Origin of the sequence: Galbibacter mesophilus (genome assembly GCF_023721415.1) — a bacterium.
GTDB classification, from domain to species: Bacteria; Bacteroidota; Bacteroidia; order Flavobacteriales; family Flavobacteriaceae; genus Galbibacter; species Galbibacter mesophilus.
This window is the reverse complement of sequence record NZ_JAMQVC010000001.1, coordinates 461373-519043: the sequence shown is the minus strand read 5'-3', so window position 1 is coordinate 519043 and position 57671 is coordinate 461373. Positions and strand designations below refer to the sequence as shown.

The 57671-nt window shown below is 37.9% G+C and carries 47 protein-coding genes and 3 tRNA genes (2 of these 50 cut by a window edge); 31 read left to right on the top strand and 19 right to left on the bottom strand.

Translation table 11 applies throughout. From position 1 onward, the window contains the following. The 3 genes in view from NDQ75_RS02340 to NDQ75_RS02330 are tightly spaced (at most 23 nt apart) and all read left to right on the top strand, a layout consistent with a single transcriptional unit that may run on beyond the window. Nucleotides 1-870: the 3' portion of a PSD1 and planctomycete cytochrome C domain-containing protein gene (locus tag NDQ75_RS02340; RefSeq protein ID WP_242513645.1), read on the top strand. The gene continues 1836 nt to the left of window position 1, outside the view; the window shows 870 of its 2706 coding nt (coding positions 1837-2706); its start codon lies off the left edge, out of view; the stop codon is at nt 868-870. A gap of 2 nt (nt 871-872) precedes the next feature. Beyond that, the gene (locus NDQ75_RS02335; protein WP_202027768.1) at nt 873-2387 is read left to right on the top strand and encodes a DUF1501 domain-containing protein; all 1515 of its coding nucleotides are present in this window, start codon (nt 873-875) and stop codon (nt 2385-2387) included. Nucleotides 2388-2410: 23 nt separating this feature from the next. After that, nucleotides 2411-3787 carry a c-type cytochrome domain-containing protein gene (locus NDQ75_RS02330; RefSeq protein ID WP_202027767.1) on the top strand — a complete coding sequence of 459 codons (1377 nt, stop codon included), beginning with the start codon at nt 2411-2413 and terminating at the stop codon, nt 3785-3787. Between the two features lie 444 nt (nt 3788-4231). Here NDQ75_RS02330 and NDQ75_RS02325 read toward each other — a convergent pair whose 3' ends face one another. Continuing rightward, nucleotides 4232-5470 (bottom strand): site-specific integrase, encoded by a 1239-nt coding sequence (locus tag NDQ75_RS02325; protein WP_202027766.1) that lies wholly within the window; start codon nt 5468-5470, stop codon nt 4232-4234. Between the two features lie 238 nt (nt 5471-5708). Next, a tRNA-Leu gene (locus NDQ75_RS02320) sits at nt 5709-5790 on the bottom strand. A 163-nt stretch (nt 5791-5953) separates the two neighbouring features. Here NDQ75_RS02320 and NDQ75_RS02315 point away from each other — a divergent pair. The 3 genes from NDQ75_RS02315 to pth all read left to right on the top strand — a co-directional run bounded on the left by NDQ75_RS02315 (nt 5954) and on the right by pth (nt 8422). Then, nucleotides 5954-6895, top strand: coding sequence for a ribose-phosphate pyrophosphokinase (locus NDQ75_RS02315; RefSeq protein WP_202027765.1), 942 nt, complete (start codon nt 5954-5956; stop codon nt 6893-6895). Between the two features lie 21 nt (nt 6896-6916). Then, nucleotides 6917-7537: a 50S ribosomal protein L25/general stress protein Ctc gene (locus NDQ75_RS02310; protein WP_202027764.1), complete on the top strand. Its 621-nt coding sequence runs from the start codon at nt 6917-6919 to the stop codon at nt 7535-7537. A 267-nt stretch (nt 7538-7804) separates the two neighbouring features. Next, complete coding sequence (gene pth / locus NDQ75_RS02305; protein WP_202027763.1) at nt 7805-8422, top strand: aminoacyl-tRNA hydrolase; 618 nt, start codon at nt 7805-7807, stop codon at nt 8420-8422. Between the two features lie 11 nt (nt 8423-8433). Here pth and NDQ75_RS02300 read toward each other — a convergent pair whose 3' ends face one another. Beyond that, nucleotides 8434-9132: a hypothetical protein gene (locus NDQ75_RS02300; RefSeq protein WP_202027762.1), complete on the bottom strand. Its 699-nt coding sequence runs from the start codon at nt 9130-9132 to the stop codon at nt 8434-8436. Between the two features lie 3 nt (nt 9133-9135). Next, nucleotides 9136-12948, bottom strand: a complete 3813-nt coding sequence (locus tag NDQ75_RS02295) for a reprolysin-like metallopeptidase (RefSeq protein WP_202027761.1) — start codon at nt 12946-12948, stop codon at nt 9136-9138. A gap of 143 nt (nt 12949-13091) precedes the next feature. Here NDQ75_RS02295 and NDQ75_RS02290 point away from each other — a divergent pair, with 143 nt between their 5' ends. The 10 genes from NDQ75_RS02290 to NDQ75_RS02245 all read left to right on the top strand — a co-directional run bounded on the left by NDQ75_RS02290 (nt 13092) and on the right by NDQ75_RS02245 (nt 22714). Continuing rightward, a complete protein-coding gene (locus NDQ75_RS02290) occupies nt 13092-14030 on the top strand; it encodes a bifunctional riboflavin kinase/FAD synthetase (protein WP_202027760.1) in 939 nt (312 codons plus the stop codon). Continuing rightward, nucleotides 14020-15360: an HTTM domain-containing protein gene (locus NDQ75_RS02285; protein WP_202027759.1), complete on the top strand. Its 1341-nt coding sequence runs from the start codon at nt 14020-14022 to the stop codon at nt 15358-15360. Before NDQ75_RS02290 ends, NDQ75_RS02285 begins: the two co-directional genes overlap by 11 nt. 171 nt (nt 15361-15531) lie before the next feature. Then, nucleotides 15532-16800 (top strand): serine--tRNA ligase, encoded by a 1269-nt coding sequence (gene serS, locus NDQ75_RS02280; RefSeq protein WP_202027758.1) that lies wholly within the window; start codon nt 15532-15534, stop codon nt 16798-16800. 405 nt (nt 16801-17205) lie between these two features. Next, on the top strand, nt 17206-18180 hold the full coding sequence (locus NDQ75_RS02275) for a LuxE/PaaK family acyltransferase (RefSeq protein ID WP_202027757.1): 975 nt from the start codon (nt 17206-17208) through the stop codon (nt 18178-18180). Between the two features lie 261 nt (nt 18181-18441). Next, complete coding sequence (gene atpD, locus NDQ75_RS02270) at nt 18442-19950, top strand: F0F1 ATP synthase subunit beta (RefSeq protein WP_202027756.1); 1509 nt, start codon at nt 18442-18444, stop codon at nt 19948-19950. A gap of 9 nt (nt 19951-19959) precedes the next feature. Beyond that, the gene (locus NDQ75_RS02265) at nt 19960-20277 is read left to right on the top strand and encodes a GIY-YIG nuclease family protein (protein WP_202027755.1); all 318 of its coding nucleotides are present in this window, start codon (nt 19960-19962) and stop codon (nt 20275-20277) included. A gap of 70 nt (nt 20278-20347) precedes the next feature. Then, on the top strand, nt 20348-20626 hold the full coding sequence (locus NDQ75_RS02260; protein WP_202027754.1) for a F0F1 ATP synthase subunit epsilon: 279 nt from the start codon (nt 20348-20350) through the stop codon (nt 20624-20626). 144 nt (nt 20627-20770) lie between these two features. Further along, entirely contained in the window at nt 20771-21208 is a 438-nt protein-coding gene (locus tag NDQ75_RS02255; protein ID WP_202027753.1) for a hypothetical protein, read from the top strand. Between the two features lie 38 nt (nt 21209-21246). Further along, nucleotides 21247-21684 (top strand): hypothetical protein, encoded by a 438-nt coding sequence (locus tag NDQ75_RS02250; protein ID WP_202027752.1) that lies wholly within the window; start codon nt 21247-21249, stop codon nt 21682-21684. Between the two features lie 91 nt (nt 21685-21775). Further along, on the top strand, nt 21776-22714 hold the full coding sequence (locus NDQ75_RS02245; RefSeq protein ID WP_202027751.1) for a phosphodiester glycosidase family protein: 939 nt from the start codon (nt 21776-21778) through the stop codon (nt 22712-22714). A 13-nt stretch (nt 22715-22727) separates the two neighbouring features. On the opposite strand, the gene NDQ75_RS02240 is transcribed toward NDQ75_RS02245, so the two are convergent. The 5 genes from NDQ75_RS02240 to NDQ75_RS02220 all read right to left on the bottom strand — a co-directional run bounded on the left by NDQ75_RS02240 (nt 22728) and on the right by NDQ75_RS02220 (nt 32447). After that, the gene (locus tag NDQ75_RS02240; RefSeq protein ID WP_202027750.1) at nt 22728-23453 is read right to left on the bottom strand and encodes a DUF4369 domain-containing protein; all 726 of its coding nucleotides are present in this window, start codon (nt 23451-23453) and stop codon (nt 22728-22730) included. 48 nt (nt 23454-23501) lie between these two features. Next, nucleotides 23502-24767: a DUF819 family protein gene (locus NDQ75_RS02235; protein WP_202027749.1), complete on the bottom strand. Its 1266-nt coding sequence runs from the start codon at nt 24765-24767 to the stop codon at nt 23502-23504. Nucleotides 24768-24978: 211 nt separating this feature from the next. After that, the gene (locus tag NDQ75_RS02230; protein ID WP_202027748.1) at nt 24979-26436 is read right to left on the bottom strand and encodes a glutamate synthase subunit beta; all 1458 of its coding nucleotides are present in this window, start codon (nt 26434-26436) and stop codon (nt 24979-24981) included. 2 nt (nt 26437-26438) lie between these two features. Beyond that, the gene (gene gltB / locus NDQ75_RS02225; protein WP_202027747.1) at nt 26439-30956 is read right to left on the bottom strand and encodes a glutamate synthase large subunit; all 4518 of its coding nucleotides are present in this window, start codon (nt 30954-30956) and stop codon (nt 26439-26441) included. A gap of 348 nt (nt 30957-31304) precedes the next feature. Continuing rightward, nucleotides 31305-32447, bottom strand: coding sequence for an acyl-CoA dehydrogenase (locus NDQ75_RS02220; protein WP_202027746.1), 1143 nt, complete (start codon nt 32445-32447; stop codon nt 31305-31307). An 83-nt stretch (nt 32448-32530) separates the two neighbouring features. Here NDQ75_RS02220 and NDQ75_RS02215 point away from each other — a divergent pair, with 83 nt between their 5' ends. From NDQ75_RS02215 to NDQ75_RS02170, 10 genes are all read left to right on the top strand, one after another. After that, nucleotides 32531-33598 (top strand): anhydro-N-acetylmuramic acid kinase, encoded by a 1068-nt coding sequence (locus tag NDQ75_RS02215; protein ID WP_202027745.1) that lies wholly within the window; start codon nt 32531-32533, stop codon nt 33596-33598. 164 nt (nt 33599-33762) lie between these two features. After that, a complete protein-coding gene (locus NDQ75_RS02210; RefSeq protein ID WP_202027744.1) occupies nt 33763-34989 on the top strand; it encodes a Glu/Leu/Phe/Val dehydrogenase dimerization domain-containing protein in 1227 nt (408 codons plus the stop codon). Between the two features lie 27 nt (nt 34990-35016). Then, nucleotides 35017-36378 carry a sodium:proton antiporter NhaD gene (gene nhaD, locus NDQ75_RS02205; RefSeq protein ID WP_202027743.1) on the top strand — a complete coding sequence of 454 codons (1362 nt, stop codon included), beginning with the start codon at nt 35017-35019 and terminating at the stop codon, nt 36376-36378. Between the two features lie 58 nt (nt 36379-36436). Beyond that, a complete protein-coding gene (locus NDQ75_RS02200) occupies nt 36437-37126 on the top strand; it encodes a MotA/TolQ/ExbB proton channel family protein (protein WP_202027742.1) in 690 nt (229 codons plus the stop codon). Nucleotides 37127-37292: 166 nt separating this feature from the next. Further along, nucleotides 37293-37679 carry an ExbD/TolR family protein gene (locus tag NDQ75_RS02195; RefSeq protein WP_202027741.1) on the top strand — a complete coding sequence of 129 codons (387 nt, stop codon included), beginning with the start codon at nt 37293-37295 and terminating at the stop codon, nt 37677-37679. 2 nt (nt 37680-37681) lie between these two features. Then, nucleotides 37682-38575, top strand: coding sequence for an energy transducer TonB (locus NDQ75_RS02190; RefSeq protein WP_202027740.1), 894 nt, complete (start codon nt 37682-37684; stop codon nt 38573-38575). Nucleotides 38576-38606: 31 nt separating this feature from the next. Continuing rightward, nucleotides 38607-39788: a bifunctional folylpolyglutamate synthase/dihydrofolate synthase gene (locus tag NDQ75_RS02185; RefSeq protein WP_202028667.1), complete on the top strand. Its 1182-nt coding sequence runs from the start codon at nt 38607-38609 to the stop codon at nt 39786-39788. A gap of 70 nt (nt 39789-39858) precedes the next feature. Then, a tRNA-Val gene (locus tag NDQ75_RS02180) sits at nt 39859-39936 on the top strand. 60 nt (nt 39937-39996) lie between these two features. After that, nucleotides 39997-40071, top strand: a tRNA-Val gene (locus NDQ75_RS02175). Between the two features lie 142 nt (nt 40072-40213). Continuing rightward, nucleotides 40214-40888: an OmpW/AlkL family protein gene (locus NDQ75_RS02170; RefSeq protein WP_202029118.1), complete on the top strand. Its 675-nt coding sequence runs from the start codon at nt 40214-40216 to the stop codon at nt 40886-40888. A gap of 74 nt (nt 40889-40962) precedes the next feature. On the opposite strand, the gene NDQ75_RS02165 is transcribed toward NDQ75_RS02170, so the two are convergent. Beyond that, on the bottom strand, nt 40963-42234 hold the full coding sequence (locus tag NDQ75_RS02165) for a hypothetical protein (RefSeq protein WP_202029117.1): 1272 nt from the start codon (nt 42232-42234) through the stop codon (nt 40963-40965). A gap of 185 nt (nt 42235-42419) precedes the next feature. On the opposite strand from NDQ75_RS02165, the gene NDQ75_RS02160 reads away from it, so the two are divergent. Next, nucleotides 42420-43481 carry an App1 family protein gene (locus NDQ75_RS02160; protein ID WP_202029116.1) on the top strand — a complete coding sequence of 354 codons (1062 nt, stop codon included), beginning with the start codon at nt 42420-42422 and terminating at the stop codon, nt 43479-43481. Between the two features lie 63 nt (nt 43482-43544). Here the strand turns inward: NDQ75_RS02160 and NDQ75_RS02155 are convergent, their stop codons facing one another. From NDQ75_RS02155 to trmB, 3 genes are read right to left on the bottom strand one after another with little or no spacing between them, the layout of a single operon-like run. Then, entirely contained in the window at nt 43545-43871 is a 327-nt protein-coding gene (locus NDQ75_RS02155) for an MGMT family protein (protein ID WP_202029115.1), read from the bottom strand. 3 nt (nt 43872-43874) lie between these two features. Beyond that, nucleotides 43875-44513, bottom strand: coding sequence for a LysE family transporter (locus NDQ75_RS02150; protein ID WP_202029114.1), 639 nt, complete (start codon nt 44511-44513; stop codon nt 43875-43877). Then, complete coding sequence (trmB, locus tag NDQ75_RS02145) at nt 44513-45187, bottom strand: tRNA (guanosine(46)-N7)-methyltransferase TrmB (protein WP_202029113.1); 675 nt, start codon at nt 45185-45187, stop codon at nt 44513-44515. Before trmB ends, NDQ75_RS02150 begins: the two co-directional genes overlap by 1 nt. 70 nt (nt 45188-45257) lie before the next feature. Between trmB and NDQ75_RS02140 the strand changes: the two genes are divergently transcribed. Beyond that, nucleotides 45258-46310, top strand: coding sequence for a glycosyltransferase (locus tag NDQ75_RS02140; protein WP_202029112.1), 1053 nt, complete (start codon nt 45258-45260; stop codon nt 46308-46310). Here the strand turns inward: NDQ75_RS02140 and NDQ75_RS02135 are convergent. Both NDQ75_RS02135 and NDQ75_RS02130 read right to left on the bottom strand, forming a co-directional pair. Next, on the bottom strand, nt 46272-47210 hold the full coding sequence (locus NDQ75_RS02135; protein ID WP_394368765.1) for a sensor histidine kinase: 939 nt from the start codon (nt 47208-47210) through the stop codon (nt 46272-46274). The two genes, NDQ75_RS02140 and NDQ75_RS02135, sit on opposite strands and share 39 nt — an antisense overlap. 327 nt (nt 47211-47537) lie before the next feature. After that, entirely contained in the window at nt 47538-48224 is a 687-nt protein-coding gene (locus NDQ75_RS02130; protein WP_202029110.1) for a response regulator transcription factor, read from the bottom strand. 432 nt (nt 48225-48656) lie between these two features. Here NDQ75_RS02130 and NDQ75_RS02125 point away from each other — a divergent pair, with 432 nt between their 5' ends. The 3 genes from NDQ75_RS02125 to NDQ75_RS15985 all read left to right on the top strand — a co-directional run bounded on the left by NDQ75_RS02125 (nt 48657) and on the right by NDQ75_RS15985 (nt 53929). Continuing rightward, nucleotides 48657-51431, top strand: coding sequence for a TonB-dependent receptor (locus NDQ75_RS02125; RefSeq protein WP_202029109.1), 2775 nt, complete (start codon nt 48657-48659; stop codon nt 51429-51431). 142 nt (nt 51432-51573) lie between these two features. Then, a complete protein-coding gene (locus NDQ75_RS02120) occupies nt 51574-52710 on the top strand; it encodes a hypothetical protein (protein ID WP_202029108.1) in 1137 nt (378 codons plus the stop codon). Nucleotides 52711-52906: 196 nt separating this feature from the next. After that, nucleotides 52907-53929, top strand: a complete 1023-nt coding sequence (locus tag NDQ75_RS15985; RefSeq protein WP_394799657.1) for a thrombospondin type 3 repeat-containing protein — start codon at nt 52907-52909, stop codon at nt 53927-53929. 441 nt (nt 53930-54370) lie between these two features. On the opposite strand, the gene NDQ75_RS02110 is transcribed toward NDQ75_RS15985, so the two are convergent. The 4 genes from NDQ75_RS02110 to NDQ75_RS02095 form a co-directional block, all read right to left on the bottom strand. Beyond that, complete coding sequence (locus NDQ75_RS02110; protein WP_202029107.1) at nt 54371-55195, bottom strand: hypothetical protein; 825 nt, start codon at nt 55193-55195, stop codon at nt 54371-54373. An 18-nt stretch (nt 55196-55213) separates the two neighbouring features. After that, entirely contained in the window at nt 55214-56629 is a 1416-nt protein-coding gene (locus NDQ75_RS02105; protein ID WP_202029106.1) for a DUF5723 family protein, read from the bottom strand. Next, complete coding sequence (locus NDQ75_RS02100) at nt 56619-57182, bottom strand: hypothetical protein (protein WP_202029105.1); 564 nt, start codon at nt 57180-57182, stop codon at nt 56619-56621. The genes NDQ75_RS02105 and NDQ75_RS02100 overlap by 11 nt, the downstream gene beginning before the upstream one ends. Nucleotides 57183-57381: 199 nt before the next feature. After that, a protein-coding gene (locus tag NDQ75_RS02095) for a YjjG family noncanonical pyrimidine nucleotidase (RefSeq protein ID WP_202029104.1) crosses the window boundary here: on the bottom strand, nt 57382-57671 show its 3' end. Its footprint extends 406 nt past the window's final position; the window shows 290 of its 696 coding nt (coding positions 407-696); its start codon lies off the right edge, out of view; the stop codon is at nt 57382-57384.

Below are 57671 nucleotides of genomic sequence, written 5' to 3'. Positions count from 1 at the left end.
ACGGCCCGAACGTTGGTAAATAAAGTATGGGCCCAATTGTATGGCAACGGTTTTGTAACTACATTGGAAGATATGGGAACACAGTCGGACACTCCCATACACCCCGAACTGCTCGATTATTTGTCGGTTAAGCTTGTGGACGAGTTTCAATGGAGCATTAAAGAATTGATTCGGTACATCGTAATGTCGCGTACCTATCAACAATCTTCTAAGTCGAATGCCTTGTTGTTTGAAAAAGACCCTCACAATCTACTTTACGCCAGAGGCCCAAGGTTACGTCTTTCAGCAGAAGAAATAAGGGATCAAGCGTTGTTTGTCTCTGGATTGCTAAGCGATAAAATGTACGGTCCAAGTGTTATGCCACCGCAACCCGATGGGGTGTGGCAAACAGTGTACAATGGCCGTCAATGGGAGGAAAGTAAAGGAGAGGACAAGTACCGAAGAGCGGTGTATACCTATTTAAAACGAACGAGTCCGTACCCCGCGTTCTTAACGTTTGATGCAGGAAGTAGGGAAGTCTGTTTAATAGACCGTACCACTACCAATACCCCTTTGCAGGCGTTGGTAACGCTAAACGATCCGGTGTATTTAGAGGCGGCCTATTTTTTGGCCAAGCAGATGGATGCGGAACCCGAAATTACCGAAAGTATAGGACTGGGGTACAGCAAAGCCCTGTTGAAGCCTATAAACAAAGAAAAGTTAGCGCCTTTAGTGCAGCTTTATAAAAAAGCCTTAGCGGATTTTGAAGCAAATCCAGAAAAAGTACAGAAGCTTCTAAAAGAAAGTGAAGATGCTACTGCCAGGCTTGCAGCATTAACAGTAGTAGCCAACGCTATCATGAATTTAGATGAATTTATAGTAACATCATAGTTATGGATAATATAGAAAAACTATTATGGGAAAAACAACAACGGGAGGCTGAGATAAAAACCCGAAGACATTTTATAAAAGAATGTGCCGCTGGTTTGGGAGGAATAGCCTTAGGATCGTTAATGATGTCGTGCAATGGGTTTTTATCTAATAAACAAGGGGCAAATACAGGGATAAAATTATCAGATAGGGATTTAAACCCCTTAGCAACTATGCCGCCCCCTTTTCCTGCAAAGGTAAAGTCGGTTATTTTTTTGCACATGGCTGGGGCGCCCTCCCAATTGGAGTTGTTTGATTATAAACCGGTCTTGCAGAAGTTACATAACCAACCTTGCCCAGAATCATTGCTGGAGGGCAGAAAGTTTGCTTTTATAAAAGGGGTTCCCAATTTGCTGGGCCCTCAAGCAAAATTTAAACAGGTGGGAAAAGCGGGGCATTGGGTATCTGATAATTTGCCACATTTTTCCAATGTAACCGATGAGGTTGCTTTTTTAAAGGCTGTAAATACCGATCAGTTTAACCATGCACCCGCACAGTTGTTCATGCAAACTGGGAGTCCGCGTTTGGGGCGTCCGAGTTTGGGTTCTTGGGTAACCTACGGTTTGGGTTCTGAAAACCAGAACCTACCCGGTTATGTTGTGCTTACTTCAGGCGGAAAAACCCCGGATGCCGGAAAAAGTGTATGGGGTAGCGGTTTTCTTCCGTCGGTGTATCAAGGGGTGCAGTGCCGGTCTAAAGGAGATCCCGTACTGTATATAGATGATCCCGAGGGCATGTCCAGGGATTTGAAGAAAAGCACCATTGAAGCCATAAACAGGGTCAACAAAAAAGAGTTCGCTGAATATCAAGATCCCGATATTTTGGCGAGAATCAACCAGTATGAAATGGCTTACAGAATGCAAATTGCTGTACCGGAAGTAATGAACATAAACAACGAACCCGATTCCATTAAAGAAATGTACGGTGTAGAACCCGGTAAAGAATCGTTTGCCAACAACTGTCTCCTGGCGAGAAAGCTTGTAGAAAAAGGAGTGCGCTTTGTACAATTGTTCGATTGGGGATGGGATTCCCATGGTTCATCTAGAGAGACCGCTTTAAATTTAGGGTTTAAAAATAAATGTAAAGAAATAGATAGGCCTATGTCTGCCTTGCTATTGGATTTAAAACAACGAGGCTTATTGGATGAAACTTTGGTGGTATGGGGCAGTGAATTTGGAAGGACCCCAATGCGGGAGAACCGTGGCGGACAGGAAACCTATTTTATCGGTCGTGACCATCACGTGGATGCTTTTACCATGTGGGTAGCCGGAGGCGGTATAAAAAATGGAACAAGCTATGGAGAAACAGACGAAATAGGTTTCTCGGTATTGGACGGAAAAGTATCTATTCACGATGTGCATGCTACCATTTTACACTTGCTTGGCTTTAACCACGAACAGTTTACCTATGAATTCCAAGGAAGACCTTTTAGACTTACCGATGTGCATGGAAAAATAATTAAAGAAATTTTGGCGTAAACTTAATACCCGTCTGCTACCTTATGATTGAATTTATTGGAAGGCTCCACCCCCTAATCGTACATCTCCCTATTGGTTTTATTTTGTTTGGAGTACTACTGCAGGTAATCGACCGTAAAAAAGCAGCGTACAATAACATTATTGCACTGGCTTACCTTGCGGCAGGTGTTATTGCGCTCGTCGCCTGTCTTACCGGCTATTTACTGTACCGTACCGAAGGATTTACGTACGCCAAAGTAATGGGGCATTTATGGTGGGCAGTGGCGACAGCACTTTTATGCTTTGTTATCTACGCTGGAATAAGTAATAAGGTAAAAGCCCTTGCTAAAGTTCCCAATGGTATTTACGGCATACTAGTGGTTCTTTTTGTGTCTATTACAGGACATTTGGGAGGTAATTTAACGCATGGGGAGGATTATTTAACAGAACCATTGCCTGCAAGTGTAAAGAAAATACTTGGAAAAGATTTAAAAGGGAAAGAGATGGCTATAAAGGTGAATGATAGCAATTGGAAAGAAACTCAGGTATATCCAGCACTTATTCAACCTATATTCTCCAATAAATGTTACAGCTGCCATGGAGAAAGGGACCAAAAGGGAGAACTGGCCCTACATACTCAAGAGGCAATAGTAAAAGGAGGGGAGAATGGAGCTGTTTTAGAGCCCATGAATTTGGGAAAAAGTAAACTTTATCAATACCTAATTTTACCAAAGGAAGACGAAAAACACATGCCGCCAAAAGACAAAACCCAGCTTACCAAAGAAGAAATATCCTTAGTGGAAGCTTGGATAGCACATGGGGCTTCTTTTGAAAAAACTGTTGGCGAAATGAAGGTTTCAAAAGATGTTTTACTTCCTTTTTTTCCTAAGGAAGAAGACAACTTACCTAAAGAAGCCCCTAAAAATGCCAGTAAAGAAAAAATAGAACGATTAAAACAAGCAGGTTTTTTTGTGGAAAATGTAAGTGAAAACACTACTTTTTTATCGGTTTCTGCAATCAATTCGCCTGGATTAACTTTGGAGGATTTAAACACAGTGCTGGAAGTGCCCAACCATATCGTTTACTTAAACCTAAGCAATACCAAGATAAACGATAGCTGTATGTTGGTGCTTGCAAAGCTTCCAAATTTAACGGAACTCGATTTAAGGAATACAGCTATAACCGGTAAAGGCATCGATACCTTGAAAGTATGTAGAAACCTTCAGAAAATCAACTTAAGTGGTACAGCGTTTAAAAAAGAAAATTTCGATTTGCTTACGGGTTTTTCCAATCTTAAAAAAGTTATTTTGTACAGCACCATCTTTTCAGATAAAAAAGGAACGGAGACAGTGGGGAAAACAACTTTTGAATATGGGAATTACGACTTGCCATTTATGGTGACTGATACTATTGTATATTAAGGAGTAATGCCATTCTCTCATCAGTAAATACTATTTGAACAAAATATTACATTTTAAAGTATGCCTTGCTTGGCATCTTCTCACTTCAATTTTTTTATCAGAATGAGGGTGGAAATTCATGTAAAAAAACAATTTTTTCACCGCATTTCATCTTCTCTAAGATATATGATATCGTAGATGAGATTTCATTGAAAAAATAACGAAAAGTTTGTTAGCTCTATCCTTCTATTCATCAAGAATTCTATGGTATTCTATATGGTAATTATAACGTTTGGATTTTAAAGAAGGTCTGATTCTTTGTTGTTTTTTTCCAATTACCTTCTAAGACATCACCTCATTCTAATCCGATCTCTATTAAAAGTCAGACTATATGAAAAACTTCACAGGTTAATGTATAATTTTATTAATGCAGAATTGAATTAAATATTGTATCATCAAAAAAACTTACAACGATTTTGTGTCTTTAAAATTTACTTTTTCACCAAAAACCTTTTTCGATTTCTGAATATCATCACTTAGCTTACGGTCAACTATTTTAGCATAGTGCTGAGTAGTTTTTAAAGATTTATGTCCAAGCATTTTGCTGACAGATTCAATAGGCACTCCGTTGGAAAGCGTTACCGTTGTAGCAAAGGTATGTCGAGCAATGTGAAAGGTGAGGTTTCTGTTGATTTCACATAGATTTGCAATCTCTTTTAAATAACTATTGGTTTTTTGATTACTTGACATGGGAAGCAGAGGTGATCCCTCTTGTTTTTCACTGTAATATTTAGCAATGATATTTCTGGCTGCTGGAAGCAAAGGGATATTACTGACGGTTCCAGTTTTGGTACGCTTCACCTTAATCCATTGTTCTCCATCAATTCCTAATATAATATCGTCATGAGTCAGTTTAGTAACATCAACATAAGCGAGGCCAGTAAAACAAGAAAAAATGAATACGTCCCGAACTTGTTCTAGCCGTTGATTTGATAATTCTTTATCAATAAGTTTGTTCAACTCTTGTCTAGTTAAGAACTCTTTTTCAATTTCAAGCGTTCGTAGCTTGAAATTATAAAAAGGATCTTTTTCTATCCAACCGTTTGCATGACTGATGCGAATTATCTTTTTTAAGTATGATAAATATTTCATAGCTGAGTTATGGGAAAGATCAACTGTGGTCTTTAAGTAATAGATAAAATGGTTGATATATTTGACATCAATGTCTTTTACCAAATAATCTATGGAAGAATAGGTAGTTTTGTTAAAATTGGACACATGACTTTTGGTTGTTTTATAACGCTGAAGGGTTCTGGCGGTATAATCTTTACCTACCAATTTTGCCATTTTTGAGTTGTGTTCATCAAATACTTCAAGAATACCTTTTCTGGAGTCATCTTTTCCTAAATATCGATTGCGAAGTTTTAAGGCTGTTATGTCTTGTTGCTTATCCATCATTTCTTGATAAGCCCGATATACATTTTTTTTAATCATATCCAAGTTTCTATTTGCCTCCTTGGCAGCAGGAGATGAGCCCATGAGTTTATTGGCCTTGGCATTCCATTTCTCCAAATTTACCTTTAAAAAGGTGCTTAGTTCGGCACGCTCTCCACCATAAGTGATTCGTAAATAAATGGTTCCAAGCTCTAAATCTTTAGCTTTGCTCTTTCTGATATAAAATAGGATAGATAATAAGTCTTGCATAGGTTACACCTTTTTCTATTTCAAAAGTAGTAGAAAGCAATCATATATTAAAATCACAAAATATTGATATTTAGTAATTTAACGTCTATTCGGGCGCACCTGTAGTGACACCCCAAGTGCATCCGAATCATTCACATTTTAGTTGATTTCAATTGAATTTAAATGAATATAGGGAATTAAAAAACCCTGTAAAATCTGGTGTTTTACAGGGTTTTAATATCAATTGATATATTAAAAGTACTCGAGGTGGGAATCGAACCCACACTCCCGAAAGAACTGGATTTTGAATCCAGCGCGTCTACCAATTCCGCCACTCGAGCAAAAAAAGCATTTCGCTTTATTTTGGATTGCAAAACTAAACAATATTTTTAATCTGCAAATTAAAATTAGCAAGAAATATACTTTTAGAGTTAAAATAAATTTCTAAATTTGCACCTCGTTTTACGACACGGTAGATAATTAACTATTAAACAATATATTACAATGCCTTACTCGGTGCCAGATCCAAAGATATTTGCCTGTACGCAAAGTCAGATTTTAGGAGAACAAATTGCTAAAGCATTCGGCACAGAACTGGGAAGGGTCTCGTTTACTAGATACAGTGATGGAGAGTTTCAGCCATCTTTTGAAGAATCCGTTCGTGGAATGAGGGTTTTTATTATAGGTTCTACCAACCCAAGTTCTGAAAATTTAATGGAAATGCTTTTAATGTTAGATGCTGCTAAAAGGGCGTCTGCAAGGCATATTACGGCAGTAATGCCATATTTCGGATGGGCGAGACAAGATAGAAAAGACAAGCCAAGAGTTCCCATAGGGGCGAAATTGGTGGCCAAATTGTTGGAGTCGGCTGGGGCAACTAGAATTATTACGATGGATCTCCACGCAGATCAAATTCAAGGGTTCTTCGAGAAACCGGTAGATCACTTATTTGCTTCTACTATTTTCTTGCCGTATCTAAAGGAATTGAATCTAGACAATTTAACTATGGCATCGCCGGATATGGGCGGTTCTAAAAGAGCATACGCATATTCAAAGTTCTTAAGTTCCGACGTTGTGATTTGTTACAAACAGCGAAAAAAGGCAAATGTAATAGACCATATGGAACTCATTGGAGATGTTACTGGAAAAAATGTAGTGTTGGTAGACGATATGGTAGATACAGCGGGAACATTGACCAAGGCCGCAGACCTAATGATGGAAAGAGGAGCACTGAGTGTTCGTGCAATTTGTACACACGCATTGCTTTCTGGAAATGCATACGAAAGAATTGAAAAGTCTAGGCTTACAGAATTAATTGTTACCGATTCTATTCCGCCGAAACAAAAGAGTGATAAAGTAAGAGTGTTGAGTTGCGCTGATTTATTTGCAGATGTAATGCACAGGGTACACCACAATACCTCGATAAGCTCTAAATTTTTAATGTAAATTATTTAATTTTTATATATAATGAAGTCAATTACAATTAAAGGATCTCAAAGAGAAAGCGTGGGCAAAGTAGCTACAAAAGCCTTACGTAATGCTGGGCAGGTACCTTGCGTATTATACGGAGGGGATAAACCATTGCACTTTGCAGCAGAAGAAGTAGCATTTAAAGACTTGGTGTACACCCCAAATGCGCACACTGTAGTTATTTCATTGGATAACGGTGATAAATACAACGCAATCTTGCAGGATATTCAGTTTCACCCAGTTACTGATGCTATCTTACACATCGATTTCTATCAGTTATTTGATGATAAAGAAGTTACAATGGAAATTCCTGTAAGAAAAGTAGGGAACTCTCCAGGTGTAATCGCCGGTGGTGTATTGCGTATGAACCAACGTAAACTGAAAGTAAAAGCAGTTCCTGCTAACTTACCAGATTACATTGATGCAGACGTTTCTAAATTAGAAATTGGTAACAAACTTTATGTTACTCAAGTAGGAACTGAAGATTACAAAATCATGCACCCAGACAACACCGTTGTTTGTCAAGTAAGAGTATCACGTGCCGCTATGAAAGCTGCTCAAGACGCTGCTAAAGAAGAAAAAGCTGCAGCAAAAGAAAAGAAGCCAGCTGCTGAATAAGCAAATAGCTTTAGAAGTGATTTAAGCTTTTCGCTTTCAAGTGAAAATTAGGTATTTTATGACTATTTGAAGGCTTTTTTGAGTTGCATAGCAGCGCTACGGAACGAAAAAAAGACAAAAAATAGGCGGAAAAGAGTAATTTTTTAGCGAATGAAAAAAGTTCAAACCACTTCTCAATAAATATTCAAAAGCACCTCAAGATTCGAGGTGCTTTTTTACTTTTGTGTCGTAGCTATAATCTCAGAATTTTAATCTGAATGAAAGAGTATGATGCAATTTTTTAAAAATCTTTTTACCAAAAAAGAAGTTGAAAATCCGATGAAGAAATTTTTAATTGTAGGTATAGGAAATATTGGTGCGGAGTATGAAAACACGAGGCATAATATAGGTTTTAAAGTGTTAGATTTCTTTGCTGAAAGAGAATCGTTCACTTTCGAGACCAATAAATTGGGCGCTACCGCTACTTATAAGTTCAAGGGACGAACTTTTATTTTTTTAAAGCCTAGTACTTATATGAACCTTAGCGGAAAAGCAGTGAAATACTGGATGACAAAAGAAAAGATTGCTTTGGAAAACCTTTTGGTGATTACAGATGATATTAATTTACCCTTCGGAACCATCCGATTGAAGACCAAAGGTAGCGATGGCGGGCATAACGGGTTAAAAGATATTCAGCAGCAATTGGGTACAACGGTTTACAACAGATTTCGCTTTGGTGTTGGTGCCGATTTTCAAAAAGGACGACAAGTTGATTATGTTCTAGGGGAATGGAATGAAGAGGAAAACGGTAAAATGAAAGAACGATTGGAAAGGTCCGTAGAGCTTATAAAATCATTCGGTACCGCTGGAGTAAGCAATACCATGAACACCTTTAATAATACCTAATAAAAGTTATATTATTCAACCCTGAACTGGGAGATTTCGGATAAGGAACTGTTGCCATTTTCGTCAATTGTTTTTACTTGCCAGTAATAAATTCCTGCTCCAAGGGCAGAATGAGTGTAGCTTTCCTCTGTTATCCCTGAGATGATGTTGCTCGAAGGTGGATTATTCTCTCCAATAGATATTTCATAGCTGGAAATATCTCCTTCAATATCGCTTCCTTTCCATTCAAAAGTTATACTTCCGCTGCTGTAGAGCGTATTTCCAGAAGAAGGCTCCAGTAAATCTGCGGGAAATGGGGGGTACGATTCAACTCCATCATCCGCATTGTAAAACTTCCACTCTTCGCTGTTGGCGGTTTCTTGAGAATTGTTGGCAAGTGAAATTACAAACCACTCATAAGGTGCACCTCTGGTTAACGTAACATCTAGACTATTTGTATTGCTTGCAAAAGTTTGAGTGTTATTGGTGTTCAGGTTGGTTACCAAAAGTTGGTACGAATCGGTGTCGCTGGCCTGGTTCCATTCAAAAGTAATGGTGCTCTCGTTTTCATTTGTTGGGGAAACTACGCCTTCGGTACACTCAGAATTTTCTAAAGGAAATATAAGAATGGCGGGCGCAGGATTTCGAGCAGGCGTATCATTGTCATCACTGCTACAGCTCGCGATGGTCATCATCAGAAAAATCAAAAATGGATATACAGTGTTTTTCATTTGTTACTTTTTGATGATTTTAATGGTTTTGGTCGTCTCGCTATTTTCAACATTCAATAAATACAATCCGCTTGGAAATTTATCTAAGTTGAGTTCTATTTCTCCGTTTGAGTTGCTCATTCTTTTTTCAGAAAAAACCAATTGTCCTGAAATGTCATACAAGGAGAGGTTGGTTTCACTTTGGGATGCTGAACTGTAAATAGTCGTTTGGCTAATAACCGGATTAGGAATTACTGAAATCTCGCCATGGGAAATAATGAGTTCTTGGAATATGCCTTGACAGTCTTTTTCTCCTGAAACCTTTAAAGTGTTGATGCCTTTCTGAAGCGTTATTTCAAATTCATCTTTATCTGTTTTTGAAATAATTCCGTTGTGCTCAATAGTGTAAAGGTTGCTTCCTGACAAATTGAGTGTGAGCATATTGTTGTCACTTTTGCTGGTAAATACATTTAGCGGTAATGGCTCACTTACAGTGATTTCATAACAGCTTTGGTAATTGGGTTCTTCTTCCAGTGTAAAGCAAAGATTGTAAGTGCCTGCTTCGAGCCCTTCAAAAGTGGTAGAGGTAGAAAAACTGTTGCTAGCATTGTTGGTTCCAGTTAAGATAGCAGTATAGCTAAAGCTTTCTTCGGCGGCCACTGTAATGCTTCCGTCGTTATTGCCGATGCACGATTCGTCGGTAACCACAATGTTGAAGTTGGTTGGGGATAGGCTAAAAAGCTCGCACCCATTAACATCCACTTTTGTTCCGCTAGGGGTGTTTGGGCAATTGTCATTGGGGTCTAACACGCCGTCTTGATCGGAATCCAGAACGAAATCGCCATCCACACAAAAGTCAATTCCGAAAGAGTTTATAAATCCGCCATCCTCATCGTTTGCATCATCCACTTTTAAAACCCACTTTCCCTTAATAGGTTCGCCGTTCAACGTAGCTAAAGTTTCTTCTGGTTTCACAATTCCCGAAAGAGCCGGAGTGCCGTTTGTACAAATAGGCAAAGTACCATCATCACTAAAGATAACATCCATGTCGTTTTGCTCGGAACATTGATTTACAATGAGCGGGATAACTGTCCCAGATGGTGAAATTAAGCTGATGCTCAAATCTTCCAACCATGTATGCGAGATGTTTACAGAAACCTCCATGGTATTTAAAAAGCCATTTTCAAAAATATCAATTGAAGAGGTGATAGTATTTGCGCCTACGCTTGGAATAGGGACGCGGTTGTTGTTTTCAAAAGAATTACACGAAATATTTACCGTTGAAAAAGTAAATGCAGGACTAAAACTTCCTTCGCCGCAAGTGTTTATTGGCTTTACACGCCAATAATAGGTTTGGGTTTCTTCAAGTTGTGGTGCTTGATATTCTGAAATATTTAAAATTTCTGAAAATAAAATATTGCTAAAGCTCGGTGTTTGCGCTATTTGTATTTCATATTGGTTTGCATTGTCATAATCTTCCCAACTTAGTATAGGAGATAGGGAAACTTCGGTTTCGTTATTCGCTGGGGAAGTAAGGTTTACGTTGGCAAAACTGTTGGAGAACACTTTAAGTTCTATGGGATATTCTTTTCTTTCGCCTCCTGAAGCCGTAGCGACTATTTTGAAACTATTGTTTCCTGGGATTAAATTTTCAATGCCACTCACACTTGTGTTGATTGAAGTATTGTTGCTTGTTGCATTCGGTTGACTAAAATTTATGTTCAATCCGCTAGGAGCGTCTTCCGTAGTAAAAGAAACGGTTTCATTGAAAGAGTTGTATGCGTGATAAGTAAATGGAATTTCAATATTATTAGGTTGGCAGACGTTGTATTCAATCGTATTGAATAGAAGAGCGAAATTAGAAGGTTGAATGCCTAGAACGGCTTCATTAATGGCAAAAAATATGTTGTTAGCTGCTTTCACCATTATTCTGGCATTGGTGGTGGTAATATCTCCTGGAATCACGACTTGTTTGGTGCCATCATTTTTTGTGTTATCAGAAAGAAGAATAGGAGCCTCAAAATTATTTTCAACGATCAGATAAATGTCCACAAAGCTCGTGTTGATAGGGACTTTATTTGTGCCAGCAACATTCCAGTTAACCGTGTAAACAGAGCCGCCTTGTAAAGTTTCTGGCGAATTTTGAGAGGTTATTGAAAATGCTTCCCCAGTATTGATGGTAGCTACCCTAAGGTCGCCTCTTGCTATTTGTCCGCCATTCGGGTTGTTGTCACGAACCAATAAGGAGAAATTTAGTGTTCTTGCTACATTCGGAATCACTTCCCAAAGCGGAGTAAGGTTGTTGTTTAAAATTTCACTCTCCTGCGGAAAGTACCTTTTTGATGATAAGGTGGGTAAAAATGACCGAAAAGCAGGTCCGCCTGTAGCATCTGGAACAGGTGGTTGCACTGATACTTCGTTGTTCTGTTGTTCCCAGCTGTATGTTAAAACGTCTCCATTGCTGTCGGTAACTTCAGCGTCCAGCACAAAAGCAGTACCTGCTGGGATGGAATAATTGGTTAAAGTCGAAATTACGGGAGCAGAATTAGGAATGTTTTCAAGAGAGCCACAGGTGCTAGCGCCTTGTGTGATATTATCCCAAATTTGGGAAATGCTAATCGCATGAAAATATGCGTCACTGCTGCCCTGTACGTTACTTGGGCAAATTCCTGCATAAGCCATTATTGTAGATCCGCTACCAGGTTCTACGGCGGTAGCAAGGGTCCTATTGCTATTACAAGAATTATTAAAAGTATGTGTAGCGCCAAATTGATGTCCAATTTCATGGGCTACGAAATCAATATCGTAGGCATCTCCCACGGGGCTTACAAAGGCGGTGGCACCTTTTGCTTTTCTGTCGGCAACACAAACGGATGATAAAACAGCAATACCGTCTCCGCCAGAACCGCTAGTGGCAAATATGTGACCAATATCATAGTTGCTGCTTCCAACGATATTATCGATAATGTTTTGGTTTTCTTCAATTAGTTCAACAGCCCTCCCGTTAGTAAATCCGTCTGTGTCGGGGTCTAGAAAAATAAGGTCGTCGTTGTTTGCAATAAGTTCCAGTCTAATTGCCAAATCGTTTTCGTAAACACTGTTAACTCGTGTAATTGTGGTGTTCATTGCGGCCAAAACAGCTTCCTTTTTTTGGGCTGTAGTGCCATTGGTAACATTTGCAGCTTCAATGTGGAATTCTGCATACTCTCCTGTGCAGGCCAATGCCATTCTGTATGTTCTTAACTGGCCGTCATCGACCGGTTTGGCGCTGTAGATGCCCATTGTTTTAGCTGTTACAGCATTTTTTTCTTCCATTACCTTACAGTGAAAATCAGCGGTATGAAAGTCCGATTTATCAGCGAGGTAATACATGTCCTTTTCAGTAGCGAAAGGATTTATCAAAGTTACATGTCCGTTGTTTCTAATCAGGCCATGGAAATTATTCGAGTCTATTGAAAAGTAAATCCTTTTTAACGGATTATCTTCTGAAACTCCCTGATAAGATTTAATTGAAGGATATTTTTGCGAAAGCTCTTTAGAAAGTACCGCTTTTTCAGTAATCTTAAAAGTTTCATAGGTTCCCTTGCCGGTCGGGAAACGTAAATTTACAGTGTTATTCTTGTTGGCAAAGCCATTTTTTTTATCAGAAACAGCTTTTAGTGCTGCCTTTAATTCAGAAAAATTTAAGTGGAAACTTGGGGTTTGTTGTACTTTTTTTAAGGTACTTATTTTTTGAGAGCCCTGCGCTGGCTGCCAAACAGATTCTTTTTGGGAATACGTTGATAGTGAATATAATAAAACACAAAAAATGCTAAAAAGCTTGGCGGTATTATTCATTTGTAGCAAAGTATGGCAATAAAAATAATGAAATTTGCGGTGGATTATGTAAAAAATACGAGATACCTACTTTAAATTAGTTAAATATTCTCTTTTAAATTTGTTATTTTGTGGTGGATGATGTTTAATTTAAATGCTTTTAAGTGATTATAAAGCGAAATCTTTTTGATAAAGATAATAGTTACTATTCCGTAGTAACAGTAGGTACGTATGATGGGGTGCATGTAGGGCATCGAAAAATTATAGATAAACTGGTGGCGAATGCAAAGGCCAACGACTTAAAATCGACTATTTTAACTTTCTTTCCGCACCCTCGAATGGTGTTGCAGCAGGCGTCGGATTTGAAGTTGTTGAATACCTTGGAGGAGAAGATTTCCATTTTAAAAGAAACGGGACTTGATGTCTTGATTATCCATCCTTTTACGAAAGAATTTTCAAGGCTTACGGCGGAAGAATATGTAAAAGACGTGCTCGTGGATAGCATTAGCGCCAAAAAAGTAATTATTGGTTACGACCATCGTTTTGGCAGAAATAGAACGGCAACTATAGACGACCTTATTAAGTTTGGTGAAAAATACGATTTTGAGGTAGAGCAAATTTCCGTGGAAGAAGTGGATGAGGTTTCGGTGAGTTCAACCAAAATCAGGAAAGCGTTGGAAGAAGGAGATGTGTCTACGGCAAATACTTTTTTAGGTTATCCGTATATGTTAACGGGTACGATTACCAAAGGAAAAGGGTTGGGCAAGCAGATAGATTTTCCAACCGCCAATATTCACATTAAAGAAAAATATAAACTTATTCCTAAAAAAGGAGTTTATATTGTTAAAAGCAATCTTAATGGGATTGAAGTTTTTGGGATGATGAACATTGGGTACAATCCAACCGTTAATGGTGAAAAGAAAACTATTGAGGTTCACTTTTTTGATTTCAATGAAGATTTGTACGATAAAGAAGTTCGGGTAGACCTTTTACAGCGTCTTAGAAACGAACAAAAGTTTGATTCTATTGATGAATTAAAAAAGCAACTCTTAAAAGATAAAGAGGCGAGTTTGGCTTTCGTAGAAAAATACTATGCTAAATAAATTTCTCTTCACGCGTATCGATAATGTTTCCCTAGTTGTTTTTAGGGTCGTATTCGGTTTGCTTATTTTTTTAGAATCCGTTGGAGCCATTTTTACGGGTTGGGTTAAAAGAACCCTGATTGAGCCAAATTTCACATTTAATTTTATCGGACTCGATTTTTTGCAGCCATTGCCGGGTAATGGCATGTATTTCTACTTCGCCCTAATGGGCGTTTTTGGGTTTTTGGTGATGCTGGGCTATAAATATCGTTACAGCATGAGTGCCTTTACGTTGATGTGGGCAGGGGTGTATTTCATGCAGAAAAATTCTTACAACAATCATTATTATTTATTGTTGCTCCTTTGTTTGTTAATGATAATGGTGCCTGCCAGCAGATATTTTTCCTTAGATGCCCGTAACAATCCTTCGTTTCAAAGAATTTCCATGCCCCGTTGGTGTAAATGGATTATCATTCTTCAGGTTTGGATAGTGTATACGTACGCTGCAGTTGCCAAATTGTATGGCGATTGGTTCGATATTTCGGTAGTGGAGTTATTAATGAAACCTCGGGCACATTATTATATTATTGGTGATTTATTGCAGGAGCGATGGGTACATTATTTCATAGCCTATATTGGAATTTTGTTCGACTTTCTTATCGTCCCTTTATTGCTTATAAAGAAAACCAGAAAATGGGCCTTTTTTGCTTCTATATTTTTTCATCTTTTCAATTCCATTGTTTTTCAAATAGGAATTTTCCCATACTTGTCGCTGGGATTTTCACTGTTTTTCTTTGAAGCGGAAACCATCCGGAATATTTTTCTGAAAAAGAAACCGATTTATACCAAAAACGAACTGGAAATACCTCCCTATAAAAATGCACTCCTTGTTTTTGCGGGTATTTGGTTTGCAATACAAATTGCGCTTCCCGTGCGCCATTGGTTTATAAAAGATGATGTGCTTTGGACAGAAGAAGGACATCGGTTAAGTTGGCGAATGATGTTGCGTAGTAAAAGTGGTTATATAACTTTTAAAGTGGTAAATAAAAAAACGGGGAATGAGAAATATGTTAATCTGAAAGAGTATTTATCGCCTAAGCAACAACGAATAATAACCTCCAAACCTGATGTTATTTGGCAGTTTGCCCAACGCTTAAAAAAAGAATATCAAGCGAAAGGGGAGGATGTTCATGTGTATGCCGTTTCCAGCAAAGTAAGTGTAAATGGTGGAAAACTTAAACCGTTTGTAAAGCCCGATGTGGATTTGGCAAGCGAGCCGTGGCATTATTTTTCGCATGAAGAATGGATATATCTGTCTGAGTTGAAAGAATCAAAGGACTGGGAGGAATAGCCAATTTAATTTTCTTTTTTACAAAACCTCACTGCGTCTTCAAAAAACCTTTAAAATACATTTCCTAATCATTTGCAAAGGTTTAAATTTGTGCCTTTACACAAAGATGGTAGAAAACAATTTTTGTGTAAAAGGAAATAGATTCAGTATAAAATAAATTATTTAAAAATCATGCTTCAAGTACCGTTTATTAGAGACAACAAGGAGGAAGTGGTGGAACGCTTAAAGGTGAGGAATGTAGATGCTTCCGTTATCGATGCTGTACTTTCTTTAGATGAAGAGCGCCGCGCATTGCAAACAAAATTGGATAACACCTTGGCGGAATCTAATAAGCTTTCCAAGGAGATAGGGGGGTATTTTAAAAGCGGAGATATAGAAAAAGCGAACGAGTTAAAAGCGAAAACTGGGGAGCTCAAAGAAACTTCAAAAACCTTAACGGAAGAGTTAAATAGCAAAGCAGATGCTCTAACAAATTTGCTGTATACAATTCCGAATATTCCGCATAATTCAGTTCCAGCTGGTAATTCTGAAGATGATAACGAAGAAGTTTTTAAAGAAGGTGAAGTTCCTGTTTTAGATGGGGCTGCGCTACCGCATTGGGAATTGGCTAAAAAATACGATATTATTGATTTCGATTTGGGAGCGAAAGTTACCGGTGCAGGTTTTCCAGTTTACAAAGGAAAAGGTGCACGGTTGCAACGGGCTTTAATCGCATACTTTTTAGATAAAAATACCGAAGCTGGTTATGTGGAACATCAAGTGCCGCATTTGGTGAACGAAGCTTCTGGTTTTGGAACGGGTCAATTACCGGACAAAGAAGGGCAAATGTATCATGTACAAGCAGATGATTTGTATCTTATCCCAACTGCCGAGGTTCCATTAACCAATATGTTTAGGGGTGAAATTGTTTCTGAAAGCGATTTGCCTATTAAAATTACGGGGTATACGCCTTGTTTCAGAAGAGAGGCAGGAAGTTACGGAGCGCATGTGCGCGGACTAAATAGATTGCATCAGTTTGATAAAGTAGAGATTGTACGTGTAGAGCATCCTGAAAATTCCTATAAAGCTTTGGATGAAATGGTAGAGCACGTGAAGGAAATTTTAAGGGAACTCAAACTTCCATACCGAGTGCTTAGACTTTGTGGGGGGGATATAGGATTTACATCTTCCCTTACCTACGATTTTGAAGTGTATTCAACAGCTCAGGAAAGATGGCTGGAAATCAGTTCTGTTTCTAATTTTGAAGCGTATCAGACCAACCGATTGAAATTACGCTTTAAAGATGAAAACGGCAAAAGCGTTTTGGCGCACACTCTAAATGGAAGTGCTTTGGCACTGCCAAGAGTATTGGCCGGAATTCTTGAAAATTACCAAACACCAGATGGAATCAAAATTCCGGAAGTCTTGGTGCCGTACACTGGTTTTGATATGATCAAATAATAAAACTATAGTTGAGGATTGCGTTGGTGTAAAGCGATTATGAAAACCCCTTATCCTCAGAATAGTAGTCAAAAGCTCCGAAAACAGGAGCGAAGGTACTAAGCGACGCGGAGTTTTGATTACGGTTTTTCGGCTTTATAGCCGAAAAAATTCCTTGGATAAGGCGCCTTTTTCTTTGTTTCGTTTCTTTTGGGCGAGCAAAAGAAATGAAAGAATGTTCTACAGATCGAAAAAGCTAATTGCTATCTACGTAACTCTGAATTCGAGTAAATGATGTTTCTTAGGAAATAAAAGCATATAAAGAGGAAACCCTGACCAAAAGCGTCAGGGTTTTTTGTAATTTGTATTGATGATAAAATTTTATTCGGTTTAAACTCTACTTATCTTTGTGCCTCACAAATTGGTATGGATACAAGTCAAATTTTCAATATAAAATCAGAAGCCGACTTCAAAGAAGTGACACTTTCGGTTTTTGAATTTCAGTATAAAAACAATCCCGTTTATAAGCAGTTTTGTGACTTATTGGGTAGGAATCCTTCCGAAGTGAACTCCATTGAAACCATTCCGTTTTTGCCTATTGAATTTTTTAAATCGCATACCGTATTAAGAGCCCGGAAACAAGAAGAGATTATTTTTACAAGCAGCGGTACAACAGGAAGTGCAACCAGTAAGCACTTTGTGACCGACTTGAAAGTTTACGAAGATAGTTTTAGGAAAGCTTTTTCCCTGTTCTATGGAAATGTGAATGATTACGTGGTTTTGGCATTGTTGCCGGCTTATTTAGAGCGCAAAGGTTCCTCTTTAATTTATATGGTAAACGATTTGATAGAAAATTCAGGTGCTGAAAAAAGCGGATTTTATCTTCATAATCTAGATGAACTTGCGCAACGTTTAAAATTCTTGGATGCTGATGGGAAAAAAGTGCTGCTCATCGGTGTTTCCTTTGCATTATTGGACTTGGTAGAACGTTACAATTTTGATTTAAGGAATACCACGATTATGGAAACCGGCGGAATGAAAGGCCGCCGTAAGGAAATGATTCGTGCTGAACTGCATCAAGTACTTTCAAAAGGATTTGGAGTGGATAAGATTCATTCGGAATACGGAATGACAGAACTTTTGTCGCAGGCCTATTCAAAAGGAGATGGCGTTTTTGAATGTCCGCCATGGATGAAAATACTAATTAGAGACCCTGAAGATGCACTCACTCTTCAATCCGAAGGAAAAACAGGTGGTCTCAATGTAATTGACTTGGCCAATGTAAATTCATGTTCATTTATCGCTACCCAAGATTTAGGCCGTGTAAAAGGAAATGTTTTTGAAGTAATTGGAAGGTTTGATCATTCGGATATCAGGGGGTGTAATTTAATGGTTTTGTAAGATTCTGAAGCTTTTTTCTGTTTTGCGTTGATTGAATAAAGTGAGGAAACGAAAATTGCAATGTTGTTATAAATCCATCGGTAAATTAGAAATATGGTGCTAGTTGTAACTTGCAAAGTAACAGTAGGATAAGAGGTTGAAAAAAAAAGTATAAATTGATTAATTTTTTCAATTAAAAATATATCTTTGCAGCGCGAAAAAAGCATCTATTCGAAGAACTTTTTTCAGCAAATAATAAGCTTAACATTAAACACTTAAGTAATGTCTAAAATTACAGGTAAAGTTGCACAAATTATTGGTCCAGTTGTAGACGTGAAATTTGGTTCAGAGTCTGAATTGCCAAATATATACGACTCATTGGAAATTGATAGAAAAGATGGTTCTAAATTAGTTCTTGAGGTACAATCCCACATTGGGGAAGATACCGTAAGAACAATATCTATGGATTCTACGGATGGTTTAAGTAGAGGTACAGAAGTTATCGCTACTGGAAATCCTATTCAAATGCCAATAGGTGACGATGTTTACGGACGTTTGTTTAATGTTATTGGAGATGCTATCGACGGTATTGGTAACTTGCCAAAAGCTGGTAAAGACGGTTTGCCAATTCACCGCGAAGCACCAAAATTTGAAGATTTAACAACTTCTACGGAAGTACTTTATACTGGTATTAAAGTAATCGACTTGATTGAGCCTTATGCAAAAGGTGGTAAAATTGGTCTTTTTGGAGGTGCTGGTGTAGGTAAAACAGTACTTATCCAAGAGTTGATTAACAATATTGCTAAAGGTCACGGTGGTTTATCTGTATTTGCCGGTGTTGGTGAAAGAACGCGTGAAGGAAATGACCTTTTGAGAGAGATGCTTGAGTCTGGTATTATTAAATACGGAGACGAATTTATGCACTCTATGGAAGAAGGTGGTTGGGATCTTTCTAAAGTAGATAAAACTGCTATGAAAGAATCGAAAGCTACATTCGTATTCGGACAGATGAATGAGCCTCCAGGAGCACGTGCTCGTGTGGCATTATCTGGATTGACAATTGCTGAATATTTCCGTGATGGAGCAGGTGAAGGACAAGGAAAAGACGTTCTTTTCTTCGTAGATAACATCTTCCGTTTTACACAGGCTGGTTCGGAGGTGTCTGCACTTCTAGGTCGTATGCCATCTGCGGTAGGTTACCAACCTACTTTGGCTACAGAAATGGGAGCGATGCAAGAGCGTATTACTTCCACTAAAAGAGGTTCTATTACTTCTGTACAGGCGGTTTACGTACCTGCGGATGACTTAACGGATCCAGCGCCAGCAACAACGTTTGCTCACTTAGATGCAACAACGGTACTTTCTAGAAAAATTGCAGAGCTTGGTATTTATCCAGCGGTAGATCCATTGGATTCTACTTCTCGTATCCTTACTCCAGATGTTTTAGGAAAAGAGCATTACGGATGTGCGCAACGAGTTAAAGAGCTTTTACAGCGTTATAAAGAATTACAGGATATTATTGCGATTCTTGGTATGGAAGAACTTTCTGAAGAAGATAAGTTGGCCGTTTCAAGAGCAAGACGTGTACAGCGTTTCTTGTCGCAACCTTTCCACGTTGCTGAGCAGTTTACAGGTATTCCTGGTGTATTGGTTGACATTAAAGATACTATCAAAGGATTTAATATGATTATGGACGGTGAGTTAGATCATCTTCCAGAGGCAGCTTTCAACCTTAAAGGAACCATCGAAGAAGCTATCGAAGCAGGAGAAAAAATGTTGGCTGAGGCGTAGCCTTAGCTAATGCTGAACTTGTTTCAGCATCCTTTTGTAAGTTTTTTGCTTGTGCGATATTTTGTTTATATTTTATCTAATTTAAACAGAACAGTATTGTACGTAGGTTATACAAAGGATATCAAAAAAAGGGTTGAATTGCACAGAAATGGCAAAGGGGCTTTTTTTACGAAAAAATATAATGTTACAGACCTTGTTTATTTTGAAGTTTTTTCTGAAAGTAATGTTGCTAGAAGGCGAGAAAAACAACTTAAAAATTGGCATAAAGATTGGAAGTGGAATTTAATTCGTGAGAAGAATCCAGATTTCAAATCGATTGAATTGTAAGGTTATAGTGGGACTTTGAATAAAAATAAAAGATCCTGAAACAAGTTCAGGATAATATACATAACAAGTTATGATATTAGAAATAATAACACCAGAAGCCACTTTGTTTAAAGGAGAAGTTACTTCGGTAGCAGTGCCTGGAGTGGATGGTGAGTTTCAAATGTTAGACAATCACGCACCCATAGTTTCGCTTTTGGGTAAAGGGAATGTGAAAATCTACGGGGATATTAAAATTGATAAGGTGTATGCTGCTAAATTCTCCAAAGGGGGAAACGGAGCTACTTTGCTGCCAATTACCAGTGGAACTGTAGAAATGAACAATAATAGAGTGATTGTTTTGGCAGATTAAAACATAATTATTACCAAACAAAATATAGACCCGATAGTTTTTAAAAACTATCGGGTCTTTTTGTTTTGGGATATTTCAAGCTTTTCTCTTTATGAATAAAAAAATGTATCTTAGAGGATATAAACTGTTTAAAAATAACGTTTTATGACCGAAGAGAATGCGAGTGAAGCTCCTATTTGGTTTTGGGCAATCGCTATTTTTGCATTAATATGGAATTTAACTGGACTAGGTTCTTTTATAGGTTTAATGAGTGCTTCAGAAGGGTCGTTATTGGCATATCCTGCAATCGAGCAGCAATTATTTCGTGATTATCCCGTCTGGGTGCAAATTGTTTATGCTGTGGCTACTTTATCTGGTGTTTTTGGAAGCATAGCGCTTCTTTTAAAGCAGCGTTGGGCTAGATTGCTATTCGGACTTTCAGTAGTGGCAATTATCATTCAAATGATCTATAACCTCATTAAAATAACTAGTTTGGATAAATACAGTCCAGAAGCCGTTATGATCCCGGTTTTTATAGTTGTTACATCAATCTTTTATCTTTTCTTTTCCCATTTCAGTATTAAAAAGAAGTGGATTTATTGATGATTGCAAAATCAGGAATAACCAATTAAAATAAACATATGGAAAGTTCAAAAACAATTAAAATACCATGGTGGTTTTGGCTGATCGCTGTGTTGGCTTTAATTTGGAACCTTATCGGTGTTGGAGCCTTTATTGCAGATGTTACAATCACTCAAGATGCATTAAATAGCCTTCCTGACGCCCAGCGTGAAATTTATGAGAACAACCCCAGTTGGTCCAAGGCTGTTTATGGAATTGCTGTTTTTACTGGTGTTTTGGGTTGTATAGGTTTGCTTATAAAGAAAAAATGGGCAAAAGCTGTTTTTGTTATTTCTTTGCTAGCTATTTTAATCCAAATGGGTTTTAGTTTGTTTGTATTAAAAACACCCGATGCATTCGGACCTATAGCATACGTCATGCCAGCGCTGGTTATCTTGATAGCCGCATTTTTGGTTGCTTTCTCAAATAGGGCAGCTAAACGGGGTTGGCTGAGGTAATTGTTGGACTTTACAATTTTCAATCTACAAAGGCCGTGGAGATGTTTCCGAAGTTTTTATCGTAGTTTTATATTTTCAAGCTTACTTTTCTATGGATAAAAATAATTGGTATTTGCTAACGGTTTTTTGTTTTCTACTGAATGTATTTTTCGCCCAATCACAAAATGAATTAAACTGGGAAATCAGAACAGACTTTCGGGATTTTCTTCCAAGCTCGATTAAGATTTTTGAAACCTTTTCTACCTTATCGGATGGTGAGGCATTACATGCAGTTTATGCCGAAGTAGATAGTAAAGATTCAAATATAGAGCTTTGTACTGAGTTTGTTGGTCATGGAAATGCTTACAAAACACCTTTAGAATTTGCGAATGATGAAAAGACGCTTGATTATGTTACAGTAAATGGAGGTTATTTTTCGGACACGCAATCTGTCAGTTTAATAATTAAAGATGGCAGATTACAAACCCCAGGTGCTTTTGTTGTTCATGGAGGTAAATATCCCACGAGAGGAGCTTTTGGTGTTGATAATACAGGGAAGCCTGCCATAAAGTGGACGTATAATTTTAAAGGAGATAGTCTTACGTATTCTTATCCGGAACCGCGCGAAAATCTCAACAAAGAGCCTATTAAAATTGAAGAAACTGAGGCTGAAGTCTGGAAAGTTACTTCGGCAATTGGCGCTGGCCCTGTGTTAGCGGTAAACGCTCAGCCAAAAGTGTATGCTGAAGAAGAACATATCCATGCAAGTTTACTTGAAGCTAAAGAACCTCGAACAGCCATTGGGTATACCAAAGATGATAAGGTCATATTACTCGTTGTGGACGGAAGGCAGCCGGGTTTTAGTAATGGTATTTCTCTGCCTGGTCTCGCTAAAATTATGGTGGATTTGGGTTGCGTAAGGGCTTTGAATTTAGACGGCGGAGGGTCGTCTGCCATGGTTGCTGCCGATACATTGATTAATTGTCCTTCAAACAAAGGAAATGCACAGAGACCGGTACCCTCAGTATTTATGGTTAAACGGAAAAAGTGAAATTTAAAGCGCTTTATTGTAAAGAATCGGTGGCTAAATCTCTAGATTTTAGCTCTTCAATATATTCTTGAAGCATTTTCCCATATTTAGACTCAGCAACCTCATCGCTTAAAGAATTATTAATGGAGTCCAAGTATTTTACATTGGTGTTGTACGCGTCGGTAAGGGTTATGTATGGAGCTGTGTAAGAATCACTATGATTAAATATAAAGTTTAGTGTGTACAGATAGCTTCTTTTCAAATTGCTGTTGGAAACTTTCTGAAGTGAATCGGCCAATGCTAACTTACCTTCTTTTTGTGCTTCCAGCGTTTCTTTTATGAGTTCTAAATTCTTTTCAGAAAACTTACTAATAATTTTTTTATAAGACATCCAATCCTCATGGCTTTTGGAGCCTTCTACTTTTGCTTCCGGAGCAAAGTAATCCCTAGAAGTGGTAATTGTAATAGCACCAGGTTCTCCGAAAAAATCCAATCGGTCGTTTAGGTTGTTGCCATCATTTTTGTCCAAGTACAGCGAGAAAACTTCTGGGCTTTCCACATTGGTGGAAAAATTAAAGGTAGGATTTCCGTTTATTACTACCGAATCGATTGTAACCAAAGTGCTATCGGCTACTTTTTGAAAATATACTGTTCCTTTACGCAAACCTTCAATAGTTCCGTTTACGGTCATATTATCATTTTCATTTCCGCAGGAAGCGAAGGCAAAGGCTATAATTGTTGCTAGGAGTAATCGATACATAGTTTCTTTTTTCTGAAGGGCAAATATGCATAATTCTAACAAAAATTGCTACACTTTTGAAGCCAATTCCATTAAATAAGCACAAAAAATTGCGGCGTAGGTCCCAGCGGCATATCCAAAAACAGCCAAAAGAACGCCCACAGTTGCTAAAGAAGGGTGAAATTCTGCAGCAACAACGGGAGCAGAGGCGGCGCCACCTACGTTTGCTTGACTTCCAACGGCCAAAAAGAAATATGGGGCTTTAATTATTTTGGCAACAACAACCAATAGAAGTGCATGAATTGTCATCCAAATTAAACCGATGGCAATAAGTCCAGGGTTTTCAAATATTTTGAAGATGTTCATTTTCATTCCAATCGTAGCCACCAGGATATAAATACAAATAGAACCGAACTTGCTGGCGCCAGCACCTTCATAGTTTTTAAATTTGGTAAACGAAAGAACAATTCCAATGGCAGTTGCTATGGTAATCATCCAAAAGAACTGGGAGCCAAAAGAGGACAAAGCACTTTTTTTATCGTTAATGGAAGCAACGTTTTCTTTTAAGAATTCAGAAATAGCATCAGCGCCAAAATGAGCAATGCCTACAGCCACAAAAGCTATGGACAGAATCATCATATAATCGGTGAGTGTGGGTTGGCGAGACACTTTTTCAGCAAAAGCCATCATTTTATTTTTTAGGGTATCAATAGCGCTATTGTCAGCTTTTAGCCATTTATCAATTTTATTGGTTTTACCAACGCCAAGGAGCACGACAGCCATCCATAGGTTGGCAACTACAATGTCTACGAGCACCATTCCGCCATATTTCTCTGGGTTATATTTAAAAATCTCAAGCATAGCGGCTTGATTGGCTCCGCCTCCAATCCAACTTCCTGCGAGGGTAGCGAGTCCGCGCCAAACAGCATCAGGTCCAACACCGCCCACGGTATCAGGAGAAATAGAAGAAACCAAAAGAATAGCTAAAGGTCCTCCAATAACAATTCCCAGCGTTCCCGTAAAAAACATTATTAAAGCTTTTGGACCTAAATTGAACACCGCTTTTAAGTCGATACTTAACGTCATTAATACCAAGGAAGCTGGCAGCAGGTATCGGCTTGCAACGTAATATAAATTGGATGTCTCATCAGAAATAATACCGAAAGAATTAAAGAGTGAAGGGAGTAGGTAGCACATTAAAACTGCGGGTACGAATTTGTAAAACTTACTCCAAAAGCCTGTCTTTATAGCTGAAGTGAAAAAAACAAAACCTAAACATAACATGATGATACCAAATACTATGGTATCGTTGGTGAAAACGGGAGTACCTTCCATTGAAAAAAATTTTTGGAAAAATACAAAATAGAAAGATAACGAATATAGTCAATCATAAAAAAAGCCGACTTCCATCGAAGTCGGCTTAGGAAAATTAAATAAATGTTTACTCACTAAGTGAGGTTTGCTAGGTTGGTATTAATGCATATTTGAATTATAAAAAATAGGTTTATCAATCTGAAACTTCCTTTTTATAACACAATTTTCTGTTTTATGCTGATGGTAAATCTCCTCTCTCTTTTACAGGAAGGGAAGAAGAACCCATCAAAAATTTATCTACATGATGTGCTGCCTCTCTACCTTCTGAAATAGCCCATACAATTAATGATTGCCCTCTGCGCATATCTCCAGCAGTAAAAATGTGCGGGATATTAGTTTGGTAATTATTTCCTTTAATATTAGACCGCTCATCGGTATGGAGACCAAGTTGTTCACTTAAGGTAGCTTCTGGACCTGTAAAACCTAAGGCAAGCAAAGCCAGTTCGCAAGGCCATTCTTTTTCAGACCCCTCAATTTCTTGTAATTGTGGACGTTCTCCTGGGATTTTTACCCATTTTACTTCCACCGTTTTAATGGCTTTTAGGTTCCCGTCACCATCTTTTATAAATTCTTTGGTTAAGATGCTCCAATTACGCTCCACACCTTCCTCATGAGAAGAACTTGTTTTAAGCGTGAAGGGCCAAAATGGCCATGGATTTTCTTCTGAACGCGATTCTGGAGGCATTGGCATAATCTCAAAGTTCGTAACTGATTTTGCGCCATGACGGTTGGAGGTTCCAACACAATCAGAACCTGTGTCACCACCACCAATTACAATAACGTTTTTGCCTTTAGCGTGTAAGGCTTCAGTTGTTTCTGCTAGCCCATCTACAACTTCGTTATTACGCTTCAAAAACTCCATTGCCTGAACAACGCCTTTTGCATCTGCTCCAGGGATAGGTAGTTTTCTTCGTTGGGTAGCGCCTCCGCAAAGTACCACAGCATCAAATTCGTTCAATTTCTCTGCTTCGTAGTTTTTTCCAACGTGAATATTGGTTTTAAACTCGATTCCTTCTTCCTTCAGGATGTCAACTCTACGGTCGATTATTTTTTTCTCGAGTTTAAAATCTGGAATTCCGTAGCGTAACAATCCGCCTACTTTGTTGTCTCTTTCAAAAACAGTTACTGAATGTCCTGCGCGGTTTAATTGTTGAGCAGCTGCCAAACCAGAAGGTCCAGAACCCACTACGGCTACCGTTTTTCCTGTACGTTTTTTAGGAGGATTCGCTTTAATCCAGCCTTCTTTAAAACCGCGTTCCACGATATATTTTTCAATAAGCTCAATGGAAACTGGCGGTTGGATAATGCCTAAAACACACGCAGATTCACATGGCGCCGGACATAATCTCCCCGTAAATTCTGGGAAATTATTGGTGGCATGTAAGAGACGTAGTGCTTTGCTCCAATCGTTTTTATAAACGGCATCGTTGAAATCTGGAATTAAATTCCCTAGCGGGCATCCACTATGACAAAATGGAATTCCGCAGTCCATACAGCGACCGCCTTGTTCGTTTAGTTCTTCTGTGCTGAGTTCTTTGGTGAACTCATTATAATTTTTAACACGTTCGTCAACAGCAATTGTGTCTTCATCGCGTCTTTCATATTCTAAAAATCCTCTTAGTTTTCCCATGATTATGCTGTTGTTAATTGTTCAACTTCTTTTTCCTGCTTTGCCAAGAATTCCAATGCTTTTTTGAATTCAGTAGGCATCACTTTTACAAATTTGTTGCGATTGTTCTCCCAATCAGTCATAATACGTTTTGCAAGCGGACTATCGGTGTATTTAATGTGGTTGCTAATCAATTGTTGTAATTGTATTTGGTCGTTTTCTGAAGGTTCTTCCAATTCTACCATTTCCATGTTAAAATTGTTACTGTCTAATTTGCCATCTGGATTGTAGATATATGCAATACCGCCGCTCATCCCGGCAGCAAAGTTTCTGCCTATTTTTCCGAGTACAACAGCAACACCACCGGTCATATATTCGCAACCGTGGTCACCGATACCTTCTACTACGGCTTTGGCACCTGAGTTTCTTACTAAGAAACGCTCTCCAGCAATTCCATTAATATAAGCTTCTCCAGTAACAGCTCCATACATGGCTACGTTACCGATAATCACATTTTCCTCCGGCTTAAAAGTGGCTTCTTCTGGTACTTTTACTATCAATTTTGCTCCAGATAATCCTTTTCCGAAGTAATCGTTGGTGTTTCCGTGAACTTTTAAAGTAAGTCCTTTGGTGGCGAAAGCTCCAAAACTTTGTCCGGCAGACCCTTCAAAGTTTAGGGTAAGTGTATCTTCCGGAAGACCATTTTCACCATGTATCTTAGAGATTTCATTACTTAAAATAGCTCCTGTGGTTCGGTTGATATTGGTTATTGGAAAATCAAGACTCATTCTTTCTTTTCGGTATACCGCTGGGTGTGCTTGGCTCAATATTTCGAAATCCAATACTTCTTCTAAGTGATGATCTTGTTTTTCTGTATTGTATAACTTAACTGATTCTGGCACGTTTGGCTTATAAAGAATATTAGAAAGGTCTATTCCTTGTGCTTTATAGTGTTCAATAGCCTTGTTCATGTTCAGTTTCTGGCTTTGGCCTACCATCTCTTGAATGCTTCGGAAGCCTAAATCGGCCATAATTTGTCTCAATTCCTGAGCAATAAAGTACATGAAATTAATTACGTGCTCTGGTGTTCCTTTAAAGTTTTTACGCAATTCCGGATCTTGAGTTGCGATACCTACCGGACAAGTGTTCAAGTGGCAAGCTCGCATCATGATACATCCTGAGGCTACCAAAGGAGCGGTTGCAAAACCAAATTCTTCAGCACCTAGTAAACAAGCAATCGCTACGTCGCGTCCTGTTTTTAATTGTCCGTCGCACTCCATTACAATACGCCCTCTCAAATCGTTAAGAACTAACGTTTGTTGTGCTTCGGCAATACCCAGCTCCCATGGAAGTCCGGCGTGACGTAAAGACGTAAGTGGTGATGCCCCTGTTCCTCCGTCAAAACCGGAAATAAGAACTACATCTGCTTTGGCTTTTGCAACACCGGCAGCGATGGTTCCTACACCTACTTCAGAAACTAGTTTTACGTTTACTCTAGCTTCGCGGTTCGCATTTTTAAGGTCGAAAATTAGCTGGGCTAAATCTTCAATAGAATAAATATCGTGGTGTGGAGGTGGTGAAATCAATCCAACATAAGGCGTCGAGTTTCTCGTCTTCGCAATAGAAGGATTCACTTTTGGTCCAGGAAGTTGTCCACCTTCTCCAGGCTTCGCTCCCTGTGCCATTTTAATCTGAATTTCCTTCGCATTGGATAAATAATTGATGGAAACCCCAAAACGTCCAGATGCAACTTGTTTTATGGCACTATTACGCCAGTTTCCGTTTAAATCTTTATGGAAACGATCTGGATCTTCCCCACCTTCGCCAGAGTTGCTTTTTCCTTGAATCCTGTTCATGGCAATGGCTAAATTTTCGTGAGCCTCTTTGCTGATGGATCCAAAAGACATTGCACCTGTTTTAAAACGCTTTACAATTTCTGTCCAAGGTTCTACTTCGTCTAAAGGAATAGGGTTTAATTCTTTAAATTTGAACATCCCTCTTAGCGTCATTAAGCGTTCACTTTGCTCGTTGATCATTTCGGAATATTCCTTGTAGCTATCAAATCTATTGGTACGTACCGCCTGTTGCAATTTGGCAACAGTGGTTGGGTTGAACATGTGTCGTTCACCGTTTCTTCTCCATCGGTAATCACCTCCAATTTCTAGGTCTAAATCTGCTATTCCTTCGTCTGTGGTATAAGCTTTGGAAAATCGCTTTTGAATTTCCTTTTCAATTTCATAAATGCCGATACCTTCAATTCTACTGGTAGTATTGCAGAAATATTTATCTACAAATTTTTTGTTGAGACCAAGCGCTTCAAATATTTGGGCACCTCTGTAAGAATGTAATGTAGAGATACCAATTTTGTTCATGATCTTAACAATTCCTTTTCCGATGGCTTTGTTGAAGTTAAGCACTGCGTCTTCAAAAGAAGAGTTCACTTCTCCATCTGCAACCAATTTGGCAATAATTTCATTTACCATATATGGGTTGATTGCACTAGCGCCATAACCAAACAATAAGGCAAAATGGTGTGGTTCTCTTGGCTCTGCCGATTCAATGATAATTCCTACGGAAGATCTTTTTTCCTTTCTTTTTAAAGAATGGTGAACATGAGAACAAGCAAGCGCAGAAGGAATAGGCGCCATTTTAGGGGAAACATTTCTATCTGATAAAATGATGATATTACATCCCTCGTCAATAGCATTGGAAATTTCGTCTAGAATTTCCTCCAATCTAGTTTCAAGGCCATTCAATCCTTTATCAATTTCATAAAGGATTGAAATGGAAACGGCCTTAAAATCCGGGTGGTTAATATATTTAATCTTATCCAAGTCTTCGTTAGAAATAACTGGATTTTGGATTTTCAATTTTTTACATTGCTCCGGAACAACGTCAAAGATGTTTCTATCGCCGCCGATAGAAAGACTAATGTCCGTAACAATTTCTTCGCGGATACCATCCAAAGGTGGGTTGGTTACCTGTGCGAAAAGTTGTTTGAAATAGTTGAAAAGCAGTTGTGGTCTGTCAGATAGAACTGCTAAAGGTGTATCTGTTCCCATAGAACCGATGGCTTCTTTTCCTTGAGTGGCCATTGGTGTAATAAGGGTTTTAATATCTTCATTGGTGTAACCGAACAACTTTTGACGAATGGTGAAGTCCTCTTTTTCAACAGGAGTTTTGTTACCGGTATACGCAATTTTTGCCAACGGTAATAAGTTTTCATCCAACCAGCTGCGATAAGGTCTTTTAGAAACAATACTTTCTTTCACCTCTTCATCGCCGATAATACGGCCCTCATTCATGTCTACCAAGAACATACGTCCTGGCTCCAGCCTTCCGTGTAGTTCTACATTATCAGGTTTAACGTCAATCACCCCTGTTTCAGAAGACATAATTACGTACCCGTCTTTTGTTACGGTGTATCGCGATGGTCTTAATCCGTTTCGGTCTAGCAATGCCCCAATGTAATTTCCGTCAGTAAAAGGAATAGAAGCTGGTCCGTCCCAAGGCTCCATAATACAAGAGTTGTACTCGTAAAAAGCTTTTTTGCTATCGCTCATGGACTGGTGTTTTTCCCAAGCTTCCGGTACCATCATCATCATAGCCTCGGGAAGCGAACGTCCTGTTTGAAGCAATAATTCCAATACCATATCCATGGAAGCAGAATCTGACTTTCCTTCAAGAACAATAGGCGGGATGTCTTTTATGCTGTCACCAAAAATTTCAGTTTTAAAGAGCTCTTCACGAGCTTTCATTCTACTTAAGTTACCTTTAAGGGTGTTAATCTCACCGTTGTGGCACATTAAGCGGAATGGCTGTGCCAAATCCCAAGTAGGGAAGGTGTTGGTAGAGAAACGCTGGTGTACCAAGGCAAGTTTTGTAACCACTTCTGGTTGCATTAAGTCTTGGTAATAAGTACTAATGTCTTGCGGCATTAGTAGTCCTTTATAGATAATTGTGTTAGTAGAAAGACTTGAGAAATAAAAGTATTCAGCTTCAGATAGGTTTGAATTTAAAATAGCATGTTCAGCAATTTTTCTTCCTGCATATAGTTTTGCATTAAATTCAGCATCGCTTAATTCCTGATTATTCTTTCCAATAAAAACTTGTTTGGTTACAGGTTCGCTTTGCGCAGCAATCTCTCCGATACAAGAATGGTCCACAGGAACATCACGCCAGCCTATAATATTTAGCCCTTGGGCTTTAATTTTTTCTTCAAATATGTTGATACAAATTTGCGATTGATTCTTCGATTTAGGAAGAAATAGCATTCCAACGGCATAATCGTTAGGTTCTGGTATATCGAATTTGCAAACTTGTTTAAAAAAGGCATGAGGGATTTCAATTAAAATTCCTGCACCGTCTCCCGTTTTACCATCGGCACTCACGGCACCTCGATGTTCTAAACGTATTAGGATATCAAGTGCTTTGTGAATAATATCGTTGGTTCTTACTCCATTTAGGTTACAGATAAAACCTGCACCGCAATTGTCATGTTCAAACTCCGGAGAGTAGAGTCCTTGTTTTTGTGGCTTCATAATTACGTGGTTTCCACAAATCTACTAAGAAAGATGAGTATTATTCAAGGTTTTGGACTAAAAAGTAAAATAAATGGAACGTTATGAAATTAATGATGAGAAAAATTTAATATCAGGATTTTGAGGTGGGTCAAATTATCAAATCGTTAATTCTAAGCTAAAAAATTATTAATCCCCATAATTAATGGGGTATGAAACAATACTTATATTGAAGTTTATTCAATTTTTGAGGCAGAGAGGGGGTGAGTTGTAAAAAATGCACTTTTAATTAAGAACACCCCTAAATTTTTAGGGGTGTTGATGAATATTTGTATTTCTTCCTTGCTAAAATCTATTTTTTAAGGTGGCTTAGTCTTTCAAGACGCTTCTAGAAATTACTATTTTCTGAATTTCAGAAGTCCCCTCATAAATTTGGGTGATTTTAGCATCACGCATCAATCTTTCCACATGGTATTCTTTTACATATCCATTTCCACCGTGTATTTGAACAGCCTCAATGGTGGTGTCCATGGCTACTTGAGAGGCGTATAATTTTGCCATTGCTCCAGATAGGTCGTAATCGTTTCCATTGTCTTTATCCCAGGCGGCTTTTAAAACCATATGTCTTGCAGCTTCAATTTGGGTGTGCATATCGGCAAGTTTAAATGCGATTGCTTGGTGGTTGCATATTTCTGTGCCAAAAGCCTTTCTGACTTTAGAATACTCTTTCGCCAATTCGTAAGCGCCCGATGCAATTCCCAATGCCTGTGCAGCAATTCCAATTCTTCCACCAGCAAGGGTTTTCATGGCAAATTTAAATCCAAACCCATCTTCACCTATGCGGTTTTCTTTGGGCACTTTTACGTCATTAAAAATTAAAGAATGTGTATCGCTTCCACGAATACCCAATTTTTGCTCTTTCGGACCTATTTCAAATCCAGGCATACCTTTTTCAAGAATCAAGGCGTTTATTCCTTTGTGTTTTTTTTCAGGATCGGTTTGAGCAATAACTAAGTATACATCTGCGGAATTACCGTTAGTGATCCAGTTTTTTGTACCATTAACAATGTAATGATCGCCTTTGTCAATAGCTGTTGTTTTTTGGGAAGTAGCATCGCTTCCTGCTTCCGGTTCTGAGAGGCAAAATGCACCAATGATTTCTCCAGAAGCTAGACGTTTTAAATATTTTTGTTTTTGTTCTTCAGTTCCGTAAGTTTCTAAGCCCCAGCAAACCAAAGAGTTGTTTACACTTACTATTACAGATGCCGATGCATCTACTTTTGAAAGTTCTTCCATGACCATTACGTAGGAAACGGTATCCATTCCACTGCCGCCATATTCCGCAGAGGTCATCATTCCAAGAAATCCTAATTCTCCCATTTTCTTTACCTGTTCCGTGGGAAACTCTTGTTTTTCGTCCCGTTCAATAACTCCAGGTAATAATTCGGTCTTGGCGAAGTCACGTGCGGCTTCTTTTATCAATAACTGTTCTTCAGAAAGTTTAAAATCCATCTAATTTGTTATATTTTTATAAAATCCCTCAAATATAATTTTAAAATGTAACATTTTCAATCATTCTTATTTATTTTTAGCTTATGGAAACACAGAACTACAACGTTATAGGGGTAATGTCGGGTACTTCGTTAGATGGAATAGATTTGGTCTATGTTCAGTTTACGAAAAGTGAGAAGTGGAATTTTCTGGTAAAACACGCAGAGACAATTGATTATAATGATGAATGGCGTAAGGTTCTCAAAGGCGCTATTTACTTAAATGAAGTCGAATTGGCTGAATTGGATAAAAATTATACGAAGTTACTTTCAGAAATTATTCAGGGATTTAAATCGAAAAATAAAATATCTGAAGTAGATTTTGTCGCTTCCCATGGGCATACGGTTTTTCATAAGCCTGAAAAAGGGGAGGCTTACCAGATAGGAAACTTGCCAATGTTGGCTGATGCTACGGAAGAAAAAGTAGTGTGCGATTTTAGAGTGGCAGATGTGAAACTTGGCGGACAAGGAGCGCCTTTGGTGCCTATTGGCGATAAGTTATTGTTCGGCGAGTACGATTATTGCTTAAATCTGGGCGGTTTTGCTAATATTTCTTTTGAAGAAAACGGAGTGCGGAAGGCGTTTGATATATGTGCCGTTAATACGGTTTTGAACCATTATGTAGCTAAACTGGATTTGCCTTACGATAATAAAGGTGAGTTGGCTGCAACGGGAACGTTGCATGAAGGTTTACTTTCTGAGCTGAATGACTTAGCGTATTACAAAAAAGCATTTCCGAAATCGCTAGGTATAGAATGGGTTGAAAGCGATGTCTTTCCTTTGATTGACTCCTATAATTCCTTGCAGGTAGTAGATATACTTAGAACGTATGTTGAGCACGCGTCAATTCAAATTGCCAATGTTGTAAGTGTGCCTTCCAATGTGCTGGTAACGGGTGGGGGAGCTTATAACTCGTTTCTTATTAAAAGAATAAAAGCTCTCAGTAAAGCGATTATCGTAATTCCAAATAAAAATATTGTAGAGTTTAAGGAGGCAATTATTTTTGGTTTGTTGGGCGTGTTGCGCATTCGGGAAGAGGTAAATTGTTTGAGTAGCATTACTGGGGCGACTAAAGACCATAGCAGCGGACAGGTTTACCATCCTAAATCTTAAAAAAATGCAAAAGAAATCGTAGGCTTGCTTAGTTTTATATATTTGTGCAGACCTTAAAAATCAATTAATTTTTGTGAACAAACTCGGGGAATTCTCAAGTGGCTTTTCCTTAATGGAAATGATATGATGTTGCGAATTTTCCTCAATGAGTAAAAATTAAACGTGTGAAAGAATTATTAAAACAGTACGAAAATAAATCCCCGGAAATTATTTTTAATTGGAAAGACCCAGAAACGGAAGCGGAAGGGTGGACAGTAATTAATTCCTTGAGGGGTGGTGCCGCTGGCGGTGGAACTAGAATGCGCGTTGGGTTGGATGCCAATGAAGTATTGTCGCTAGCCAAAACAATGGAGGTGAAATTTACCGTGTCGGGTCCTGCCATTGGAGGAGCAAAATCGGGTATTAATTTCAATCCAAGAGATCCAAGGAAAAAGGGAGTTTTGGAACGTTGGTACAAAGCTGTTTCGCCTTTGTTGAAAAGCTACTACGGAACGGGTGGTGACCTGAATGTAGATGAAATAAATGAAGTGATACCGATTACAGAAGATTGCGGTGTTTGGCATCCGCAAGAAGGAGTTTTTAATGGGTATTTTAAACCTTCCGAAGCGGATAAGATAAACCGAATCGGACAGCTGCGACAAGGCGTTATAAAAGTGCTCGAGAACAACGATTTTTCCCCTGATGTAAAGAAAAAATACACGGTTGCAGATATGATTACCGGTTACGGGGTGGCGGAATCCGTGAAGCATTATTACGAAATTTATGGCGGAACTATCCGTGGCAAGAAAGCTATCGTTCAAGGTTTTGGAAATGTAGGGGCTGCTGCTGCTTATTATTTATCGCAAATGGGCGCGCTCATTGTAGGAATTACAGATATTAACGGAGGTATAATTAATGAGGAAGGTTTTTCCTTTGCGGAAATTCAATCTTTCTTCTTGGCAAAAAAAGGAAATACACTGGATGTTCCCAATATGATTTCTTTTGAAGAGATGAATAAGAGAATTTGGGATTTGTCCGCGGAAATTTTCTTGCCTTGTGCCGCTTCCCGACTTATAACAAAAGAGCAAATTACCAAGCTTATTGACGCCGGATTAGAAGTAGTTTCCTGCGGGGCAAACGTTCCTTTCGCCGATAAGGAAATATTTTTCGGTCCAATTATGGAATATACCGATCAACGTATCAGTCTTATCCCTGATTTTATTTCCAATTGCGGTATGGCAAGAGTTTTTGCTTACTTTATGGAACGCCGAACCGAAATGACCGATGAGGCAATCTTTGAGGATACTTCAAATACTATAAGAAAAGCTTTACAAAACACCTATAATCAAAATAATGAAAAAATAAATATTAGCAGGACTGCTTTTGAAATCGCTTTAAAACAATTAATTTAGACGAAAATTTTTTACTAACACGATCTTATGGAGACAATTATTATTCTCGTATTCGTTATTGGTTACCTAGCCATAACTTTAGAACACAATTTAAAAATAGATAAACTAATCCCAGCTTTGGGTATGATGGCGTTTCTCTGGGCCATCATTGCATTAACACATATGGATGTGTTCGAGGTTAATGCAGAATTAAAAGAACTAGAGTCCTCAAGCCTTGAATATATTTTATTGCATCACCTCGGAAAAACCGCTGAGATATTGATTTTCCTTATGGGAGCAATGACAATTGTTGAAATAATCGACTATTTCGATGGTTTTGCAACGATTAAAGGATACATTAATACTAAGAGTAAAAGAAAGTTACTTTGGATTTTCAGTATTCTTGCTTTTGTACTTTCCGCTATCATCGATAATTTAACCGCCACTATCGTTTTAATTACAATTCTTCAAAAAGTAATTCACGATAGAAACTTGCGTTTATGGTTTGCCGGTCTTATTATTATTGCGGCCAATGCAGGTGGTGCGTGGTCTCCTATTGGAGATGTAACCACAACTATGCTTTGGATTGGTAATAAGGTTTCAACACTTCAACTTGTAGAGCACGTATTGGTTCCTTCTATTTTCTGTATGGTAGTTCCAACTTTTATCGCTTCTCGATTAAGTGTTTTTCAAGGAGAGATTGAAGGAGATTTCGGAGATGGAGAGCCAAAATCAAAATATGGAGGTATTATGCTTTATTTAGGTTTAGGAATGATTGTATTCGTACCTTTCTTTAAAACACTTACTCACTTGCCTCCGTATGTAGGAATGATGCTCTCTTTGGCTGTAGTAGCTACTTTTGCTGAAATCTACAGTAACAAAAAGTTTGCAATATCTGGAGTGAATCAAAGTGAAGGAGATTATGAAGGTCACCACAGTCCTGTGCATCATTCGCTTTCTAGAATTGAGATGCCTAGTATCTTATTCTTCTTAGGTATTTTAATGGCAGTAGCTGCGTTGGAATCATTAGGAATGTTATTCCATTTTGCTGAAGCTATGGATGAAAATATGCCGTTCTTAGGAACAGAATCTATGGGTGAAAAAGTATCAGATTTAGTGGTGCTTATTCTAGGTGCTGGATCTGCCGTGATTGATAATGTGCCTTTAGTGGCAGCTAGTATTGGGATGTTCTCCGTTGGTATAGATGATCCTGTTTGGCATTTCATCGCATATTCTGCTGGTACAGGAGGTAGTATGTTAATTATTGGTTCTGCTGCTGGTGTTGTTGCTATGGGAATGGAGAAAATCGACTTTTTCTGGTATTTAAAGAAAATCGGTTGGTTGGCTTTGATTGGTTTCCTTTCTGGAGCTGGTGTGTTTATGTTAATTAGAAATTTTATACTTAATTAATAATTTTTAATTTAATACGTCGTTATTAACCATAACCTAATACGCTAAACAACATTATATGATATCATTTCAAGAAGCGACCCAAGAGGTAGCTGAAGAGGCCCTTTCCGAAGAAAAAACACTTTCGGTAGTAGATTTAATTTTAAATGGGGGTGTAGGGAGTATAATTATTATAAGCATTCTTTTTGTATTGCTTTTTGTAGCCCTTTACATTTATTTTGAAAGAACTTTTGCTATTAAAGCTGCCTCTAAAATAGATAAGAATTTTATGCTCCAAATTAGGGACCATGTCTCTAATGGTAAATTAGAAGCTGCTAAAATTTTATGTGCGCAAACTGATTCTCCAGTAGCTAGGCTAACTGAAAAAGGGATTTCTAGAATAGGAAAACCTTTGGAAGATATTAATAAAGCTATTGAGAACGCAGGAACATTAGAAGTTTATAAGCTTGAAAAAAATGTGAGTATTCTGGCTACAGTGGCCGGTGCTGCTCCTATGATTGGTTTCCTGGGTACAGTAATAGGTATGATTATTGCCTTTCACCAGATGGCAACCAGCGGCGGACAAGCAGAAATGGGTCAGTTGGCAAGTGGTATCTATACTGCAATGACAACAACCGTTGCCGGTTTGGTAGTGGGTATTATTGCCTATATTGGTTATAATCACTTGGTAGTTCGCACGGACAAAGTGGTGCACAATATGGAGGCCAATGCTGTTGAATTCTTAGACTTACTGGACGAACCCATGTAAGAGAGGAAGGAATATGAAATTATCATAAAAGGGGCAACAAGAATAAATTAAATGTCAGCCTGAGCCTGTCGAAGGCATATCGACGAAAGTTAGATTCTTCGTCCGGCTCAGTTTGATGACACTTTCTAGACGGCCCCTTCCTTTAATAAGCTAAATATTATAATTGATGAAATTAAAAGGAAGAAACAAAGTGTCCCCGGAATTCAGTATGAGTTCTATGACCGATATTGTTTTTCTGCTACTTGTATTCTTTATGCTTACCTCCAACACACCTAACGCATTGGATTTGTTGTTGCCAAAAGCAAAAGGGAAGTCAACCAATACGCAAAACGTTTCGGTAAGCATAAATAAAGACCTTGCCATTTATGTAGATAACGTTAAGGTGAAACCAGAGTTTGTGGAAACAGAGCTGAAAAGAAGACTTAAAAACGTAGAGAAACCTACTATAATCTTGCGTGCCGAAAAAAGTGTTCCTATCGATAATGCCGTGAACATCATGGATATTGCCAATCAGAACAATTATAAAGTGATCTTAGCAGTTAGACCTAAATAAATATGTCATTTTTAGATACAAGACATAAGAAGAAATCATTTACGGTAACTACCGTGTTGTTGTCGTTGCTGCTATTTTTAATGTTTTACATCGGGCTTACATATTTGGATCCACCACCGGAAAATGGCATTTCTGTTAATTTTGGGACCACCAACTTCGGAAGTGGGAATGTACAGCCTAAAGAAAAGATTAAAAGTGAACCTGTAAAGCAGCCTGAAGTTAAAGAAACACCTGTTGAAGAAACTCCAAAGCCTACAGCTCCGCAAGAAACTGCGCAAACCAAGGCGGAAGAAGTGGTTACACAGAATAATGAGGAATCTGTAGTCATTCAGAAAAAGAAAGAAGCAGAGGCTAAGAAAAGAGCTGAAGAAGAAGCCAAACGTAAAGCGCAAGCTGAAGCCGAGCGCAAAGAAAGAGAGCGCAAAGCGGAAGAAGAACGCGTTAGAAAAGAACAAGAAGCCAAGAAAAAGAATTTGGATAATTTAATAGGCGGTCTCAATAGTTCCGATGGTACTGCTACAGGAAGCGAGGGCGACGATAATCGTGCTGGAGACAAAGGTCAGCCTGACGGCGATCCTTATGCCTCTAGTTATTATGGTGGCGGTGGAAGTGGCTCTGGAGGCGTTGGTTACGGACTAAATGGTCGAAAACTTGTCTCTGGGAACAAATTTGTGCAGGATTGCAATGAATCTGGGACTGTGGTTGTAAAAATAGAAGTAGATCGCTCTGGAAAAGTTATTAGTACTAGTCCGGGTGTGAGAGGAACCACCAATGCGGCGCAATGTCTTTTAGATGCTGCAAATAAAACAGCACGCTCCTATAAATGGAACCAAGATACAAATGCACCTTCACGACAAATAGGTTTTATTGTGGTTAACTTTAAACTCGGTGAGTAATAGGTTAACATATCAACAAACACTAGATTGGATGTTTGGAAGGTTGCCCATGTATCAAAAACAAGGGCAAACAGCTTTTAAGCCAAAACTAACCAATACCATAACTTTTGCATCCCATCTTGGGAATCCTGAAAACAAATTTAAATCCATTCACGTAGCGGGAACCAACGGCAAAGGATCTTCTAGCCACATGTTGGCGTCAGTATTGCAAGAGGCAGGCTATAAAGTTGGATTGTATACCTCTCCTCATTTGAAAGATTTCAGAGAGCGTATAAAAATTAATGGAAAAGAGATTTCAGAAACTTTTGTAGTTAATTTTATTGCCGAAAACAAAGCTTTTTTAGAAGAGCATGAACTTTCCTTTTTTGAAATGACCGTAGGAATGGCATTTCATTATTTTTCTAAAGAGCAAGTGGATATTGCCATAATAGAAGTTGGCTTAGGCGGTCGGTTTGATTCTACAAATATTATTACTCCGGAAGTTTCTTTGATTACCAATATTGGTTTTGATCACACGGAATTTTTGGGAGATACTTTACCCAAAATAGCATCGGAAAAAGCAGGGATAATCAAGCCGAAGATTCCTGTTGTAGTTAGTGAATACCACCCTGAAACCTTTGAGGTTTTTACCGAAATCGCAAATCAGCAAAAGGCTAAACTTACGTGGGTATCCGAAATAGAAATACCATACAAAACTGATTTGCTTGGCGATTATCAGTTGAAAAACGTAAAAGCAGTTGTAGCAACTTTAAAAGAATTACAAGGTTTTTCCATTTCCGAAGAAAATATCGTGAACGGACTCCAAAAAACAGTTCGAAATACCGGATTAATGGGTCGATGGCAAACCATTGGTGAGCGGCCCAAAATTATTTGTGATACCGCCCATAACAAAGAAGGACTTTCTATAGTCGTAAATCAGATTGCAAAGCAGGATTTCGAGCAATTGCACATGGTTTTAGGTTTCGTAAAAGACAAAAAATTGGAAGATATATTACCAATGCTTCCCAAAAATGCTCATTATTATTTTTGTAAGCCCGATATTTCAAGAGGTTTGGACGCCGAGATCTTAAAGGAAAAAGCGCTACAGTATTTATTGAAAGGAGAGGCATTTAACTCAGTATCAGAAGCATTGGAGGAAGCTAAGGAAAGGGCAGAGGAAAGTGATTTTATCTACGTAGGTGGAAGTACTTTTGTAGTCGCAGAGGTGGTGTGATTTTTTTGATTTTTTTCTTTGCTGAAATGAAAAACTGTTCTATATTTGCAACCGCAATCAAGCAAATGAAGGGCGATTAGCTCAGTTGGTTCAGAGCACCTGCCTTACAAGCAGGGGGTCACTGGTTCGAATCCAGTATCGCCCACCAATTTTAGGCTTCCTTGATGGAAGTCTTTTTTATTAAAAACTTCATTTGTTTATACCGCAAGGGCGATTAGCTCAGTTGGTTCAGAGCACCTGCCTTACAAGCAGGGGGTCACTGGTTCGAATCCAGTATCGCCCACGACTACCAAACAGGCCATTCAAGAAATTGAGTGGCTTTTTTTATACTCAAAAAAATAGATTTTTTTCTATTTAAAATGATGTTCATCAGTATTGTGCAAATTGTTTACGATTACTTTCGCCGAAATTTAAAAGTAATGAACATGAAAAAAATAATCGTAACACTATTTATTGCATTCCTAGCGGTATTTAATGGAAATGCACAGGAAGGGATTTCTATGACTTCTATTTCCACAAAATCCGGAAATGATTTTCATAAGTGGCAAATAAGGGTACGTGGAATTCTGGTAACTCCAGATGATAAAGCTTCCATCGAAGGTATTGGAGGAACTACCGACTTAGGACTTTCATTCATGCCGGAACTTGATTTTACTTACTTCTTTACAAAAAACTTTGCTGCCGAGCTGGTATTAGCAACTACTAATCACGATGTAGGTGTTACAAACACTGCTGTTGGTGATATTGATTTGGGGGATGTTTGGTTGTTGCCACCAACCTTATCCTTTCAGTATCATTGGAATGTTGAAGAAAGTATTAGACCTTATATTGGGACTGGGTTGAATTACACCATTTTTTACGGTGAGGGTTACGGACAAATTGCAGACAAGGTAAATTATGAGAACGAATTTTCACCTGTAATTCAATTCGGAATGGATTTCGATTTAAATGATCGCTGGTTTATCAACTTGGATGCGAAATATTTATTTCTTAATACCGACGTAGAAGTAGACGCCAGTTCTAGACTGGGAGCAGTTGTTAATGCTGACGTAGATATTAATCCGTTTATCGCCGGAATTGGCGTAGGAGTTAAATTATAACTATTCCAACTATTCTATATAGTTCTCATTTGCAGGAAGTGGCTCTAGTATATTTATTGGAGCCATTTTTATTGTTAACATTCAAAGCACTTCATTATAGATCCTTGAAGGCTTTTGTCATCTGATCCTTTTAAAGGTTCGTTTAATTGTGGTAATTTATCCAGCTCTTCCTTAAACAATTTGGAATAGATATGTAAGTCTTCCAAACGTTTTTTGAGATGTTCCATCAAGGCTGGGGCATCCAATTTATAAATTGAATCCGGCCATACCTTGAAGGACGCTTCAATGTTTTTATCTGAAAGATGTGTCTGTAAGTATTTAGACTGTTCTGCAAACACCTTACTATCGATGTCTTTTAGAAAATAACGATCAAAAGGCATAATAAGTCCTTTAATATTGGTAATGCTATCAGAATAAGTTTGTACTTCAGGCAAGGTAGCTTCATTGGCAATGAGAGAAGGGATTACGCCCTCCAGTTTAAAGAAAGCATTATCTCTGTCACTTGGTAAGGGATGTGCTATATAACCATTTTCTTTTTGCTCAATTATCCAACCCCATTGTTTTGCATGTCTGTCCCAATCACCAATAAGAATATCGAATAACCGAGATCTTACCAATAAGGGCTCATCAATCTTTAAATTTTCTTTGTGCTTCAGTTTTAATCTTTGAAGTCCATCAGTATCAATTATTTCTTTAACGTTTTTGTAATCACTCCAATTTATTTTGCCTTTGGTTTCGTATTCCAGCATAAATAAGCGATTGCCATACTTCTCATTGAATTTACCTAAGGATTCTTGCTTAGGTACAAAATATAGCTGTGGATGGGTGTGCAAAACCCCGACGTTTTCAGATAATTTTGCGACTACGAGGCTCGCATAGGGATGTTGCGCAGATATACCGTCAATAATTACATTTTCCAGACCCAATTGGTCGGCTATTTCGGGGATTAACGCTTTAGGGTCTTTATTAACGCTCCTTAACGTCATTATCACCTTGTCTTCGGTTTCAATTTTCAAAGAGTGCGTTTGCTTGCCCCCTCCTTCTTCAATAATCTTAGAGCCTCCTTTAAGGGTGTCTAAAAAGAGAATAGGAACTTTTACAGGAGTCGCCCAAGCCTCGCGGTATTGTGTGCCCTGCATAAATTTTTTAAAATCGCTTCCTTTGTAAAGTGTGCTCGCGGCGACTTCTATGTTGTTATGTTCATGAAAATCTATGGAATCCAAGGAGCTTAATCCGCTAATTTTGCATGTGCTGAACGTCTCTTTCGTTTCCCAAAGTGATAAATAGACCACAATAAGGCTTGCCAAAATTAGTCCTAATAAAATAAGTAGAATCTTTTTAAACATTCAGTTAGTTGTTTGATTATGTAGAATTCATTAAAAAAAGATACCGAGTAGCCAATACAAAAGAATGAAAATCAAGATAACCCCGATGCATCCAAACTTTCCACCGCCAATTTTTTTAGCACCCCAACCGGCGATTATAGCTCTAATAATATTTTTCATATATATAAATTAGTAAATTTCGGGTATTGAAACTACAAATTTATTTCAACTTTAATAAGAATATTTTTAACGCTATTGCTTATATGTTTACCTATATTTCTCATTTAATTGATAACGTAGATCCCATTATTGTAATGCCGTATGGGGGATATGCAAATGATAACGAATTACATGGTCAGGCACGTGTTTTGGAAGATGAAGGAATCGCCGAAATTCCAGAAAATACCTTGGGTAAAAGGATGTTGCGTTCATTTAAACGTTTTGAGTCAGATGAGCATCCGAATATGCTGGTCAAAGTAAAATGGGAAGGAGGGGAGACCGTTTTAGTATCAGATCGGGAAGGCTATGTATATCTGGATGCCAAACATTCTTTGAAGTTAGATCATCCCAAAACCTTGTGGATACCGGTTACGTATGAATTAATGGATGGAGGTAAGGTGCAATACCGCATTACTTCTGAAATTATGAAACCTTCTAACCAAGCTGAATACGGCATTATAAGCGATATCGATGAAACAATACTGCAAACTGGATTGGAATCCTTTTTGAAATGGAGAGTAGTTATAAATACGTTTATAAAAACTGTAGAAGAACGATTGCCGATAGAGGGCGCAAGAGAATTATATACTTTACTTCATCATGGCAGCCGAGGTTATAGCAGTAACCCTTTTTTTTACCTTTCAAATAGTCCTTGGAATTTGTATGATTACCTTATTTCTTTCCTTGAACGATTTCACTTTCCGAAAGGGGCATTACTTTTAAGGGATTTAGGGATTGAGAATAAGAGAAAGGAATCTTTTCTGGAAGGCAATAAATATATTAAGATCAGTCATATTTTAGAAACCTACCCACAACTTCAATTCATTTTAGTTGGTGATATGGTGGATTTGGATGCAGATATTTATATCGCGATTGCCAAGAAATATCCTTCGCAGATAAAAGCCATTTATATGAGAACGGTAAAAAACAGAAAAAAGATGGCGAAAATTAAAGCGTTGATAGAGGCTAATCAAACTGCTCCCATTCTATTGATAAATCACAGTGAGGAAGCCATAAAGCATGCAAGAAGTCAAGGGTGGGTTTTGTAGTGAATCTTAAGTTGGTAGTGAAAATAAAGTAGGAGTATTGAATGAATTTACGGATAGGTCCTATCAAAGCTCTTTAGCGGGATCCCAAAAATGTTTTTCTAAGTTTTGAATTTGATTGTCTTTTACTGTTATTCCCTCACTTTCCAACAGTTGTTGCATGAGATTAGTCCCCTGAAAATGATGTTTTCCTGTAAGAATTCCTTTTCTGTTTACAACACGATGCGCAGGGACATCTTCATTTAATTTGCTTCCGTTCATCGCATAGCCTACCATTCTGGCACTTCTTGCCGCACCCAAATATTTGGCAATAGCTCCATAAGAAGTAACCCTTCCGTAAGGGATTTGGCGAGCAACTTCATAAACGCGATCAAAGAAACTTTCCTCTTTCATAATTTAAGAATAAAATAATCGAAGAAAGGTAATAATAAGTAAAACTGCCATGAGTCCACTTAGGATATAATCGGAGTTGCGGGCAAAGGTATCTGTTTTTTCCTGAAGTTTATCAAAGTAGAAAACGTACATGTACAGCATGGCGAACGTTCCTAAACCGGCTGCAATTACAAAGACGAGAATGTCCCACAATTCAAATTTAATCCATCCGGAGACATTCCATGCAGCATTTAAACCACAAAAATAAGCTATTGGCAAAACGTTAAGTGCCGAAATAAGCATACCGGTAAAAAAAGTACTTTTTCTACTCTTCTTAATTTTTACCGATTTTAATTTCTTCGGATCTTTTTTCTTTTTGGCAAGGACAAAGAAATAAATGGCGAAAAAGGCAAAAACAGCCAAAGCTATTTTCAGTAAAATATCTATTACATTTGGGTGTTTATAGAGGTATTTTGAGATTAAAACGCCCAAATATGCTTGAAAAACAACTGTAGTCGCAGCGCCCGCGGCAAAAATCATACCTCGCGTTTTTCCTTTTTTGGCACTGGTTTTAGCGGCCGTAATGTTAATTAAGCCAGGGAAAACCACTGCCATTAACGCTGCCGAAAACGTAGCAAAAAAGAGAATGAATAAATGCGACATTAGTTAGGTTTAAACTTAATATACGTAATAGGTTTGTTAACCTCAAGATACTGTTTTTCGTAAAACGTTTGTATGGAGGTCACTTCTCTCGGGCTACCTTCATTTCGGTAAACGTTGTGGTTGGCATAGAGCACTTCAAATCCTAAACCATGTAATAGTCCTAAGGTATAGCCGTGCATAAATTCACTATCTGTTTTTAGGTGAACCATGCCATTCTCATTAAGAATTTTATTGTAACGGGTTAGAAAAGATTCGTTGGTAAGCCGGTGCTTGGTGCGCTTATATTTTATTTGAGGATCGGGAAAGGTAATCCAAATCTCATCAACCTCATTTTCATCAAATATATATTCAATAAGTTCAATTTGAGAGCGTACAAAGGCGACGTTTGTCAAATTTTCTTCTACCGCAGTTTTGGCACCACGCCAAAATCGTGCGCCTTTTATGTCAATTCCAATATAATTCTTGTTCGGGTCTAACTGTGCGAGGTTAACAGTGTATTCCCCTTTACCGCAGCCCAATTCCAACACAATGGGATTATTATTTTTAAAGAAAGCGGATTTCCATTTTCCTTTTAAATCAAAACCTTCATCTACCAATTCTTCACGTGAAGGCTGAATTACATTCGGAAAAGTTTCGTTTTCCTTGAATCTTTTGAGTTTGTTTTTGCTTCCCACAACAATTATTTAATTAAAAGGCAAAATTAAGGAAATCTTTCACAGGGAAAAAGTAAGTTCCTTTGTAGTTATGATTCAGCAGAAAAGAATTTTGGTAGCTCCGTTAAATTGGGGACTTGGGCATGCAACGCGCTGTATCCCGATAATTAAAGCATTAATAAAGGGAAATTTCATACCTGTAATCGCTTCTGATGGAGAAGCGTTACGATTGCTTCAGAAGGAATTTCCTCAATTAGAAACGGCAGAGCTACCATCATATAAAATTAAATATGCTGAGAAGGCCAAGTATTTTAAACTGAAAATGCTTTGGGATTCCCCGAAAATCCTAAAAGCGGTGAAAAAAGAGAAAAAGCACACCAAAGAACTTGTAAAAAGTTTGCATATAGATGGTATTATATCCGACAACCGATTAGGGGTGTATTCTAAAAAAGTACCGTCGGTTTTTATTACGCATCAATTAAATGTGCTCACGGGTAATACTACTTGGTTTAGTTCTAAAATACATCAAAAAATAATTAAAAAGTTTACCGAGTGTTGGGTGCCCGATGTAAAGGAAACACCAAATTTAAGCGGTAAGCTTGGGCATATAAAAGAGGCTTCAGAAAATGTAAAATATATCGGTGTTTTAAGTAGGTTAGAACAGAAAGATCTTCCGAGGAAATATAAATTAATGATTATTATTTCTGGCCCCGAACCGCAGCGAAGTATGCTGGCCGTACATCTGCTAAAGGAAGCTGCAAAATTTGATGGAGAGGTACTGTTTGTAAAAGGAGTGATAGAAGATGAGCAAAAAATTACCCAACAAAACAATATTACCGTTTATAATTACATGAACTCTGTAGAGCTTGAAACCGCTTTTAACAAAAGTGAAGTCGTACTTTCGCGTTCTGGTTATACCACGGTTTTGGATTTAGCCAAGCTGAAGAAAAAGGCCTTTTTTATTCCGACACCTGGTCAATACGAACAGGAATATTTAGCAGAACGACTTCAAGAGGAAGGGTTGGTGCCATTTTGCAAGCAGGAAGATTTTAAAATAGAAATGTTGGATAAAATTAAAGATTACAAAGGATTGGGAGGTATAGAATCAACCTTCGATCTCAGGAGTCTTTTTCACCTTTTCTAAGGTAAAGGAAAACTCCGAACCAACACCAAACACACTTTCTACGTAGATTTTTTCTTTGTGCGCTTCAATAATATGTTTTACAATGGAAAGCCCCAGTCCAGAGCCACCTTCTTTACGGCTACCGCTTTTATCTACGCGGTAGAAACGCTCAAATAGTCGCGGAATATTTTGTTTTTCAATACCTTCGCCATTATCGGTTACCCTAACAATTACTTTGTTTTTAACCAAGTTTTCAATACTAATTTCCGTTGTGCCACCTTCTTTACCATATTTAATAGAGTTTACCACGAGATTGGTGACAACTTGCTGAATACGGTCTTTATCCGCGTGAACCAATAAAGGTTGATAGATTTGGTCAAAAGTAAGCGAGATTTTCTTTTTATTGGCTTTCATTTCCATAAGGTCGAAAACCCCTTGTACAAGCTCTACAATATCAAAATCTTCGTGATCTAAATGAAGGTCTCCCGCCTCCAATTTGGTAATCATATCCAAATCCTTTACAATATAAATAAGTCTCTCCACCCCTTTGTTGGCGCGCGTCAAGTATTTCTTTCTGATGGCTTTATCGTCCATGGCACCGTCCAAAAGCGTAAGAATGTACCCCTGAACCGTAAAAAGCGGTGTTTTAAGTTCGTGGGAAACATTTCCAAGAAACTCTTTTCGGTAGCCCTCCCTTATTTTTAAGGTTTCAATTTCCAGTTTTTTATTGGCCGCAAACTTTTCAATTTCCTCGGTAAGGGTACGCATATCGGTCGTTATGGGCTGGTCTTGGAAGGTTGTAGATTCCAATAGGGATACATCGTCATATATTTTTTTAACACGTCTATAAATAAACCGTTCCACCCGATATTGAACAATAAAAAAGGAGAAAAGAAAAATAACACCAACAAAAAGTAAAATAAATGCGGGAGTGTTTAAATTGAAGTATATAAAAATACTTAAAACGATGCCAGCGACAAGTGTAATTAAAGCCGACGATCGCAGTGCAAAACGGTATGACTTTTTTAATTGTGTTTTCAATAGGGAGCTTTTAATGCGCTAAAGTTACAATAAATAAGCCGATTAAAAAGTGGCAACAAAGCTAATTTCATGGCCCAGCTGGCTTCCTTTTGGTTGTTCGTTGAGAACATTTTGAAAGGTTTTAACACGTAAAGACAATCTTTCTAAAAACAGGAATATCCAATTTTTACAGATTGCCTTATTCAAAATGATTGTTTTGAAATAATTTTACAAAACAAATTTATAACCCACACCTTTTACGGTCTTAAAGTGGTTGTCTCCAATCTTTTCACGAAGCTTACGAATGTGCACGTCGATGGTTCTTCCGCCAACGATTACTTCGTTACCCCATACTTTATCAAGAATTTCATCCCTTTTAAATACTTTTCCTGGTCTGCTGGCTAACAAAGAAAGTAATTCAAACTCTTTACGCGGTAATATAATTTCTTCTCCAGCTTGAATTATTTTGTATTCATCGCGGTTAATGGTTATGTTGCCCACTTTTACAATGCTCTCAACCACCTCTTCCTCTTCTTTCAGTCTTCGTAACAAAGCTTTTACTTTACTTACTAAAACTTTGGGTTTAATAGGTTTGGTGATGTAGTCGTCTGCCCCGGCATCAAAACCGGCAACTTGGGAGTAATCCTCACCACGGGCCGTTAAAAAAGTAATGATAACATTATCAAGCTCGTTAGACTTTCTAATCTGCTCGCACGTTTCAATACCATCCATTTCCGGCATCATTACATCCAGTATAATAAGGTGTGGTTTTTCTTTTTTGGCTTTGGCGATAGCTTCGACTCCGTTTTTGGCGGTAATAACGTTATATCCTTCAGAAGATAGATTGTACCCTACAATTTCTAGGATATCCGGTTCGTCGTCTACTAAAAGAATTTTGATTTCCCTTTTTTTCATCTATTTAAAAATTTTTATTGTAATGAAAATGAAATAAATAAAAATTTATTGCTTAGATCAACCGCTGCGCTTTCGCACAAAAATTTAATTATTTCGGTGCGTAAGCAAAAAAATTAATTTGTTTATGCTCATTTCATAAGTATTTCAAAGTTTAGACCACCATTCGGGTAAGTTGATTAGAAACCCGTATTTGGCGGAAAAGATATTTTTAAGTTGATGGAAAGCTGTAACAGCAACATTGTAAGCTTGTTAAAAATGGTAATGTTATGCTTTCCGTCGTCAAAAGTAAAGATAATATTAAAAAATAAAAGCACTTAACATTCATTTAATATGGTAACACAAACGTAACATAGCACTCATTTATGTTTAACATGTGGGTAACTTCTCTTTTCGATAACGCTCGTTTATTTGCATCGGAATTAAAATTAAAAAATGAAACATTTATTTACAGTATTAGCACTGTTCGTAAGCGCCCTAACAATGGCGCAGGAAACAAAAGGTTCTATAGTTGGAACCATTACCGATAAAGAAATGAATAACGACCCCCTACCTTTTGCAAATGTGCAGATAGAGGGATCTACAAAGGGTACAACTACCGATATGGATGGTTTGTACGAACTTGCAAGTGTAGATCCTGGTACATACACATTGGTGATTAGTTTTGTGGGGTATGAAACGTTGAAAGTACCAAATGTAAAAGTAGAAGCTGGTAAAGTTACCGAATTAAATACAGGTCTTGGCGCAGGAAGCGTAAGTTTAGATGAAGTAGTAGTTACTACAACTGCAAGGAGAGACTCTGAAACTGCTTTATTGTTAGATCAGAAGAAAGCAGTCGAAATAAAAACCTCAATTGGCGCTCAGGAACTTTCTAGAAAAGGAGTGAGTGATGTTGCAACAGCTGTAACAAAAACTACAGGAGTGTCAAAGCAAGAAGGTTCGGGTGGAATCTATGTGCGTGGGTTGGGTGATCGATATAATTCGACTACAATGAATGGGTTGCCTTTACCTTCTAATAACCCTTCTAGAAAAAACATTACATTGGATATATTTTCCACCGATATTGTCGAGTACATAGGGATATCCAAAACTTTTGAGTATAGAAATTATGGTGATTTTGCGGGAGCGAACATCGATATTTCTTCAAGGAATTATAAAGGAAACGGTTTTCTCAGTTTTAAAGTAGGTATGGGCGGAAATACAAATGCATTGGCTCAAGATAAATTTTACTTACAAGACGGACCAAACAAAATTGGGTTTTACAACCCAAGCTATCCCTCAGATCCATTATCTGCTTATAATTTTACTACAAGTTGGGATCGACAAACTAGTTTTCCTATTAACAATTCCTTTGGTTTGACCGGTGGGGAATCTTTTGATCTAGGGAATGAAGGAAGATTAAGTTTCTTTGGATCCGCTTCTTTTGATAACGGTTATAAATTTAGGGAAGGTATTGCAAGAGGTGCTGTTAGTACGCAGGGTATACCAAGAAAAGATTTTACTTTCGACTCTTATGATTATGTAACAAATACCACTTTATTAGGAAATGTTTTCTATAGGATAAATCAGAAGAACACGCTTAACTTTAATTCGCTCTATATAAATTCTACAAGTCAGGAGCATGAAGAGTATTCGGGGGTTATCGATATTTTTGATAATGCTCCTGAAGGAGGAGGATTTGTGAGAAGATCTACCTTCGACAGAACCTCTCTTTTGGTTAATCAATTATTAGGCGACCATAAACTTTCTGAAAAATTTGAAATTAATTGGGGCTTATCTTATAATAAGATGAACAACGTTATCCCTGATAGGATGCAAAACACTTTGGTGCCTATCGACAATGATAACTTTGATGCAGGACTACAGGTTTCAGATTTAGCAACATCAGACAACCATAGATATTATCAAAACTTAAATGAAGATGAGTTTTCGGCCAATGCTGAGGTTTCTTACAATTTTTCTAAAGACGAAGACGGCTATAAGGGAAAGGCAACCTTTGGATACAGTGGCCGCTATAAAACGGTTTCTTTTGAGGCAACACAATTCAACTTTAGAATTAACAGAAATATTACACAACCTCAGGTTTTTCCTGATCGTTTAGATGATTATTTCAATCAAGCGAGTCTTGATGCCGGTTATTTTGAAATCGTGACTTTTAGAGGGGGAGAAGGTACGCCAAATGTGCTAGACCCACAAACGTATGATGGTGTACAACTAATTCAGGCTGGTTTTGGTGCATTGGAGTATAAGTTTTCTCCTAAATTCACAGGGATGTTTGGAGTTAGAGGAGAGTATATTTATCAAAATATAGAGTGGGAAACTTCATTAGATCCGAATGGGGATGAGAATGATTTCGACCGTTTTGAAATTATGCCAACAACATCATTAAAATATTCTTTAACCGAGAAACAGAACCTACGCTTTGCGGCCAGTAAAACATACACGCTTCCTCAGTTCAAAGAAAGAGCTCCTTTTCAGTACGAAGAAGTTACGCAAGTGTATTTCGGTAATCCAGATTTATATCCTTCAACCGATTATAATGTTGACCTAAAATGGGAGTTGTTTCCTACAGGAGAAGAATTAATATCCGTAACAGGTTTTGGAAAGTATATTCAAAATCCAATTAACGAAGTTACTGTTGCATCTGCTACCAACGATATTTCTTATGTAAATACTGGTGAAAAAGCAATAGGTATTGGGGGAGAATTAGAGGTAAGGAAAAATATATTCAATTTTTCTAAAGATGAATTATTGAAAAACAATTTATCCTTTGGATTCAATGCTTCATACATGTACACCAATCAAGATTTTGATAGGGAGAAAGTAGTGGAAGAGACAGATCTTAGCGTTGGTTTCACAAATGATGAAGGAAGGCTTACGGGGGCTTCAGATTTATTGATTAATGCAGATATTTCTTTCCTAAAAGAATTTTCAGAAGATAGAAATGTTCAAGCTACAGTAGCATACAACTACTTTTCAGATAGATTGTACGCAATAGGAACCAACAATAGAGGGAATTTAGTGGATCAGGCTGTAGGCACGTTAGATTTTAACTTGAATACACAGCTTAATAAGAATATTGGAATTAGCTTGAAAGCGAGAAATTTACTAGATCCAACCATAGAAAGGATTCAGGATACTCAGAATGTAGTAGTAGAATCTTATAAAAAAGGCTTGAATTTCGATCTCTCTTTAACGTACAATTTTTAATAACAATGGAGTAACAGTGGATAAACTTTTGCAAGGGTTTATTTAATGTTTACTTAATAATGAGTTAAACTCAAAATCCGACGTAAATATTTCCTTTGCAGGGAAATAAAAATTAAAATCAAATTAATAAACATAGACAAAAATGAGAAAACTTTTTTTATCAATGATGGCTGTTGCAGCCTTAGTATTAAGCTCTTGTTCTTCTGATGATGATAATTCAGATAATGGAGGAGGAGATGTGGTTATTGATCCTAACGATTTTAGAGGTGATTTAAACGATGGTGATAACGTTACTTTAGACCCAACTTTAACGTATAACTTGACAGGTGCCCTTGTGGTAAATGCAGGAGCTACCTTAACAATTCCGCAGGGAACTAGAATTGTTGCCTCTGGAGGTACTAGTTCTTACATTGCAGTAGCACAAGATGGTAAGATATATGTTAACGGTACAGCATCAGACCCTGTTGTTATGACTTCTGCTAAAACATCTCCAGCCGCTGGTGATTGGGGAGGACTTGTAATTTGCGGTAGAGCAAATACAAACAAAGGTGGTTCTGGTGGACAGACCGCCACTGCCGAAGTTTCTGACTTAACTTATGGAGGAACAAAGAATGACGATAACTCTGGAGTTGTAAAATATTTAAGAATTGAGTACACTGGAGCAACGTTTAACGGAGAAAAAGAGTTCAATGGTCTTTCCTTGTTTGGAGTAGGTTCTGGTACTACTATAGAGTATGTTCAATCTTTCGAAGGAGGAGACGATGGAATCGAATTCTTTGGTGGCGCAGTAAATGGTAAGTATTTAGTTTCTACTAACAGTGGAGATGACTCAATTGACTTTGCTGACGGATGGAGTGGTACTGGTGAGAACTGGTATATTTCTGGAGGAGCAAAAGCTGGAATTGAAGGTTCTAATAATGGAGATGATGGTGCTGCTACACCTACGACTACAGCTACATTGAAAAACATCACTGTAGTAGGTCCTGGTTCAGAAGGTGGTATCTTTATTAAAGAAGGTGGCGGAAAATGGACAGTAGACAACTTCTTTATTTCTGGTTTTGAAACTGGTATCAATATAAAGAATGCTACAGATGACCCTGCTGCTAATGCATTTGTTGCTGCTGGTGATATCACATTCACTAACGTAGCTTTTGATAATGTAGCAACACAATCTAACTACGAAGGCACTGAATCATTCTTTACTGTAGGTACTGCTACTGGTGCCGGAGCTGGAGCAGATGTTCCTTCTTGGGCTAACGGTTGGACTCGTTTCGAATAGTAGATTCTTTTTTAGAGTAGAAACATACTCAAAATATACAACCACCCCGACTATAAACGTCGGGGTGGTTTTTTTATACAATTTCGTAACTTAACCGTAACGTAGAAATTAATTTAATAGATGGTTTATTTTCTAAATTTAAAGTATTAACCTTAATCTTTAAATCATGAAAAAAATTACTTTTGTTTTTTTATTTATGCTTCCACTTTATTTTATTTCTTTGAATGCTCAATCCTGGCGAAACTATAGATTTAAGTCGTTAGGAACTTCATTAGAACAAACAGAAATAAATAATTATTGCCAAAGTCAAGGCTTCTCCAGTAATATTTCGTCTTATTGGTCAATTTATTCCACGAGTCCATTGATAGTTGGAGAAATATATCAGCTTTTGTACGAGGGAGATGAACTCAGGTATTATTATTTGGAACAAATTATTTATTCCAATATTTATGATGTTAATACTGCAAATGAAGAAGATGTGTTAGGACCAATTTTGGTGTCTTGCCCTGATTCGGACGGAGATGGAGTTCCTAATAATTTAGATCAATGCCCTTATGAAGCAGGACCTTCTTCTAATTATGGGTGTCCAGAATATCCATCATTGCAAAAAACGACATATCAACTATACAACAAAACAACTGAAGAGATAGTTTACGATAATGGTGACGGTGATCCAAATAATAATAGTACTCCTTGGGTTTTAAGAAATAACGAATACAGAGTCCGTTTTCGATTTAAAAATGTAGGTGCTGGTAGGTTTTTAAATGGTGATATGGTAATGCACTGGTCAAATGATTCTCAATATTATAATAGTGACTATGATTGTGAATTGGATTACGCTATTATTGGGTCTGTAGAACCTAATAACGAAAGTTATGTTGATTTTACTTTTGGGGTGAATGTGTTTAATCAAATCTGTTATGATAACAGATATGTTACTAATGGTAAAACTTATTATTTGTTGTTTAGAATAATTAACTCAGACCAAATAGGTGATGGAGTGCTTGGAGTTCTTAAATTGAAATATTCAACAGCGGATGTAGCCTCTAAATCGCCAATAGAGCCCTACCAACTCCAATCATTCGATTTCTCTGGAAATCAAGTTTTATCGAAAGAAGTAAAAAATAAAGAAGAAGAAGAGCAGGCAATCCAGTCCTTGCCAAAAGGAAATTATATCATAAAAAGTAATAATGAAACCTATAAAGTTTCAAAAGACTAAAACTATATTCAATACTACACTAACCACCCCGACTTTTATAATCGGGGTGGTTTTTTTATGCCTAATTTGTCCTGTAGTCGAAAAGCAAGTCATGTCGACTCCAAGGAGACATCACACAACTTGCTCCACTAGTTGTGTGCGACTTCTCACTGCATTCGAAGCGACTCTCGCGTCATGTCGACCGCAGGGAGACATCACATCAACTTGTTTCCCCAACGATTCTGCGACTTCTCATTTGATTCGAAGTGACTCTTCACGTCATGTCGACTGCAGGGAGACATCACACAACTTGCTTCCCCAACGATTCTGGGGCGTCTCATTGCATTCGAAGTGACTCTTGCGTCATGTCGACTGCAAGGAGACATCACATAAACTTCAATTTACCCCACAAAAAAACCTGCAAATAGATACTTGCAGGTTTTTACTTGTGTTTTATTTGCTCTAAAACTTAATGTTTAAAGCTTCTTGTTTTAAGGTTTCGCCTTCGTAGTACTCAGCTATCCATTGGCCGTCTTTTTTATATACAAAGCCATTTCTTCCCTGAATGATATAATAATTAGGTTGGGTGGTTTTGGTGATTTTAAACACCACTTTTGGCGTGGTATCTACGAGTTGATATCCATTTGCAATAGGTTGGGCATATAAAAGCATGCCTTTGCTCTCTACTTTAGTAGCGGAAACTGTTTCTGTAGCATTGTTTGTGGTTTCATTTACTTGTGCTGCAGCTGCAGTTACACCGCTTCCTACTACTACAGTTGCCGTTTCTTGTTCTAAAGGAGCGGGAGCTGGATGTTTGGTAGGCTGAGGTTGTTCTGGTACTTGCGTTTGTAGAGACTGACTTGCATCATACTCATAATTTAGCCCCTTTATGGATGCGAATGCCCCTTTCAATGCTTCTTGGTAAGCCCCTTCGTAATCTTTTATTTTACTTTTCCCTTCCGTAGAAGTGTAAACAACGTCTCCTTGACAGTTGGTTAAGGTCACCTTCATTTTGGTTGTGAACAAACCAGAATCGTCTATAACGTTGGCTTTTAAACCCAAACAAGGATTAGCATTTAGGTCGGCTACCTTCTGATCATCGTAAATGGCATTAAACCCTGCTTTTTCAAATTGGTATTTGGTAAAAGTATTCACACGGTATTGGTTTTCTTCTTTCAGAAAATCAAACTTCTTGGGTACAACAACATACTTATAGTTGTTAACATTTTTTTGTGCGAATGCTAAGGTGGTTAGGAACAGAAATCCTATAAATAATAACTTCTTCATTGACTCTAAATTTTAATTTCAATAGGGAAAAATGTAGTTGAATCCCAGTTGCAGCGATGCATTATTGGCTTTGGCTAAATTAGCATATTCAATTAGATTATCCGCCAGTAAATAGAAGTTAAAGTTAGCAAAATGCGTGGATAATCCAAGTCCGATATTGGTTTTGGAAAATCTATCTACCGTATACGTGGTTTTTATGTTTAAAGCGCGACCTAATCTTCGGTAATAAAAGGCGGTAAGTGCAGCTTCAATGCTTTTGGGTCGGTTTTCCAAATAAAGTTGCATACCTATAGAGTTGGGTTTCTTTCCTAAGTTTCCCATGCAGCTGCAGTCTTCTGCGCTTCGCTGCCTTCCAAAATTATATATGGCAGCTGTGTTTAATTTAATGGGACGAAATGTAGTATAGGCACTTGTTAGCGTGTCTCGGGGAAAGGCTGCTTCAATTTCGTCTACCAAGTCCTGCCAGTTGTCGGCAATACCGCCATTAGTAAAAATATCATCAAAGGGAAGTTCAATTCCTTCCAAAGAATAGGCACCATTTAGAGTGTAACGCTCCACGTCTTTGGAGTGGAAAATTACTCCAAGGTCCAACAAACTAGCCGTATACGTCCAATTCTCGTTTGGCGTATAAGTGACACCTGCATCAAAACCTATTCCTAAATTTCCTCCAAACAACGCTCTATTTCGCAAAATGCCCAAAACATCTCCCGTGCCATCAACATCGTCTGCGGTTAGAGCTGTAAGCCCAGATGTTTTAACCTCTACATTGGATAGTAAGGTGTGACGGTAAAAGTTATCTTCTCCCAACGTAGTTGTAAAAGTTCCGCTGTTTTTTGTGGATGTAAAATCTACCATACTGGAGTAAATTTTGGCACGAAATCCATACGTAAATTTATCGTTTATTTTTTTCTGAAAACCGACGTGAAATACGGTTAAAAGTTCGCCTTTCACATTAAGATGGTCCAATCGAAAAGGGTTTCCTATGTTTGGGGAATTCCCTTCGTATGCCAAAATAGAAAGATCTTTGGGCCAATAATTGAAGAAATCAGCTTCTTGATAAACTCCAAAACTCAGGAAACTATTGCTAAACCTTCCTCCCAGTTTAAATCCGATGTTTAAAATTTCCACTTGTTCGTTAATCCTTTGTACATCGTTGCTTCCCAAACGATAAATTATATTTTCAACTTTGGTATTGAAATCTACGCCATCATCTAAAAAAAGATCGTAAACGGAAACATTGCTCGACCCGGCATGCACATAAATGCCAGACAAAGCCGGTATACCAAAGTATGCTTTTGCATTTAATTCCGCAGCAGGATTAACCATGATAGACTGCGGAATATCCGTAAAATTATAAAGCAATTGTTTGTTTTGGGCTATAGAAACAGTACCCGTAAAGAAAGCCAAATATAGAACCCAACGACTAATCAGCATCAATATTCAAAAAGAACTTCCCGGAAGATTTAAGTAGCAAATCTCCAGGAGAATTGGTGTCCAATTCGGGGTTTCCTGGTTCCAACATCAAGGCGATACTTATGTTTTCCATTTGTTTAAGAAGATCAATTTCAGATTCGTTAAAGGTAACAATGGTGCGTACCACATTGGGTTGAGTAGAAGAGGCTCCTACAAATATGGGAATTCTTCTCAGTTCGTTGCCGGCTTCATCCAACAAGATAATTGTAGTGCTAAAATTTCTCGGAATGGTATTGGTAAATTCAAAGGTGAATTGGGCTTCCTGTAAGTTTTCCTCAACGAAAGGATCTGAAAACATGTCGAGGCGGGTGGTCTCTTCAATTTCGCCCCCTGCGTTGTTACTGGGGATTTTCCCAACGGTAGCTGCTTTCAAATCGAAATACAGAATACTTACTTCTACAACAGGCGTAATGGCAAAATCTTCGGCTTGGTCAAAATCTACATCCCGAACACAAGACCCCAGCAGAAAAACTCCGACTAGAAGAAAAATTATGCTGAATATCTTTGATGGCACCCCCATACCTATAAAACGTGTAGTTGCTGAATAAATTGCACTTTTTAACAGTTATCTCTCAATGTTTTAAAGCTGTTGCATTCCTGTTTTATCTACTACTGAAAAAAAGTGACTTTAGAAACACATCTATTTAATTGCACACAATCTATAAGGGGGATATCGTACGCGGGAAATCTAAGCTTGAAAGAACAACAGTTTATTAAATATACTGCTTTATTTGCTTTAATTCTTTTATTACTTGAGAGTTAACATTTTTATAATCATCAGAAGTTGTAAAAAGCAATGCGTGCATACCCACGTTTTGGGCACCAAGAAAATCGGCTTCGTAACTATCGCCTATCATGAGAGAATTTTCAGGTTTCACCTTTGCCATTTCCAAAGCTTTTTGAAAAATTAACGGATTAGGCTTTTTAACGCCTGCCAATTCAGAATTCATCACCACATTGAAATAATGATCAATATTGGAATTTTTTAATTTTCCCTGCTGAA

Coding starts and splice junctions, on each gene's coding strand:
- NDQ75_RS02335 (WP_202027768.1), top strand. CDS start 873: ATGGATAATATAGAAAAACTATTATGGGAAAAACAACAACGGGAGGCT.
- NDQ75_RS02330 (WP_202027767.1), top strand. CDS start 2,411: ATGATTGAATTTATTGGAAGGCTCCACCCCCTAATCGTACATCTCCCT.
- NDQ75_RS02325 (WP_202027766.1), bottom strand. CDS start 5,470: ATGCAAGACTTATTATCTATCCTATTTTATATCAGAAAGAGCAAAGCT.
- NDQ75_RS02315 (WP_202027765.1), top strand. CDS start 5,954: ATGCCTTACTCGGTGCCAGATCCAAAGATATTTGCCTGTACGCAAAGT.
- NDQ75_RS02310 (WP_202027764.1), top strand. CDS start 6,917: ATGAAGTCAATTACAATTAAAGGATCTCAAAGAGAAAGCGTGGGCAAA.
- pth (WP_202027763.1), top strand. CDS start 7,805: ATGATGCAATTTTTTAAAAATCTTTTTACCAAAAAAGAAGTTGAAAAT.
- NDQ75_RS02300 (WP_202027762.1), bottom strand. CDS start 9,132: ATGAAAAACACTGTATATCCATTTTTGATTTTTCTGATGATGACCATC.
- NDQ75_RS02295 (WP_202027761.1), bottom strand. CDS start 12,948: ATGAATAATACCGCCAAGCTTTTTAGCATTTTTTGTGTTTTATTATAT.
- NDQ75_RS02285 (WP_202027759.1), top strand. CDS start 14,020: ATGCTAAATAAATTTCTCTTCACGCGTATCGATAATGTTTCCCTAGTT.
- serS (WP_202027758.1), top strand. CDS start 15,532: ATGCTTCAAGTACCGTTTATTAGAGACAACAAGGAGGAAGTGGTGGAA.
- NDQ75_RS02275 (WP_202027757.1), top strand. CDS start 17,206: ATGGATACAAGTCAAATTTTCAATATAAAATCAGAAGCCGACTTCAAA.
- atpD (WP_202027756.1), top strand. CDS start 18,442: ATGTCTAAAATTACAGGTAAAGTTGCACAAATTATTGGTCCAGTTGTA.
- NDQ75_RS02265 (WP_202027755.1), top strand. CDS start 19,960: ATGCTGAACTTGTTTCAGCATCCTTTTGTAAGTTTTTTGCTTGTGCGA.
- NDQ75_RS02260 (WP_202027754.1), top strand. CDS start 20,348: ATGATATTAGAAATAATAACACCAGAAGCCACTTTGTTTAAAGGAGAA.
- NDQ75_RS02255 (WP_202027753.1), top strand. CDS start 20,771: ATGACCGAAGAGAATGCGAGTGAAGCTCCTATTTGGTTTTGGGCAATC.
- NDQ75_RS02250 (WP_202027752.1), top strand. CDS start 21,247: ATGGAAAGTTCAAAAACAATTAAAATACCATGGTGGTTTTGGCTGATC.
- NDQ75_RS02245 (WP_202027751.1), top strand. CDS start 21,776: ATGGATAAAAATAATTGGTATTTGCTAACGGTTTTTTGTTTTCTACTG.
- NDQ75_RS02240 (WP_202027750.1), bottom strand. CDS start 23,453: ATGTATCGATTACTCCTAGCAACAATTATAGCCTTTGCCTTCGCTTCC.
- NDQ75_RS02235 (WP_202027749.1), bottom strand. CDS start 24,767: ATGGAAGGTACTCCCGTTTTCACCAACGATACCATAGTATTTGGTATC.
- NDQ75_RS02230 (WP_202027748.1), bottom strand. CDS start 26,436: ATGGGAAAACTAAGAGGATTTTTAGAATATGAAAGACGCGATGAAGAC.
- gltB (WP_202027747.1), bottom strand. CDS start 30,956: ATGAAGCCACAAAAACAAGGACTCTACTCTCCGGAGTTTGAACATGAC.
- NDQ75_RS02220 (WP_202027746.1), bottom strand. CDS start 32,447: ATGGATTTTAAACTTTCTGAAGAACAGTTATTGATAAAAGAAGCCGCA.
- NDQ75_RS02215 (WP_202027745.1), top strand. CDS start 32,531: ATGGAAACACAGAACTACAACGTTATAGGGGTAATGTCGGGTACTTCG.
- nhaD (WP_202027743.1), top strand. CDS start 35,017: ATGGAGACAATTATTATTCTCGTATTCGTTATTGGTTACCTAGCCATA.
- NDQ75_RS02200 (WP_202027742.1), top strand. CDS start 36,437: ATGATATCATTTCAAGAAGCGACCCAAGAGGTAGCTGAAGAGGCCCTT.
- NDQ75_RS02195 (WP_202027741.1), top strand. CDS start 37,293: ATGAAATTAAAAGGAAGAAACAAAGTGTCCCCGGAATTCAGTATGAGT.
- NDQ75_RS02190 (WP_202027740.1), top strand. CDS start 37,682: ATGTCATTTTTAGATACAAGACATAAGAAGAAATCATTTACGGTAACT.
- NDQ75_RS02185 (WP_202028667.1), top strand. CDS start 38,607: ATGTTTGGAAGGTTGCCCATGTATCAAAAACAAGGGCAAACAGCTTTT.
- NDQ75_RS02170 (WP_202029118.1), top strand. CDS start 40,214: ATGAAAAAAATAATCGTAACACTATTTATTGCATTCCTAGCGGTATTT.
- NDQ75_RS02165 (WP_202029117.1), bottom strand. CDS start 42,234: ATGTTTAAAAAGATTCTACTTATTTTATTAGGACTAATTTTGGCAAGC.
- NDQ75_RS02155 (WP_202029115.1), bottom strand. CDS start 43,871: ATGAAAGAGGAAAGTTTCTTTGATCGCGTTTATGAAGTTGCTCGCCAA.
- NDQ75_RS02150 (WP_202029114.1), bottom strand. CDS start 44,513: ATGTCGCATTTATTCATTCTCTTTTTTGCTACGTTTTCGGCAGCGTTA.
- NDQ75_RS02140 (WP_202029112.1), top strand. CDS start 45,258: ATGATTCAGCAGAAAAGAATTTTGGTAGCTCCGTTAAATTGGGGACTT.
- NDQ75_RS02130 (WP_202029110.1), bottom strand. CDS start 48,224: ATGAAAAAAAGGGAAATCAAAATTCTTTTAGTAGACGACGAACCGGAT.
- NDQ75_RS02125 (WP_202029109.1), top strand. CDS start 48,657: ATGAAACATTTATTTACAGTATTAGCACTGTTCGTAAGCGCCCTAACA.
- NDQ75_RS02120 (WP_202029108.1), top strand. CDS start 51,574: ATGAGAAAACTTTTTTTATCAATGATGGCTGTTGCAGCCTTAGTATTA.
- NDQ75_RS15985 (WP_394799657.1), top strand. CDS start 52,907: ATGCTTCCACTTTATTTTATTTCTTTGAATGCTCAATCCTGGCGAAAC.
- NDQ75_RS02110 (WP_202029107.1), bottom strand. CDS start 55,195: ATGAAGAAGTTATTATTTATAGGATTTCTGTTCCTAACCACCTTAGCA.
- NDQ75_RS02105 (WP_202029106.1), bottom strand. CDS start 56,629: ATGCTGATTAGTCGTTGGGTTCTATATTTGGCTTTCTTTACGGGTACT.